The sequence below is a fragment of the Thalassomonas sp. RHCl1 genome, assembly GCF_947387555.1.
Taxonomy (GTDB): Bacteria; Pseudomonadota; Gammaproteobacteria; order Enterobacterales; family Alteromonadaceae; genus Thalassomonas.
Window position 1 is genome coordinate 284704 of record NZ_CANDNZ010000001.1, and the last position, 57671, is coordinate 342374.

The 57671-nt window shown below is 47.4% G+C and carries 49 protein-coding genes (1 of these 49 running past the window's edge); 31 read left to right on the plus strand and 18 right to left on the minus strand.

The annotated features are described in order from the left end of the window. Positions 1 to 741, plus strand: partial view of an ABC transporter permease gene (locus QL234_RS01345; RefSeq protein ID WP_281556072.1) — the 3' portion only. The gene continues 264 nt to the left of window position 1, outside the view; the window shows 741 of its 1005 coding nt (coding positions 265-1005); its start codon lies off the left edge, out of view; the stop codon is at positions 739 to 741. A 6-nt stretch (positions 742 to 747) separates the two neighbouring features. On the opposite strand, the gene QL234_RS01350 is transcribed toward QL234_RS01345, so the two are convergent. From QL234_RS01350 to tal, 5 genes are all read right to left on the minus strand, one after another. Beyond that, the gene (locus tag QL234_RS01350) at positions 748 to 1536 is read right to left on the minus strand and encodes an alpha/beta hydrolase (RefSeq protein ID WP_281556073.1); all 789 of its coding nucleotides are present in this window, start codon (positions 1534 to 1536) and stop codon (positions 748 to 750) included. A 264-nt stretch (positions 1537 to 1800) separates the two neighbouring features. Further along, the gene (locus tag QL234_RS01355; RefSeq protein WP_281556074.1) at positions 1801 to 2304 is read right to left on the minus strand and encodes a hypothetical protein; all 504 of its coding nucleotides are present in this window, start codon (positions 2302 to 2304) and stop codon (positions 1801 to 1803) included. Positions 2305 to 2485: 181 nt separating this feature from the next. Then, positions 2486 to 2797, minus strand: coding sequence for an EthD family reductase (locus QL234_RS01360; RefSeq protein WP_281556075.1), 312 nt, complete (start codon positions 2795 to 2797; stop codon positions 2486 to 2488). Between the two features lie 279 nt (positions 2798 to 3076). Further along, complete coding sequence (locus QL234_RS01365; protein ID WP_281556076.1) at positions 3077 to 3247, minus strand: DUF3545 family protein; 171 nt, start codon at positions 3245 to 3247, stop codon at positions 3077 to 3079. 159 nt (positions 3248 to 3406) lie between these two features. Beyond that, a complete protein-coding gene (gene tal, locus QL234_RS01370) occupies positions 3407 to 4360 on the minus strand; it encodes a transaldolase (protein ID WP_281556077.1) in 954 nt (317 codons plus the stop codon). Between the two features lie 305 nt (positions 4361 to 4665). Here tal and yaaA point away from each other — a divergent pair, with 305 nt between their 5' ends. Next, positions 4666 to 5439: a peroxide stress protein YaaA gene (gene yaaA, locus QL234_RS01375; protein ID WP_281556078.1), complete on the plus strand. Its 774-nt coding sequence runs from the start codon at positions 4666 to 4668 to the stop codon at positions 5437 to 5439. 200 nt (positions 5440 to 5639) lie between these two features. Beyond that, the gene (locus QL234_RS01380) at positions 5640 to 5942 is read left to right on the plus strand and encodes a hypothetical protein (RefSeq protein WP_281556079.1); all 303 of its coding nucleotides are present in this window, start codon (positions 5640 to 5642) and stop codon (positions 5940 to 5942) included. On the opposite strand, the gene QL234_RS01385 is transcribed toward QL234_RS01380, so the two are convergent. The 3 genes from QL234_RS01385 to QL234_RS01395 all read right to left on the minus strand — a co-directional run bounded on the left by QL234_RS01385 (position 5929) and on the right by QL234_RS01395 (position 10762). After that, a complete protein-coding gene (locus QL234_RS01385) occupies positions 5929 to 9090 on the minus strand; it encodes an SPOR domain-containing protein (RefSeq protein WP_281556080.1) in 3162 nt (1053 codons plus the stop codon). The two genes, QL234_RS01380 and QL234_RS01385, sit on opposite strands and share 14 nt — an antisense overlap. 167 nt (positions 9091 to 9257) lie before the next feature. Next, positions 9258 to 10028, minus strand: a complete 771-nt coding sequence (locus QL234_RS01390) for a hypothetical protein (protein ID WP_281556081.1) — start codon at positions 10026 to 10028, stop codon at positions 9258 to 9260. A gap of 218 nt (positions 10029 to 10246) precedes the next feature. After that, the gene (locus tag QL234_RS01395) at positions 10247 to 10762 is read right to left on the minus strand and encodes a hypothetical protein (RefSeq protein ID WP_281556082.1); all 516 of its coding nucleotides are present in this window, start codon (positions 10760 to 10762) and stop codon (positions 10247 to 10249) included. 254 nt (positions 10763 to 11016) lie between these two features. Here QL234_RS01395 and QL234_RS01400 point away from each other — a divergent pair, with 254 nt between their 5' ends. Both QL234_RS01400 and QL234_RS01405 read left to right on the plus strand, forming a co-directional pair. Beyond that, positions 11017 to 11244: a hypothetical protein gene (locus QL234_RS01400; protein ID WP_281556083.1), complete on the plus strand. Its 228-nt coding sequence runs from the start codon at positions 11017 to 11019 to the stop codon at positions 11242 to 11244. A 240-nt stretch (positions 11245 to 11484) separates the two neighbouring features. After that, the gene (locus tag QL234_RS01405) at positions 11485 to 12246 is read left to right on the plus strand and encodes a DUF481 domain-containing protein (protein WP_348650699.1); all 762 of its coding nucleotides are present in this window, start codon (positions 11485 to 11487) and stop codon (positions 12244 to 12246) included. 103 nt (positions 12247 to 12349) lie between these two features. Here QL234_RS01405 and srmB read toward each other — a convergent pair whose 3' ends face one another. Both srmB and fldB read right to left on the minus strand, forming a co-directional pair. Continuing rightward, entirely contained in the window at positions 12350 to 13588 is a 1239-nt protein-coding gene (gene srmB / locus QL234_RS01410) for an ATP-dependent RNA helicase SrmB (RefSeq protein WP_281556085.1), read from the minus strand. A gap of 102 nt (positions 13589 to 13690) precedes the next feature. Next, positions 13691 to 14206 (minus strand): flavodoxin FldB, encoded by a 516-nt coding sequence (gene fldB / locus QL234_RS01415; protein ID WP_281556086.1) that lies wholly within the window; start codon positions 14204 to 14206, stop codon positions 13691 to 13693. A gap of 202 nt (positions 14207 to 14408) precedes the next feature. Here fldB and dsbC point away from each other — a divergent pair, with 202 nt between their 5' ends. The 4 genes from dsbC to lysS all read left to right on the plus strand — a co-directional run bounded on the left by dsbC (position 14409) and on the right by lysS (position 20060). Continuing rightward, positions 14409 to 15206 (plus strand): bifunctional protein-disulfide isomerase/oxidoreductase DsbC, encoded by a 798-nt coding sequence (gene dsbC, locus QL234_RS01420; RefSeq protein WP_281556087.1) that lies wholly within the window; start codon positions 14409 to 14411, stop codon positions 15204 to 15206. A 158-nt stretch (positions 15207 to 15364) separates the two neighbouring features. Next, positions 15365 to 17128 (plus strand): single-stranded-DNA-specific exonuclease RecJ, encoded by a 1764-nt coding sequence (gene recJ / locus QL234_RS01425; protein ID WP_281556088.1) that lies wholly within the window; start codon positions 15365 to 15367, stop codon positions 17126 to 17128. 221 nt (positions 17129 to 17349) lie between these two features. Beyond that, positions 17350 to 18448 (plus strand): peptide chain release factor 2 gene (gene prfB / locus QL234_RS01430; RefSeq protein WP_281556938.1). Its coding sequence is split into 2 segments (ribosomal slippage): positions 17350 to 17424 and positions 17426 to 18448, totalling 1098 coding nucleotides; the frame shifts between segments, so codons are not numbered across the junction. Between the two features lie 64 nt (positions 18449 to 18512). Next, positions 18513 to 20060, plus strand: a complete 1548-nt coding sequence (gene lysS / locus QL234_RS01435) for a lysine--tRNA ligase (protein WP_281556089.1) — start codon at positions 18513 to 18515, stop codon at positions 20058 to 20060. Between the two features lie 199 nt (positions 20061 to 20259). On the opposite strand, the gene QL234_RS01440 is transcribed toward lysS, so the two are convergent. Together QL234_RS01440 and QL234_RS01445 are read right to left on the minus strand one after the other, a co-directional pair. Next, positions 20260 to 21276 carry a GGDEF domain-containing protein gene (locus QL234_RS01440; protein ID WP_281556090.1) on the minus strand — a complete coding sequence of 339 codons (1017 nt, stop codon included), beginning with the start codon at positions 21274 to 21276 and terminating at the stop codon, positions 20260 to 20262. A 318-nt stretch (positions 21277 to 21594) separates the two neighbouring features. Continuing rightward, the gene (locus QL234_RS01445; protein WP_281556091.1) at positions 21595 to 27207 is read right to left on the minus strand and encodes a diguanylate cyclase; all 5613 of its coding nucleotides are present in this window, start codon (positions 27205 to 27207) and stop codon (positions 21595 to 21597) included. Between the two features lie 224 nt (positions 27208 to 27431). Here QL234_RS01445 and QL234_RS01450 point away from each other — a divergent pair, with 224 nt between their 5' ends. Further along, entirely contained in the window at positions 27432 to 27980 is a 549-nt protein-coding gene (locus QL234_RS01450; RefSeq protein ID WP_281556092.1) for a YkvA family protein, read from the plus strand. Positions 27981 to 28283: 303 nt separating this feature from the next. Here QL234_RS01450 and QL234_RS01455 read toward each other — a convergent pair whose 3' ends face one another. After that, positions 28284 to 28772: a peptidylprolyl isomerase gene (locus QL234_RS01455; RefSeq protein WP_281556093.1), complete on the minus strand. Its 489-nt coding sequence runs from the start codon at positions 28770 to 28772 to the stop codon at positions 28284 to 28286. A 45-nt stretch (positions 28773 to 28817) separates the two neighbouring features. Further along, entirely contained in the window at positions 28818 to 29783 is a 966-nt protein-coding gene (gene ygfZ / locus QL234_RS01460; protein ID WP_281556094.1) for a tRNA-modifying protein YgfZ, read from the minus strand. Positions 29784 to 29912: 129 nt separating this feature from the next. Here ygfZ and QL234_RS01465 point away from each other — a divergent pair, with 129 nt between their 5' ends. Both QL234_RS01465 and QL234_RS01470 read left to right on the plus strand, forming a co-directional pair. Continuing rightward, the gene (locus QL234_RS01465; RefSeq protein WP_281556095.1) at positions 29913 to 30164 is read left to right on the plus strand and encodes a succinate dehydrogenase assembly factor 2; all 252 of its coding nucleotides are present in this window, start codon (positions 29913 to 29915) and stop codon (positions 30162 to 30164) included. Positions 30165 to 30197: 33 nt separating this feature from the next. Beyond that, positions 30198 to 30743 (plus strand): hypothetical protein, encoded by a 546-nt coding sequence (locus tag QL234_RS01470; RefSeq protein ID WP_281556096.1) that lies wholly within the window; start codon positions 30198 to 30200, stop codon positions 30741 to 30743. Positions 30744 to 30789: 46 nt separating this feature from the next. On the opposite strand, the gene nadB is transcribed toward QL234_RS01470, so the two are convergent. Continuing rightward, positions 30790 to 32397 carry an L-aspartate oxidase gene (nadB, locus tag QL234_RS01475; RefSeq protein WP_281556097.1) on the minus strand — a complete coding sequence of 536 codons (1608 nt, stop codon included), beginning with the start codon at positions 32395 to 32397 and terminating at the stop codon, positions 30790 to 30792. Between the two features lie 209 nt (positions 32398 to 32606). Here nadB and rpoE point away from each other — a divergent pair, with 209 nt between their 5' ends. The 11 genes from rpoE (at position 32607) to QL234_RS01530 (ending at position 42012) form a co-directional block, all read left to right on the plus strand. Then, the gene (gene rpoE, locus QL234_RS01480; protein ID WP_044834713.1) at positions 32607 to 33179 is read left to right on the plus strand and encodes an RNA polymerase sigma factor RpoE; all 573 of its coding nucleotides are present in this window, start codon (positions 32607 to 32609) and stop codon (positions 33177 to 33179) included. 21 nt (positions 33180 to 33200) lie between these two features. After that, positions 33201 to 33812: an RseA family anti-sigma factor gene (locus QL234_RS01485; RefSeq protein WP_281556098.1), complete on the plus strand. Its 612-nt coding sequence runs from the start codon at positions 33201 to 33203 to the stop codon at positions 33810 to 33812. Next, positions 33809 to 34759 carry a MucB/RseB C-terminal domain-containing protein gene (locus QL234_RS01490; protein ID WP_281556099.1) on the plus strand — a complete coding sequence of 317 codons (951 nt, stop codon included), beginning with the start codon at positions 33809 to 33811 and terminating at the stop codon, positions 34757 to 34759. Before QL234_RS01485 ends, QL234_RS01490 begins: the two co-directional genes overlap by 4 nt. Positions 34760 to 34810: 51 nt before the next feature. After that, entirely contained in the window at positions 34811 to 35299 is a 489-nt protein-coding gene (locus tag QL234_RS01495; RefSeq protein ID WP_281556100.1) for a SoxR reducing system RseC family protein, read from the plus strand. 78 nt (positions 35300 to 35377) lie between these two features. Further along, entirely contained in the window at positions 35378 to 37168 is a 1791-nt protein-coding gene (gene lepA, locus QL234_RS01500; RefSeq protein ID WP_281556101.1) for a translation elongation factor 4, read from the plus strand. A gap of 10 nt (positions 37169 to 37178) precedes the next feature. Continuing rightward, a complete protein-coding gene (gene lepB / locus QL234_RS01505) occupies positions 37179 to 38099 on the plus strand; it encodes a signal peptidase I (RefSeq protein WP_281556102.1) in 921 nt (306 codons plus the stop codon). 5 nt (positions 38100 to 38104) lie between these two features. Beyond that, positions 38105 to 38791 (plus strand): ribonuclease III, encoded by a 687-nt coding sequence (rnc, locus tag QL234_RS01510; protein WP_201777825.1) that lies wholly within the window; start codon positions 38105 to 38107, stop codon positions 38789 to 38791. Further along, positions 38781 to 39692, plus strand: a complete 912-nt coding sequence (gene era, locus QL234_RS01515; protein WP_281556103.1) for a GTPase Era — start codon at positions 38781 to 38783, stop codon at positions 39690 to 39692. The genes rnc and era overlap by 11 nt, the downstream gene beginning before the upstream one ends. A 9-nt stretch (positions 39693 to 39701) precedes the next feature. Continuing rightward, the gene (recO, locus tag QL234_RS01520) at positions 39702 to 40397 is read left to right on the plus strand and encodes a DNA repair protein RecO (protein ID WP_281556104.1); all 696 of its coding nucleotides are present in this window, start codon (positions 39702 to 39704) and stop codon (positions 40395 to 40397) included. After that, positions 40394 to 41131, plus strand: a complete 738-nt coding sequence (gene pdxJ, locus QL234_RS01525; RefSeq protein ID WP_281556105.1) for a pyridoxine 5'-phosphate synthase — start codon at positions 40394 to 40396, stop codon at positions 41129 to 41131. Before recO ends, pdxJ begins: the two co-directional genes overlap by 4 nt. 626 nt (positions 41132 to 41757) lie before the next feature. Continuing rightward, positions 41758 to 42012, plus strand: a complete 255-nt coding sequence (locus QL234_RS01530; RefSeq protein ID WP_044834721.1) for a hypothetical protein — start codon at positions 41758 to 41760, stop codon at positions 42010 to 42012. Between the two features lie 92 nt (positions 42013 to 42104). Here the strand turns inward: QL234_RS01530 and barA are convergent, their stop codons facing one another. After that, entirely contained in the window at positions 42105 to 44978 is a 2874-nt protein-coding gene (gene barA / locus QL234_RS01535; RefSeq protein WP_281556106.1) for a two-component sensor histidine kinase BarA, read from the minus strand. 100 nt (positions 44979 to 45078) lie between these two features. Between barA and rlmD the strand changes: the two genes are divergently transcribed. From rlmD to QL234_RS01555, 4 genes are all read left to right on the plus strand, one after another. Continuing rightward, positions 45079 to 46398 (plus strand): 23S rRNA (uracil(1939)-C(5))-methyltransferase RlmD, encoded by a 1320-nt coding sequence (gene rlmD, locus QL234_RS01540; RefSeq protein ID WP_281556107.1) that lies wholly within the window; start codon positions 45079 to 45081, stop codon positions 46396 to 46398. Positions 46399 to 46470: 72 nt separating this feature from the next. Further along, complete coding sequence (gene relA / locus QL234_RS01545) at positions 46471 to 48663, plus strand: GTP diphosphokinase (RefSeq protein WP_281556939.1); 2193 nt, start codon at positions 46471 to 46473, stop codon at positions 48661 to 48663. Between the two features lie 91 nt (positions 48664 to 48754). Continuing rightward, positions 48755 to 49555 (plus strand): nucleoside triphosphate pyrophosphohydrolase, encoded by an 801-nt coding sequence (mazG, locus tag QL234_RS01550; protein WP_281556108.1) that lies wholly within the window; start codon positions 48755 to 48757, stop codon positions 49553 to 49555. Between the two features lie 120 nt (positions 49556 to 49675). Beyond that, positions 49676 to 50233, plus strand: a complete 558-nt coding sequence (locus tag QL234_RS01555; protein WP_281556109.1) for an RNA methyltransferase — start codon at positions 49676 to 49678, stop codon at positions 50231 to 50233. Positions 50234 to 50264: 31 nt separating this feature from the next. Here QL234_RS01555 and QL234_RS01560 read toward each other — a convergent pair whose 3' ends face one another. After that, positions 50265 to 50474, minus strand: coding sequence for a DUF2986 domain-containing protein (locus tag QL234_RS01560; protein WP_281556940.1), 210 nt, complete (start codon positions 50472 to 50474; stop codon positions 50265 to 50267). A gap of 373 nt (positions 50475 to 50847) precedes the next feature. Here QL234_RS01560 and QL234_RS01565 point away from each other — a divergent pair, with 373 nt between their 5' ends. Genes QL234_RS01565 through QL234_RS01575 form a run of 3 tightly spaced genes read left to right on the plus strand, consistent with a single transcriptional unit; the run spans position 50848 to position 54962 of the window. Further along, a complete protein-coding gene (locus QL234_RS01565; protein WP_044834727.1) occupies positions 50848 to 51294 on the plus strand; it encodes a hypothetical protein in 447 nt (148 codons plus the stop codon). Continuing rightward, entirely contained in the window at positions 51287 to 52480 is a 1194-nt protein-coding gene (locus QL234_RS01570; RefSeq protein WP_281556110.1) for a TonB-dependent receptor, read from the plus strand. Before QL234_RS01565 ends, QL234_RS01570 begins: the two co-directional genes overlap by 8 nt. A gap of 4 nt (positions 52481 to 52484) precedes the next feature. Further along, positions 52485 to 54962 (plus strand): EAL domain-containing protein, encoded by a 2478-nt coding sequence (locus QL234_RS01575; RefSeq protein ID WP_281556111.1) that lies wholly within the window; start codon positions 52485 to 52487, stop codon positions 54960 to 54962. A gap of 214 nt (positions 54963 to 55176) precedes the next feature. Here QL234_RS01575 and QL234_RS01580 read toward each other — a convergent pair whose 3' ends face one another. Then, the gene (locus tag QL234_RS01580) at positions 55177 to 55761 is read right to left on the minus strand and encodes a DUF4202 domain-containing protein (RefSeq protein WP_281556112.1); all 585 of its coding nucleotides are present in this window, start codon (positions 55759 to 55761) and stop codon (positions 55177 to 55179) included. Between the two features lie 247 nt (positions 55762 to 56008). On the opposite strand from QL234_RS01580, the gene QL234_RS01585 reads away from it, so the two are divergent. Further along, positions 56009 to 57646 (plus strand): CTP synthase, encoded by a 1638-nt coding sequence (locus tag QL234_RS01585; RefSeq protein WP_281556113.1) that lies wholly within the window; start codon positions 56009 to 56011, stop codon positions 57644 to 57646. The last annotated feature ends 25 nt before the right edge of the window (positions 57647 to 57671 follow it).

Genomic DNA, 57671 nt, shown 5'->3' on the forward strand with positions numbered 1-57671 from the left:
CATATCGATCTGCTTATCGACTTTGCCGGGAAAAGCTATTGGATCAACGAGCAGTCGCCGAAAAGTTATTTGGCGGAGAAAATTTTTCTGTCCTCGCAAAAACACTTCGCCCGGAGGCAGGCGAGCGGCAAACAGATACGTTATGTTGACTGGGTATTGCCGGGGATCCTGGGTATGAACATGATGTTCAGTTGTTTATTCGGGGTGGGTTATGTGATTGTGCGTTACCGGAAAAACCTGGTGTTAAAGCGCCTTAAAGCAACACCGCTTTCGGCCTTTGAGTTTGTTTGTGCCCAGTTGTTATCCCGGCTGTTTATCGTGATGCTGATGTCTGTGGTGATCTATGCCGGCTGTAATGTCTTTTTTGATTTTTACATGTCGGGCAGTTATTTCGATCTTTTGCTGATAGGTATCTTGGGGGGCTTTAGCCTGATCACTCTGGCTCTGCTGATGTCCAGTCGCAGTAGAAGTGAAGAGCTGGTGGGGGGCCTGCTGAACATGACCTCCTGGCCGATGATGTTATTATCCGGTGTCTGGTTCAGCCTGGAGGGAGCGCCTGAATTCCTGAAACGTTTTGCCGACTTTTTACCTTTGACCCACCTGGTTAAGGGGGCAAGGGAGGTGATCACCGAGGGCGCCTCGCTGGCGCAGATCAGTGATCACCTATTGGCGCTGGCGCTGATGAGCGCCGTTTTCTTATCCCTGGGAGCCTGGCTGTTTAGCTGGAATGGCGAGGGGTGAACGCTTTTATTGCCAGCCTTGAATAACCGACTCCACCAAGCGGGCGGTTTCTTCCGGCCGCTCCAGCGGAAACATATGCCCCGCCTTGCTGATGCGTTTGATTTGGATGTTATTGGTGCGGGCAAAACGTTTAAAGACAAAATGCGGATAAAGGTCGCTTTTTTCCCCGTAAATCAAGGCCGCCGGTACGGTCAATTTGTTTTTATAGCGCGACAAGTTGGTGGGCAGGTTGCGGAAAATGCCCGCTTCAATTTCCGGAGAAAAGTTCAATTCCAGGCGCTGGTTGCGCTCGGTAACACAGTGCCGGGCATAATCTTCCAGGCAGCGCTTGTCAAAGTGCCTGAATAGTTTTCGGTTGGCGAACTGGCTGGCCATATTGCTGCCGAGCGGCCAGTTATTCCTGCGTATTTCTGCCTTGCCTGCCGGGGTGACTTTATCGATAAAGCGGGTATTTTTCAGCAGTCCCATCAGGCTTGCCAGCGGCCCGGTCAGCACCGGGGGATCTAACATGATCAAACCCTTGAACAATTGCGGCTGCTGGCAGGCAGCCATATAAGAGAGCACACCGCCAAAAGAATGGCCGAGGCAGATCACCGGCTGTTTTTGGGCGCGGATATAGTCGAGTAATTCATCCACCAGGTTTTTCCAGTTGTTATCCAGCGGATATTTGGGGTTGTGCCCGTATTGCGGGTTTGCCACCAACTGATGGTCACTGGAGAAGCAATTAAAAAAAGTTTGATAGCTGGCGGCGGGAAAGCCGTTGGCGTGGACAAAATTGATAATGGTTGTGCTCATAAACAGATCTTTATTTTTTGCTAAAAGGCTTTTACTAAAGGTTATTATTAGCCGTTAATAACCGGTGCCGGAGATAATTAACCGCTGTCAAAGTATAGGTCAGGCTCCGGCGACTAAAAAGCTTTGACGGCGTACTGCTATTTTTCAGCATTTCCGTTAGCACTTAGGCTTTAAATCGCGCCGTAATGATGCTTTTATCCGGAAATAATTCAAACGTATGTTTGATTTATTATGAACCGCATCCGGAAGAAATGAAAGGGGGATTTACCGACTTTTCCCTGCAAAGTTTTCAATTAACCCTGCAAGTTGCACTATTTTTACGTTGGATAACTGACGGTAATCAAAATAGGGGCTGACGATGAGTCTTTTGCTCTCGTTGATGGCAAAGTCCTGGGATAGCCAATAGCAGTGCTCGGCGATGCCGATTTTAGCAGCATAGGTGCGTCCCATAATGATGCTGACATGCTCACTTTTATGACTGTTAAACTCAGGAGGGGAAAACAGCAGCGCCTGTTGGCTATGTGCCTGTAATAACTCTTCATCGCGAAATTGTTGCCAGCTGGCGGCACAGCCCGGATGTAATTGCTGCCATAACTTGGCATAGACATTAAAGATTTTTCGCCAATGGTTACCGGTTAAATCGGCAATGGTTTTGATCTCCCCCGGCTTCATCGCCGTAAGCGGGCTTAGCTCCCGGTATTGGGGCAGCGGGGGGATGTTTTCGATATAAACCTTAAGTACTGCATTGGCTGTGCCTAGACCTGTCATAAGGGGGGTTACCTGTTTGTTTATCTTGTGGGGCTTGCTACTTTATGGTGAAAATAAAGCCGTTGCAGCTATTATAAAGATTTTATTGCGTGCTTAGCCAGTGTTCGGGGACGTTGGGCTGAAGGGGGAGCAAAAACAGATTTTTTACTTCCCCTTGGCTTAGTTTGCCGTTTATCAAAAGTTACAGCTGAACCTTGCTGATCTGTATTTCCGGTTGGACATTGGTGTAGTTGGGGATATCGTTGAGGAGATCTTCTGCGTGAGGGGCAAACGCTTGCTGATACTTGGTCAGAGAGTCAAAATATAAGTGCCCCATCGCGATATATGGTGCTGATGCCTCCGGCTCTGCTCCACACAGACCGGATTCGACGGTGACTTTTTTACAGGCATTGCCGAGTTTTTCCTGCACCATAGGGATATGGCTGTTGCAATAATAATCGAGGTTGAATTCTGCCTGCTGGCTGTTGGGGTAGAGTACACTGACTTTGATCATCTTACTTCCTTATTCACTTTATTGATCCGTTGATGTTCAGCTAATTGTTTCCTGCACCGAGCTAAATCAGCTAAGGCGGTTAGGCTATACCCTTAGCGTATGAAAACCAAGTGTTTTCGGTTAATCGGGTAAGGTGTTTGCCTGCTTTTTATTGGCCAAATCTTCAATGATTAAAGCGATAATTACGACGGGAAGATATTAGCTAACCTGGCTGTATGGCTGAAATCAGGCAATAAAAAACCCGGTAGCTACCGGGTTTTTAAGTCAGGTTATTTGAGGTTAAAATTCATCTAGCATGTATTCTAGTGAATCCTCATATATCCTTAACTCTTTTTCTAAACGATATTTTTCTCTAAGTGTTTCGATTTCGCGCCACTTACGTTTTTTACCACTTGATTTGGCCTTAGGTTGTATATCTAATGAGTCCAAGACACTGTTACGTTTATCCATGAAAAGCTCCTCCTTCCAACAACTGCACCTTTTTAATATCACATCCAGATTGATATTAAAAACATTTTTTCAACAAAATTTGCTGAAAAAATGACTTTTTTAGCGGTGCAGATGCCGTAAACGCTTATCTGTCTTGGGCTTAGACCAAATTGAAAAAAATTACAGCAATTCGGCTAATTGTTGCTCAAGTTTATCCTGGTCAATGGCAAAGTTGCGGATCCCTTCGGATAATTTTTCCGTGGCCATGGCATCCTGGTTCATCATCCAGCGGAACTGATTTTCGGTTAATGCCGGCTCTGCTGCGGCTTTTTCCTGCTCAGGGTTAAGTTGCTGAACCACAGGCTCATTTGACTGGGCTAATTCATCCATCAATTGCGGGCTGATGGTTAAACGGTCACAACCGGCCAGGGCTAAAATTTCGCCGACGTTACGGAAGCTGGCGCCCATCACTACGGTGTTATAACCTTGAGCCTTGTAGTAGTTATAGATCTCGGTTACGGAAATGACGCCGGGATCTTCACTGGCGCTATAGTCGGTTTTACCTGTGCTGGCTTTATACCAGTCAAGGATACGGCCAACAAAAGGTGAGATCAGGTAAACACCGGCTTCGGCACAGGCACGGGCCTGGGCAAAGCTGAATAATAAGGTCAGGTTACAGTTAATGCCTTCTTTTTCCAGCTGTTCGGCGGCTTTAATGCCTTCCCAGGTCGAGGCGGCTTTGATCAGGATGCGGTCATTGCTGATGCCGGCTTCATTGTACATGGCCATCAGCTTTTTCGCTTTGGCTATAGTGCCTTGGGTATCAAAAGATAAGCGGGCATCCACTTCGGTAGAAATACGGCCCGGGACAATTTTTAAAATTTCGACACCAATCAATACCGATAATTTGTCGGCGGCATCCATGACTTGCTGTTTGGCATCATTTGATTGCTCTTTGGCCCAGTTAACCGCCTGCGTTAATAACTCCTGATAAGCCGGCAATGAAGCGGCTTTTAACAGCAGTGACGGATTGGTGGTAGCGTCTTGTGGTTGAAATTTGGCGATTGCTTCAATATCGCCGGTATCGGCCACTACTGTGGTCATTTGTTTTAACTGGGAAAGCTGGTTGCTCATGACATCTACCTTAAATTGGATCTTTTTTTAAAACGAAAGTTTAACCTGCTTATATTGAAAGAATATTACAACATATAAGCCAAGTCCGAGTGAAATTGTGACAGTATTTTGTTCAAATTACTATATGAAGCGGCCGATATCTGGCAAAATTTCACACTTTATTGTGTTAATTTACTCACTAATAGCCGACTAATATATATAAAGTTGACACCTGTGACAACTTTTATCCCTGTCTCTGCTATTTTCTTGATTTTATGCTGTGGTATAGTGGGCATAAATAACCTGATTAAAACTAAATATAGCTTATGTTACTTGTTGTCTCACCGGCCAAAAACCTGGACTTTGAATCCCCTTTACCGACAGATGTTTATACCCAGCCAGCTTTGCTGGAGTTTAGCCAGTCCCTGATTGATACCTGCGTTAAACTGACCCCGGCAGAAATTGCCTCCTTAATGAGTATCAGTGACAAGCTGGCGGGATTAAATGCCGCCCGTTTCAGCGAGTGGCAGCAGCCTTTTACCCCGGACAATGCCCGTCCCGCGGTACTGGCTTTTAACGGCGATGTTTACGGCGGTTTGGATGCAAATTCTTTCAGTCAGGAAGATTTTGATTTTGCCCAGCAGCATATGCGTATTTTGTCCGGTTTATACGGCTTGCTAAAACCGCTGGACCTGATGCAGGCCTACCGCCTGGAAATGGGTACCAAACTGGAAAACAGCAAAGGTAAAAATCTTTATCAGTTCTGGGATAATATTATCACCGAATCCTTAAATCAGGCGCTGGCGGCACAGGGGGATGATGTCTTGATCAACCTGGCTTCCAACGAATATTTTAAAGCGGTGAAAAAGAAAACATTGGCGGCGAAGGTGATCACTCCGGCTTTTAAAGACTGGAAAAACGGCCAGTATAAGATGATCAGTTTTTACGCCAAAAAAGCCCGTGGCCTGATGGCGCGTTATATTATTCAAAATCGGTTAACTGAAGTTGAACAGCTGAAAGGTTTTGATTTGGGCGGTTATCAATACAGTGAGGAATTCAGCAAAGGCAATGACTGGGTTTTTACTCGAAAAGAAGTTTAGTTATTCCCTCATGGCGGGCTGGTTGTTACCTGACTAACCAGCAAGCCTGCCGGAGAAAGCCCGGTAAGTCTTCTTTGCTACCTGGGATAAAGCCGTTAGTGCCAGCACTAACGGTTTTTTATTGTTTTCATTTCTTAGTTATTACCTGCGGTAATTGCTTGTCTATACTGAAAATACCGCCCCGCATTTTTGATAACATAATGAAATCATTAGTCCTTTATTTGTGCTTGTGCTTTGTTTTGTGCTTTTTTTATCCGGCTTATGGCGCATCCCAGACCTTTCGTGCCAGTGTTACTGCGGTGGATATACAAAAATATCCGCCAGAAATAACCTTGCTGGGAGCATATGATAAGTGTCGCTTGGTACGTGCTTTTAAAAAAGATCCTGAGCATTCTGCCTGTTATCTGTATCAAGATGAGCAACAACTTTGGGTGCTCAAGTCTTATGCCGCGATCTGTAAAACCCGGTGCGTGCATAAAGGGGCGGCAATTACAACGGACTAAGTTCCTGCTGCAATAGTGACCTTGCTCTCACCCTGGGTTTTTCCGGTGTTAGTGCGCTGTATTTTGCCAAAGTGCAGTTTTCACCATATTCATTATTGAAAGGGCCGGCAATAAAGCTGTAATAATTCTGTTCTTTTACCCGCCGTTTGGTGATGAGCAGTTGTTCCTGAAACAGTTTTTTGGGGTTGATTGAAGTAAAGGCGCGGTAAGAGGCCAGCTGGCAGAAATAACTTTTTTCAGTTGAATTTTTAATGATGTTATGGCTTTTTTTCAAGGCAATATCCAGATCCCGGAGGGTGTAAATATGATGCCAGTTGCTGCCTTGGTAGCGGTTGTCAGCCAAGAGCAAACTTTCTTTAAAAGGTGTCTGGGTGGCGACATCGGTTTTAACCGACTGGGCAAGCGATTTTGAAAGGTACGGGCCTGCGACTAAATAATAGCGCTGACGGTGTTGGTGATAATAAATCTGGACATCAAAATGCTCTGCCTGGAGCGGCATAACGGCACTGGCTATATCCCGGGCATTGGCGAACGCGCCGAGCTGAATATAAAATTCACCCTTATCATCATCGGTCAGCTGTGTGTTGTTTTGCCCGGTGATATATTGTTGATCGGCCAATAAAATGTCGTCAAGCACTATGGCATCTCCCATCTCTGGGGCGATGATTTTGTTGGGTAAATTCAGGATCTCAAGTTGTTGCTCGCTGATCAGCTCTGAATTGACCGACAAACGGTATTGGCCCGGGGGGATTTTAGAAAAGACGAAATAGCCGTCAACTTCCGTCAGGGTTTGGGCGACTTGCTCGCCGGCGCTGTCGATTAAAGTCACGCTTTGATTGGCACTGGCACGGGTTTTACCTTTAATGCTTTGATAGATAGTGCCTTCAATATCATTGACGGCAACAACCGCCATATTGATATGGTTAATGCCGCCGTTATGGGTGTGGATCAGCACCTGATCCAGTTGTGCCTGCAAAAAGGGATCCGGTAAGGTTTGCTCTGAAATAGATAACTTTTGTCCGCCAAATGTGCTGGGTAACAGTACTTTTCCCTTAAGGTTGGTTTTGCGTGAACTCCATTTATGATGGCCGTTAAAACCTATATCTTGGAGCGGCTGCTCACCGTGATCAAAGATATTGTTGCGATTGCTGTCAATAAAGGCTGTTGCTTCAATAACACCGGCGTTAAGGGCTTGTGGCTGCAACCAGAGTAATTCGTTATTGGTATGATCATAACCCAGGGTGCCGCTGATCCCGAGAGACAGTTGCCAGTCACCCTGTTCATTTAAGCCTGAGGATAATTGAAAGTTATACTGCTTATGGCGGTAGGTAAAATTGTGGCTTAAGTTGTACTTAGTTGCCTGGTTGGGGTTATAACGCAGCTGGGTTTGATTATAGGTTTTAAGTTGCTGTGGCCAGCGAATATCGGTGCGGATCTGCTTGATTTCCTGGTTGGAAAACGGATACCAGTCAAGGGTTGTCGACAGGCGCCATTGTTCGAGGTTATATCCGAGAAATATTTGATGGCTAGTGCTTTGACTGCTGCCATCATCAAAGGAAAGGCTATTAGAGAGTGTACCTCGAGATAAGCGCTTGCTGAAACTTAAATTGGCGAAATTACGTGCCTTTCCGGCATTATCGACCTGGTGGCTAAGGCGGCTATTCCAGCCCAGGCCACCTAAATAATCTGTGGTGCCGTTAAGTTTGATGCTGGATCTTGATGTCAGCGCGTTATCGGCGTGTAGGGCGCTGACAAAGCGGTCAAAGTAACTGTGGTCGATTTTCAAGCGGACTTTTTCACTGAGGTTACCGGAAAAACCGGCAAAAAGCGCCGTTCCCTGTTCCAGATCTTTCGCCAGTTCGATATTGTAATCGCCACCGGCGGCTAGACCATGAAAGTTGCTCGAGAGATAATAATGGTCCCGGTTGTTTTCCCTGACATAATGTCCGTTGACATCCAGGGTAAAGTTGTCGCTTAAACCGTAACTGACACCTGTTTTTGCCGAACGTTCAACCCCGGAAGTGATCGCCGGATCCGGGCCGATAAAGCGTTGGTTGGCATCAACATACTCAAGCAGATAATTCCAGTTTCCCTGTTTGAGCAGATTACTGCCGACATTGATGCTTTGGCTACGGGTCTTTTGCTGTCCCTGCGGACCATAGAGCTTTATTTCGAACAAGTTATTACCGTAAAAAGTATCGACCTCATCAAAGACAATACGGTTGTCATCCCCGGCCTGTGCGGTAGCGACAAATTGGCCATTTCGATACAGCTCGGCCTCCCACCCGGGTAAGGCGGGCTCTTCTAAAGTAATAGTACTGAAGGAGCTGTTATAGGCAGGATTAGTGTTAGACAAGTGCAAACCTGCGCCAGAGGTTGCGTTATGAATTAATTCATCCCTTTGCGACTGGATATCGCCAAACTGGTAGCTGATGCCATGATCGGGATCATTTTCAAGGGGCAGGTCGATTTGCCGGGAGAACCTGAGAAATTGATTCGTGGTATCATTGTTTTGGTTAATGCGCAGCTGGGTGCTGTGGGCGAATAAGTCGAAAAAGCTGTTTAATCTTAGTTGGTCCGATGATTTTTTTGTTGCCGAATTATAACTATGTTTGAGGTTATAGGTCGTCGTGGGGTGGCTATAAAGGTGATAATTGTCGGCAACAACCAGATCCGGCAACCGGACAGTGTGTACTTTCGGCGTACGAACTTCCTGCGATGCTTTTTTTAAAATCGCCAGCGGGATGTCGGTTTGAAAGGAAATCTGTTGCAGGGAATAATCAAAGTGATATTCGCTGTTTAGCAACAGGTTCAATAGTCCGGCATCAAAGTAATGATCGAAATCATCACTGGTCCAGAAAAAAAGCCCCTGTTTATCTGAGGATTTATCCGCGGGCGCTGCCGCTGAAAGCACCGGCAAAGCATAGGGGATGTTATCGTCCAAGCTGTTGCCGTTTAGCTGGTTTTCATCAAGTTTTAGCGGTAATTTGAGTATATCCTGTAATACCGACAGAGGTAATAATAACTTTTGCTGAACTTGGTATATCTCCATATCAGCAGCAACCGACTGGCCGTTAAGACGCAAATTGACGATCAGTAACTGGTCATCGGTGACCGGCATGAAATAAAACGGCTTGTTTTCGAGCACGCCGGCCATTCCTTTTGCAAAAAGAAGCGAAAAACTTAAGATCATAACCTGCAAAGTGATGATCGACCAAGCTCTCACCGGTAAAGCTTTTACCGGTGAGAGCTTGAGCCTAAAGAGGTGCGCTATTATCGAGCTAAAATAGCGAAACATCAGCATGGAGACAGGCTTTAGTTGATGGTCATGGTTTCCGTGATTTCGATATTTCCGCCGTACTTGGCCCGTTCCTGATATTCTATGGTAACTTTCCCGCGGCTATCCTGCGTCATGGGGATATAGACTTTTCGGCGGGCTAATGGCGGATATATGGCTATACCGTTAACACGACCTATTTCATCGTTATTTTCATCACGTAAGACAAAGTCACCGTAAAGAGAGCGTTCGCCGCTCAGTTGTTGCCACAATTGAATTGCCGGTCGGCTATTTTGCATGATCAGTTGCGGGCTCTCTATTGTGCTGCTAGCACTGAGTTTACCGTGGCGGACGATAACTGGAATATTGTAGGCCAGTTTTGAATTCATGCTTAATCCGTTTGCTCCGGCACTTTTGGCGGCAGAGCCGGTGATTTTCAGCACAGCCCGATATTCGCCTGGTGCTAAATTGGCGGGTTTTCTGATACTGAACCGTACTGCCTGACGGCTATTACCTTCGATAATACCGCGCCTGGGTGAATAACGAAGTAATTTTTTAGCCGAAAAAGGCACGGCCTGGCTGTTATCCACTTCCACCAGGGTGCCTTCTTCCGTCATATCCATATGGATCACTTGTATCGTATATTGCAAAGGGGTATTTTCGGTGTTGCGTATCACCAGGGAGTTGGTTTTGGTTTTATTATCAAAAAACAATCTGAATTCTGAAAGTGCCAGGCGGGCATGGGCATCCGGGCTGATAAAACTTATGCTTATCATCGCAAGGAAAAGAGAAATAAAAGATCTATACATCTGGGTAACCTAACTGGGCCAATGCACGGGGCAGAGCTGATCGCCATTGGCTGTGCTATATCTCATTCACTAAACAATTTATTATTAACGGTCGTTTTATAAAGCGTTAATGTTTAATATTACTGATGAATATGAAATTTGGTTGGTGGTAAAACTTCGTCAGCGAAGCTTTACCACTTCTATTTAATATCATTAATGCGATGCTTAATCGCTAAAAATTAATTAAAAGAAACGTTTACCGTATAGCCTACGGTATTGTCCGAACCGGCTACCAATTCTGTTGTTACCGCTAGTGCGCCGTATAACTTAACTGCAATATCGGTTGCCGAAGCATCTGTGGTGAATGCCGAGGCTACACCATCAGCAGTTGTTACTGTGGTAGTACCATCACTTGCTTCTGCAGCCGTAGTGTAAGTTAAGTTGGCGCCAACTTCACCGGTGACGGTGATATTATAGGCGGTGCTTTTTTCCAGGCCGGACACGGTGATCTCACCTTGAGTAATGGCTGCATCTGCGGCATCACAATCTCCGGTTACGGCACCCGCGGCATCCATAGTACAAACAGAGCCAACGATAACGTTCATTTTACCGAAATGCATGGCTGTCGCTTCAGCGAATGTTGGTTCCGTAAACGCTTTAACAGTGGCGAAATATGAACTTTCGGAGGCTAAAGCTGCTGTTGATGTGAGTGCCAGCAGAGATAACGGGAGTACTACTTTGTTGAGATTTTTCATTTATACACCTTAATATTTTATTTGTTATTGCTTAACGTGTTAATGCAACTCGATATTGAGTTGACACTGATTTAACACGTTATTTTCAAACTATCACAACTTCCTGTGATTAATGTTACAGTTTTATGACAATCGTTTAATTTATTGAAAAATAAACCTTTCTCTTAGTGTGGTTATTGTCTGTGCAGGCAGCAAATTTTTTATAGAGGACAGGTAGGGTCTATACTTAAAGGTGTCCTGTTTATCTGGAGTTGATGATGGATGTAACCTTATTAGTGACTAAGTCTGATTACTGTTTGCCTAATTTGCAGTGCGAGTTTCAAAATTTAGGCGTGCCCTATCATATCGAATATATTGAGAATAACCCTGAGCTGGTCAGTGCCCATCAAATTCGCCACTCACCGAATATCCTGGTGGATGGGAAACTGGTTTTTCGCCACCAACCTACCCCGGGGGAATTGAAAGAATTTTTTGCCAGTTAGAGGCTGGTCTGATCCCTCAAGGACATTTGCATAAGGTGTTAAATCTTCTTTAACACCTTCCCTTCGGTTTATCCGTCTTTTTTGGTTTTCCCTGCCTGACTACTTTTCAGTAAATTCTGGTGTCTTTATTGTTCAATAATAGGGATAATGCCAGTTTAATTCGCTCGTTGTTAGAAACATATTAGCGTTAACCATCTCTCCCCTGTGATAAAAGGATTTAAAATGAACAAAGTTTATCTGATGCCCTTCATTGTTATGCTCGTCGCCACGCCGGTTGATGCACAAGAGGAAAAAAAGTCCTGGGAAATTTCCAGTGAATTAGGGATTATCCTTACCAGCGGTAATACCGAAAGCAGTACCTTAAAAGGAGCCATCACCGCCAAGCAGGAGCTGGAGCGCTGGCGTAATGAATATAAGTTTGAAACCTTATATAAAAAAGATGAAGTCAGTCAGGATGACGGCAGCAAGGACAATGAACGCACCAGTGAAAGGTATTTTGCCTCTGTCCAGGGGAATTATAAGTTAAATGAAGAGCACAGTTATTTATTTGTCTACGGCTCGCACTTATCGGATTATTTCGGTGCTTACCGCAATGAAAGTGTGCTTTCCTTAGGTTATGGCCAACGTTTACTTAAAGGTAAAAACTATTACCTCGACGGGGAAATCGGTCCGGGTTATAAATATTTTGAATATGCCAAAGACAGTGCTGCCGTGGACAGTAAAGGTGATTTACTGGCGGGCAGCACAGACGGAGAGATGATCGCCCTGGGTAAGCTCAACTTTAACTGGGATATCAATGAATTTGTCGGTTTCCGCCAGAGCCTGGCAATGGAATACGGTAGCACCAATACCAAAAGCCGTTCGGAAACGGAGCTGGTCTCCAAACTCAGCGATGCCATGCAAATGAAGCTGGGCTTTTACATCACCCATAATTCCGATGTCGCCGACGATAAGGAAAATACCGATACCGAAACCTTAGTGACGCTGATCTATAATTTTTAAGCTGTGCTCTCTGGGGTTGAGGGTAGGTAGTCGAGAAGATAGCGGCTAAGCGGCATGAAGAGCCGCTTAGCGATTGCTTAACCCAATAACGGATTAAGCCGGGTTATTTCTTTTTATTACGCTTGGCCTGTTTTTTCGCCTTAGCTTTTTTCTGGGCGGTGGTTTTTTTCACTTTGGGCTTTTTCAAGCCGACCTTTGCTTCTTTGTTTTTCGGCCGCAGTTCTTCGATGACACGGCGGGGCAGGCGCTCTTGCAGGTAGCGCTCGATCTTACCGATCACCGGCATATCATGGGCTTCCACCAGGGAAATGGCGGTGCCTTTGTTACCGGCGCGGCCGGTACGGCCAATTCTGTGCAGGTAGATATCGGCCTTGCGCGGCATATCAAAGTTGATCACATGACTGATATCGTCGATATCCAGGCCGCGGGCGGCAACATCGGTGGCCACCAGGATATTCACTTTTTCATCCTTTAAGCGTTCGACCGAGCTGTTGCGTTTATCCTGAGGCATCTTGCCTTCGAGCCAGGCACAGGGCAGTTCTTCGCCGTATAACTTACCCGAGAGGTATTGCACGGTTTCCCGCTTATTGGCGAAGACCACGGCTTTTTTCACTTCTTCCTGTTTCAGGATGTTGGTGAGTAGCTTAAATTTGTGATCGACATTATCCGCCAGGTGCAGCCACTGATGGATCTTGGCTTTTTCCTTGCGGGAAGGATCTGATTCTAAATAAACCGGTTCGGTCAATACTTCTTTGGCAAAACGGATCACCGAGGAGCCTTCCAAAGTCGCCGAGAACAACATGGTTTGTTTGCGCCAGCGGGCTTCGGCAACGATGCGGTTGATGGTATCGGCAAAGCCCATGTCCAGCATGCGGTCGGCTTCATCCAAGATCAGGATTTCAATTTCCCTGGCATCAAACTGCTCATTTTCGATATATTCCATTAACCGCCCCGGGGTGGCGATCAGCATATCCGTGGTGGCGGTCAGAATATCTTTATGGCTGCCGTAGTTGACGCCGCCGGTGATCACGCCGGATTTTATTTTGGTTAAACTGGTCAGTTTTTCCGTTTGCTCATGAATTTGCAGGGCAAGTTCACGGGTCGGCGAGAGGATCAATACCCGGGGAAAACCCGGTTTGGTTCTCGGGTAGTCAAGCAGATGCTGGGCAGCAGGCAAGATAAAAGCCGCGGTTTTACCCGTACCCGTAGGGGCTGATGCCAGGACATCTTTTCCTGCCATGGCTTCAGGTAACACTAATTGTTGGATGGAAGTGGGCTTTTTAAAACCGGCGTTTTCGACACCGCCTAGTAATTCATTGTCTAAATCAAACTGCTCAAACATGCTTGTCTATTGTATTGGAAATCAGGATGTGCAGATTATAGTGGCAAAGTGCTTTTTTTCCTAAGCTTCTTATGAAATTTCACCCAAATCGTTATTTTTTGCTTATAAGTCGGCGAATTCTTCCAGTATTTGCTGGCACCAGCTGGCAATTCGTTCATCGGTGAGCTGGTATTGGTTTTCATCATCGATGGACAGGCCGACAAAATGGCTGTTATCCTGGGTAAGGGCCTTTGAAGCGGCAAATTCATAACCCTGGTTCGGCCAGTAGCCGATGATGGCTGCGCCCGAAGGCACTATGATGTCGTGTAACATGCCCAGGGCGTCCTGGAACCATTCGCTGTAGCCTATTTGATCCCCCATGCCGTATAAGGCGATCACCTTGCCGTTAAGATCTAAGCCGGCGGCTTCTTGCCAGTGTGATTCCCAGTCTTCCTGTAATTCACCGTAATCCCAGGTGGATATGCCAAAAATAAGAAAATCATAATCCTGGCAGGCGGACAAAGGCACATCTTTGATATTGTGAAGTTCAACCATTGATTCGCCAATGACGGATTGTATCTTTTCTGCTGCCATTTCGGTATAGCAGGTGGTGGAACCATAAAATAAGCCAATTTTCATTCGTAATACTCAAGAAATACCGGGGTTAAATTGCAGCGCGAGTTTAGCAGAAAGGCAGGCGTCTTTACCAGTTTACGATTATATTGGTGTCAAAGTGCAATAATCCCGGCCTTGTGATTGCATTTAAGGCCACTAAGCTGTAATTTTATGACATGGAGTAAGGTCATATTCATGGATCAGTTAAATTTAGGAATACATCTGCATGTTTAAAAAATTAATCTCGGGAGCTACGCTGGCTATTTTTGCTTATTCGGCGTCTGTGGCTGCCGAAAAAGGCCAGGATATTTTAACCACGGCTGTTCAGTCGTCTTCTGCCGTAGCTGCCAAGTCTGCCGCCTTGGATGCTAACGCCTTAAAAGCAAAATTAACCGCCAAACTTGGCCTTGAAGTAGAAGGGGTTGCGAGTACTCCCGTTGCCGGTATTGCCGAAGTGATCACCAATCAGGGCTTGTTTTATGCCAGTTACGACGGCGCCTATTTCTTCCATGGTAAGCTTTTCTCCATTGAAAAGGATGTCACTAACTTAACGGAAGAGAGCATGGCCAAGGTCAGGGTGAGCGGCATGGACAAATTTGCCAAGGATATGATCGTTTATCCGGCGAAAAATGAGAAACATGTGGTCACTGTGTTTACCGATATTACCTGCGGCTATTGCCGTAAGTTGCACGAGCAAATGGATGAATATAATGAGATGGGGATTACCGTGCGTTACCTGGCCTATCCGCGTGCCGGTATCACCGACCGCAACGGCAACCTGACCCAAGGTTTCCAAGATATGCGTTCGATATGGTGCCACGAAGACCCCAACACCGCCATGACCAAGGCGAAAGCCGGCTCTGCCGTTGCCCATCGTATTTGTGACAAGCCGGTTGAAGCGGAATTTGATTTTGGCCGTCGTGTCGGTGTTAACGGCACCCCGGCTATCATGTTGGCAAACGGCATGATGTTACCCGGCTATCGTGAACCAAGAGATCTGCTTCAGGTGCTTGAGAGCCTGTAATAGCTTTATCTGTATTAGCCGGTGCCACTAATCCCTTTGAGCTTCCAGCTCTGAGTAAGGCAACCGGTATCAGCGGAGCTTTAATGGTCACTTGCCGTTAAAGCTCCTGACTTTTTCTGCTGCTTTATCTTCACCTTTGTTATCGCCAAGGACTTTCCATGCTTAAACAAATCATCCGTCGTCCCTTAGTTGCGGATGAACATTTATCCGGTGATTTACATCCGCTGATCAAACAAATTTATGCCCGCCGTGGTGTCGCCAGTGCCCGGGAGCTGGACTTAAGTACCGCACAAATGGCGCCGGTTCAGTCATTAAAAGGCCTGGATGATGCGTGCCGTATTTTACACCTGGCGATGGCGCAGCAGCAGCGCATTATTGTCGTCGGGGATTTTGATGCCGACGGCGCCACCAGTACGGCGCTGATGATGGAAGCGTTAACTTTGCTCGGCAGCACTAACCATAATTTTTTGGTGCCGAACCGTTTTGAATATGGCTACGGCCTGACCCCGGAAATTGTCGATTTGGCCGCCGGGCAAGGGGCGCAGCTATTGGTAACGGTTGATAACGGTATCAGCTGTCTGGCGGGGGTAAAACGTGCAAAAGAGCTGGGCATTGCCGTGGTAGTGACAGATCATCATTTGCCCGGCAGCCAGTTACCGGATGCTGATGCCATAGTGAACCCGAATCAGCCCGGTTGTACCTTTCCCAGCAAAGCATTAGCCGGGGTCGGGGTTGCCTTTTACCTGATGCTGGCGCTGCGTAAATATTTACGGGATCTTAACTGGTTCAGTGAAAAAGGCATGGCTGAGCCCAATATCGCCCAACTGCTTGATTTGGTGGCTTTAGGCACGGTCGCCGATGTCGTGACCTTAGATAACAATAACCGTATTTTAGTGTCTCAGGGATTAAAACGGATCAGGGCGGGATTAACACGCCCGGGGATCCAGGCCTTGATTGAAATTGCCAATAAAAACCAGCAGGCGCTGGTGGCCAGCGATTTTGGTTTTGCTTTGGGACCGAGGATAAATGCCGCCGGTCGTCTCGATGATATGTCATTTGGTATCAACTGTTTATTGTCAAAAGATCTGATGTCTGCCCGGGCGGCGGCCGTTGAATTGGATGAATTAAATAAAGCCCGCCGTGAAATCGAGCAGGGCATGCAGGTAGAAGCGGAAAGCGTGCTCAAGCAGCTGAAATTTAACGAAGATAATCTGCCCTATGGTATTGCCCTGTTCCAGGAAGATTGGCACCAGGGGGTAATAGGCATAGTGTGCGGACGGTTAAAAGAGAAATATCACAGGCCCAGTATCGTTTTTGCCGCCGCCGGTGATGGCATAGAAGATAAGAGCAAAGATGAAATTAAAGGCTCGGCACGCTCAATTCCCGGTTTGCATATCCGGGATTTACTCGAACATATCGACAGCCAGAATCCCGGGCTGATCCTGAAATTTGGCGGTCATGCCATGGCCGCCGGCTTATCCATTAAAGCCGGTGATTTTGATAAGTTCAGGCAATTATTCGATACCTTTGTCGGTGACTGGCTCAGTGAAGATGACTTCCAGGGCAAACTGCTTTCCGACGGGGCTTTGCCGGTTACGGACATGACCTTAGGCTTTGCCGAAACCATCAGGGAAGCCGGTCCCTGGGGACAGAATTTTGTCGAGCCGGTGTTTGATGATGAGTTTACCCTGATACAGCAGCGCCTGGTGGGGGAAAAACATTTGAAAATGGTGGTGCAAAAAGGCAGCGAAGTCTTTGATGCCATCGCCTTTAACATTGATGTTAAAGCCTGGCCTAATATCCACGCCAAACAAGTGCATCTGGCTTACCGGTTAGATATCAATGAGTTTCGTGGTAAACAAAGCTTGCAGTTGATGGTGGAGCAGCTGAGTTTGCCGGAGGGCGTTTCTGAAGGTATTTAACATTTGCCGGAGAAAACAGACCGGCTATTGTGCTAAGGCCGCTGAGACCATGCTGTAGCTATCGGCCCTGACGGTGATGATAATAGTCCTTGTCTGTCTTACAGCGGATTAAAAAGCCAATATTTGCCGAGAATACATCGTTTATTTACTGGCCTTAATAGGTTACAATGCGCGACTATTTTTTTATTCTCATGGCAGCCGCCCTAAGCGCGTTAAATAGCATGTTTGAAGTTAATCCGATATTAAATAAATTAAAAGAAATTCGCGAACGCACAGATACCCTTAGGGGGTACCTTTGACTACGATCTCAAAGCAGAACGTTTAGTTGAAGTTTGCCGTGAATTGGAATTACCCGATGTCTGGAATGAGCCTGAACGGGCACAGGCGCTGGGAAAAGAAAGAGCTTCCCTCGAAGCCATAGTCGAGACCATAGACGAGCTGGACTCGGGCTGTGAAGATATTGAAGGTCTGATTGAGCTGGCGGTGGACGAGGAAGACCAAGAAACTTTCGAAGATGCTCTGGCGGAAGCCGACGGCCTGGATGAAAAGCTGCAGAAATTAGAGTTTCGCCGTATGTTCAGCGGTGAAAACGATCCGGCGGATTGTTATCTGGATATCCAGTCGGGCTCAGGCGGTACCGAAGCCCAGGATTGGGCCAGCATGTTGATGCGCATGTATCTGCGCTGGGGTGAAGCCCACGGCTTTAAAACCGAACTGATTGAAGTCACCGACGGCGATGTTGCCGGCATAAAAGGTTGTACCATCAAGTACAGCGGTGAATATGCCTATGGCTGGTTACGGACCGAAACCGGAGTACATCGTTTAGTACGTAAATCGCCGTTTGATTCCAACTCGCGCCGGCATACCTCGTTTGCTTCGGCGTTTATTTACCCGGAAGTGGACGATAATATCGAAATTGATATTAATCCGGCGGATTTACGGGTGGATACCTACCGGGCATCCGGTGCCGGTGGTCAGCACGTCAATAAAACTGACTCTGCGATTCGTTTGACCCATATTCCTACCGGGGCTGTGGTACAGTGCCAAAATGATCGCTCGCAGCATAAAAACCGCGCCACGGCGATGAAGCTGTTAAAAGCGAAATTGTACGAGTTGGAAATCCAGAAGCAAAACGAAGGCAAACAGGAACTCGAAGACGGTAAATCGGATATTGGCTGGGGCAGTCAGATCCGCTCTTATGTACTCGATGACAGCCGAATAAAAGATTTAAGAACCGGCGTTGAAAACCGCAATACCCAGGCGGTGCTTGACGGCGATTTAGACAGATTTATTGAAGCCAGCCTCAAATCTGGCCTTTAATGGTAAACCAGGGTAACCGTGGGCACAGGCCTGAGGTTGCATATTTTAAGTAATGAGAAACAACATGACTGAGCAAGTAAAAGCACCGCAAGACGAGAATAAATTGATTGCCGAGCGTCGCGGCAAGTTAGCGCAAATTCGTGAGAACTGTCCGGCCAATGGCCACCCGAACCAGTTTGAACGAAAACACTATGCCAACGATTTACAGTCTGCCCACGGTGAAAAAGATAAAGAAACCCTGGAAGCTGAATCTGAGGTGTACAGCATTGCCGGTCGTGTGATGGCTAAACGCGGGCCATTCTTAGTACTTCAGGATATGACCGGGCGTATCCAGGCTTATGCCGATAAAAATGTGCAAAAAGACATTAAAGCCCGTTGGGGTGTGTTGGATATCGGCGATATCGTTGGTGTCACCGGTACCTTGCACAAATCCGGTAAAGGGGATCTTTATGTCAATATGGACCAGTACCAGTTATTGACCAAGTCCTTACGTCCTTTGCCGGAGAAATATCACGGCTTATCGGATCAGGAAACCAAGTACCGTCAGCGTTATGTTGATCTGATGATCAATGAAGATACCCGCAATACCTTTAAAATGCGTACCAAAGTGGTTGAAGGTATCCGTAATTTCCTGGTCAAGCGTGACTATATGGAAGTGGAAACGCCTATGCTGCAGGTGATCCCTGGCGGTGCAACCGCTAAGCCGTTTATGACTTACCATAACTCGTTAGATATCGACATGTATCTGCGTATCGCGCCTGAGCTTTACCTTAAGCGCCTGGTGGTGGGCGGTTTTGAGCGGGTATTTGAAATTAACCGTAACTTCCGCAACGAAGGTTTGTCCACCCGTCATAACCCTGAATTTACCATGATAGAGTTCTATCAGGCTTATGCCGATTACAACGATATGATGAACTTGACGGAAGAAATGCTGCGCAGTGTGGCCCAGGACGTATTGGGTACGACTATGGTACGCAATACCGAAAAAGACGAAAACGGTGAAGTCACCAGCGAAATTTTTTATGATTTCGGCAAGCCGTTTGAGCGTTTGTCTATGGTGGATGCCATCTTAAAACATGCACCGGACCTGGATGAAAGCATTTTACGTAACCCGGAAGAAAACCTTGATGGTCTTAAAGCCATGGCGGTTAAAGTTGGCGTTAAGTTATCTGATGCTGCTAAAGTCTGGGGCCCTGGTAAATATATTTGTGAGATTTTTGAAGAAGTGGCCGAGCATAACCTGATGCAGCCGACTTTTATCACGGAATATCCGTGGGAAGTCTCGCCGCTGGCGCGCCGCAATGACGAAAATCCGTTTATCACCGATCGTTTTGAGTTCTTTGTTGGCGGTCGCGAGCTGGCCAATGGTTTCTCGGAGTTAAATGACGCCGAAGATCAGGCGGCACGTTTCCGTAAGCAGGTTGAAGAAAAAGATGCCGGTGACGATGAAGCCATGCACTTTGACGAAGATTATATCCGTGCACTGGAATTTGGCATGCCGCCAACGGCGGGTGAAGGCATAGGCATCGACCGTCTGGTGATGTTGTTTACCGACTCCCCGACCATCAAAGATGTGATCTTATTCCCGCATATGCGCCCGCAGGCGGATTAATTTCCCGGTTAAAGGCATAATGCTATAGAGAAAAACCAGCAGCGATCCTGCTGGTTTTTTTATACATGGATGTATTTCAGTTTATCTGCTCTAGCATAAGCTAAGTGCCTATATCCATATAGGCAATCCTGCGTTTTTATAAAAAGAGAGATGAAGGGCTGGGGGGTCTACAACTGAAGTTAATTAAAACTATCGCTATTTAACCTTTTAAAGGTAAGGCATCAATACAGCAATTTTTGCCGGCACTTTTGGCCTGATATAAGGCCTGATCCGCACGCTGAAAAAAGGATGGCCAGCTATTATCGTCTGCCAGTTCGGCGATGCCGACAGAAATCGTGATCGGCGGTAAAAAGGTGTTTGATTTCCTTTGGATCAGTTTAAGGTCGGCAACGGACAAGCGGATCTGCTCGGCGAGTGCTCTTGCCTGGGAGAGAGACTGGCCGGGGGCGACGATAAGAAATTCTTCTCCGCCGTAACGGGTGGCAAGATCGGTTTCCGATACCGAAGACTTGATGATTTTTGCCACCCGCTGGATGACCTTATCGCCGACCTGGTGGCCGAAGGTATCGTTAATCTTTTTAAAGTCATCGATATCGATCACCAGAGACGAGTGTCTGCCTTTAATATCCAGTGCCTGGAGTTTATCGTCGCAGCCCCTGCGGTTTAATAAACCGGTTAAGGCGTCATGCACTGCTTCTTCCCTGGATTCTTTCAGCTTGGTTTTTAACAGGGTGACTTCTTCACTGGTTTTCGCCAGTTCATCGGATAACTTCTGGTGCTGTTTTTGGGCGTTGCTTATGGTGCCGACAAGGAAGTTGACGATATTTTTCAGCGGTTTGTGTAAGTCATTATCACTCAGGGCGTGATCTGCTTTTGCCAGGTTGGCTAAAATCACTTCTTCGCTTTGTGCCTGATCATCGATTTTATCCAGTGTCTGGCTCAGGGTTTTTTCAAAGGGCTGTAATAAGTTATTTTCAATGTTATCGCTGTTAGATAAAAATTTAACAAACAGGTCATCCAGCAGCACACCGTCAAGGGCATTTTTTTGGGTCAGCTGGAAATCTATCTCTGCCGTCAACTCAGTATTTCTTTGGCTGAGATAGTGATAAATAACCGAATAATTAACCGGGCTGGGAGCTATGTTATGTTCAGTCAAAAAGGCGAGGGTTTGTTTACTTAACGCTGATGCCGACTGATAGTTGTCATAGTTATGCATGGTATTCCTTTAAGCGTCTCTGTGGTTAATCCATGTTGTATTTTTCATGCTGTATTTGTCAGGCCCAATAAATGATCCTTGAACAACAGATAATCAACCAAAGAGCCTAATATTTATTCTTATTATTTTTTGTTTATTATAGGCTAAATTTTACGCGCGCATATTCTAGCAACAAATTAACATTTTCTTCAATCATGATATTGGATCCCGGGTAATATTTTTAATCTGGATCAAAAACTTTTGATATTTACCGGGAGAGAGCGGCAAATGCGAGCAGTTAAGTTTGCCAATAAAGTGTTATGGATTTTAGCAAGATGACTAAGCCCCTTGCTTTGGCACGGCATAATGGTCACTTTCCAGCTCTATGGCGGCAAAGCGGTTACGGCCATTGGTTTTTGCCTGGTAAAGGGCTTTGTCCGCGACACTGAGCATGGCTTGTGCTGAGGTTTGTACTCTGGCTTTAGTTGTCGCTATGCCCAGACTGACGGTTAATACTTCTGAAGCATCAGAGCAGGGATGGGGGATTTTTAATCTGCGGATCCCCTTGCATAATAAGGTTGCGGTTTTATGGGCATGGCTTAAGTCGGTTTCCGGGAGGATAATGGCAAACTCTTCTCCGCTAAAACGGGCGACACTTTCCCCCGAGCGTTTCAGTAACTTTTCTATGCTGCGGGCAACTTTGATCAGGGCTTCGTCCCCGGCGATATGGCCGCAGCTGTCGTTATAACGGCTGAAGTAATCAATATCCAGCAAAATTATTGACAGATAGCGCTGGTTTCTTGCGGCGCGTGTTATTTCCAAAGCCAATTGCCGGTGGAAGAATACCCGGTTATGGAGCCCGGTAAGCTCATCCTGCTGGATATTCTGGTTTAGTTGATGTTCTGTTTTGAGCAATGCCGTTTGTGCCTGCTTGAGTTGTTGAGCCAGTGCGTTGTTTTCCAGGGCGCTGGCGAAGATGCCGGCGGCTGTTTTAAGTAAAGCAATTTCCGGATCCGTCCAGGCATGGCTGTTGGTAGTGCTGTCAAATGCGATAAAGCCCGGGTTTTTCACTTTATCCGATAAGCGGATGATGACCCCAGAGTTAAATTGATATTGGGCCAGGGCCTGATTGAAATCCGCTGCGCAGGCGGGGATTTCCGTTAGTGACCTAAAGCAAAAACAGTTTTTTTCCTCAAGTAACCGGATGAAATTTTTGTGCCTGGCGATATGGATATCAAGTGGTAGCCTGCCGGTTTTTAACTGCCAACAGTGGGCGATTTTCAGTATTTTACCTTTGTTAAGGTAGATGTAGATATGATCGAACTTGCAAAAACTGCCTAACACGGCGAGTGCCCTGGCAATTTCTTTGTCGCATTCATCTGGCGGCAAGCCGGTTAGCTGGCGTGATAATTCAGCCAACAGGGAAGCAAAGTCGGCTTTAAATTTTAATGCCTGGATTTGATTTGTTACCCTGGTTTCAAGCTCTTGATTCAGACGGGCATTTTCCAGCTGTATCGCCGAAAACCCCGCCACCAGTTTTAAGCTGGTCAGGTGCTTGCGAGTAAAAGCGTAGCTGGAGGCTTTATTTTCCAGGTATATCAGGCCGGTTACCTTTCCCTGGTTGAATAAAGCGCAGCAGAGAATTGAGCCGGGTTGATGTGCTTTTATATAGCTGTCTTGGCTAAATTGGCTTTGCTGGTGGGGATTGGCAAGCAAGAGATCTTTACCCAGGCGAAGATTATATTCGATTAGGGACAGCGGTATTTTATCCTTATCCGGGGAGGCATGTTGCAGTACCCGGATATCAGCTTGCGGCTCTTTAAGCTGATATTGTGCTTCGATAAACCAGTGTTCGCTGTTTTGCTCCAGTAATATCAAGATGGCCTTGTCGGCGCCGGCATTTTCGGCGGTCAGGCAAATTAATTGTTGTAGCTGTTTTTTCTGATTACTTTCTCCGGCAAGCACCTGGTGGAGTTTATCCAGGAGCTGGCTATCAAGCGGCACCTGGTTGTTGTCTTCGGGTATGGACAGCGGCGCTTGAGCCGGGAGCGGCATTAACCGGGTATAGTGCTCTTTAATTTGCCTGACGGGATTGGCAAAGCCCCAGCCTTGATAAAGGTAGAGGGCTTGTTGCAGGTACATGGCGGCAATTTTTATATGCCCCTTGTGTTGCAAATAGCCGGCATAACATTTATTTGCCAGTGCCAGGTAATGCTTATACCGGGTTTGCTCTAATGCCGAAATGGCGGCTTCATATTTTTGCATGACATGACTGTGGTTTTCTCCAGAAATCCGAGCAGATTCGGCCGACATCAGCAGGTATTTATGTAAATAATTAGCCGGAGTTAACTCACTCCAGTTTTTCATTTGCCTGAGTAGGCTGTTGATCTTATTCCGGGCCTTTTTCTTTTGTTCTTCATTGCTATACAGATTAAAGTTGCCGGTTAAAATCAGGCTGAGATGGAAGTTGTTAAAGGGGATCAGTATAGTGCCGGGATTAAAGCGATTGCCCTGTTCACACCAGGAAATGGCTTGCTCCGGTGTTTGTGTCTGCTCCAGCAGCAAAATCCGGTAAAGTCTGGCGCTATAATAAAAGCCCAAAGCGACCGGGTTATGCTGATGCTTAGTAAGAAAGATATCCTGATTGAATGCCGCACCTATCTTTAAATCAAAAGATGAAACCCCGGACAGGCTTGTCAGCAGCTGGCTGGCAAAGGGTAAAAATAACTCCTGCAAATGCCCGGATTCATGCTCGAGATAGAATTGGTAGAAATCGGCTGCTTCCCGGGCAAGCTGCTCGAAATGTTTGCCGCTGAAAAAACCGGTCACCAGCAGCCAGATGGCGCTATAACCTGCGGTAGTAAAATCACCGCACTCTAAGGAGTAATCAAAAGCACGTTGAAAGGTTGCTTCCTGTGCTTCAAGCGGACTATGCCAGTGTCCACTGGCGCCCGAGAGCATTAACACTTTCCCTTTAATTTCATTATTATCATATGTGGTTATAAGCTCTAACGCGCGTTGGGAAAATTGGTTTGCCAGTTGAGGGTCCTCCTGGAGGGAATAGAGCGTAAAGGCGTAGTTCATATAACCATAAGCCGAATATTCGTTATTACCCTGCGTCAGGCTTAACGCTGTCATTTTGGCGGAGAGCCAGCCCAGGGTGTTGACCCGCCCGAGAAAATAAACCGGCATCCAAAGGTAGCTCAGGAGTTTCATGGCATACTTTATTTCATCGTCCGAATCCCGGGGTGCAGTATCAGTGCTTGTGCTTAAGGCGGCTTGCTTTATTTCTTTCTCGGATAAGCTGCTGAGTTTTTTAATACCGTGGTGTTCATGTAAAAAGAGCTTCTCCGCCAATTTTTCATTTTCGGGAAATTCAATGCCAAGCAGGCCTAAGCCTCTTTGTCCCGAAGTAATTGCCTGGGTAAAATCACCGCTGAGGTTTGTCTGCATCATTTTGCTGGCATAAAGCTCCAGCAGATCCTTTTTTTCCTTGATCTGGTTAAGCACCACTGGGTATAAGCTATCGGCACGGTCAAAGTGCCCGGATAAGTACTCGGCTTGAATTAATGCCAGGTAGACGGTAAAGGTCAGATCAAAATGGGATGACCAGCTATTTTCCGACAGCAGCTTTCGGGCCTGTCGACACAGCTCGGCGGATGTCTGATAAGCGCCTGAAGCGCGTGCTATGGTGGCCGCTTTCATATTTAATTCGATCACTTCTATGATACCGAAGGGGTTGGTGATCAGTGCTGCCCCCAAGTTCAGGTGGGCTACTTCTTCAAATAGTTGTTCATTACTGGGGTTGCCGCGCTCGAACAGTAAGCAGCCGAGGTTATAATGTATCAGCTGTTTCTGCTGGGCCGTCAGCAGGGAGTAGGCCGCCTGCTGTATCTTGTCATGGAGAAATTTTAGTTTAAAAATCAACAGCCGGGCAGAGACCAGTGCCTGGCTTGATAATTCCGGTTCGGATAAGGGCTGAATCAGCCGGGCCTTAAGTGCCGGCAATAGATCTTGATAGCTCTGCTCCGGAGAGGTTTTGTTGATGGTTGCCAGGGTGTTAAGGTTAAACTTGCTGCCGGCACATGACGCCAGTTTTAATAATTCCAGGGTGTGCTCTGGCAGTTCCTTTAACTTCGCCACCATAAAGTTGATGACGTTACTTGTGATATTGGCGGAAGTGATCTTTTTGAGCTCCCATTGCCAGCTTTTTTGTTGCTCATCGAAATTGATGAAATTCTTCCGGTAAAGTTCAGTGATAAATTCCTTGATAAAAAAAGGATTACCTAAGGTTTTCTCCTTGGTTAACCGGGCCAGTTCTGTGATATTTTCTGTTTTGCTAACCAGGCTATCGGCCAGGAAATGTTTGATATCCTCCAGGGATAGGGGCGGAAGGGAGATGGTCGTTGACTCCGCCTTGTTGGTGTTAAGTTGACTCATCAGGGTGTCTAAAGCATGATTCTCACCAGGCTCAGTTTTTCGGTAGGCGCCGAGTAAGCAGAGATAACCCAGGTTTTTATCCAGCAACAGGGACTGGATTAATTGGCCTGATGCCATATCCAGCCATTGTAGGTCGTCGATAAAGATGAGCAGCGGATGCTCTGGTTGGCAAAGCACCCGGATAAATTTTTTTAATACCTGTTTGAAGCGGTTTTCATTCTCCCTGGGACCCAGCTCGGGTAGAGGGGGTGGCTCGCCTGTGATCAGTTTCAGTTCAGGTATTAAATTGGTTAATACCTGGCTATTACTGCCCAGGGCATTATTTATCCTGGTTTTCCACCCCAGCAGTTGCTGCCTGGAGCTGCTGAGTAGGATGGTGATCAATTGTTTAAAGGCATAAATAAAGGCGGAATAGGGAATATTTTTAGTGTATCGGCTGAATTTTCCCCGGATAAAATGTCCCTTAAAGGTGGTCAGGGAGGGACAGGCTTCCTGTATCAGGGTAGTTTTTCCGATGCCAGACTCTCCGCTGACCAACAAAATGGCAACCTGGCCCCGGTTGATGTCTTGCAGTTTCTGCTGCACTTGTTCAATTTGCCGGCTCCGGCCATATATTTTTTGCGAGATTTGCAGCTGGTGCGGATGATCTTCACCCGCCAGGGAAAAACGCTTAAGGGGTTGTCCTTTGTTAGCCTGTTCAAGGCATAGCTGCAGATCATGTATGATGCCGCTGGCGGACCGGTATCTTTGTTCTGCATCTTTCGCCAATAGTTTCAAACAGATATCTGAGATGACCTCAGGCACGTCTTTATTCACTGAGGTCGGGGGCGGTGGCGGTTTGGCCATATGGCTGTAGATTAACTCCAGCGGATCTTTATCCTCAAAAGGAAGGCGGCCGGTAAAAAGCAAATAGATGATTCCGCCCAAAGCATAATAATCGCCGCGATAGTCCAGTAAACGGTTCATACGCCCTGACTGTTCCGGTGCCAGATAAGCGAGATTGCCCGTTAACTGTTCACCGGCTTTTAATGCCGGGGCTTCACGGTTGAACTCAGATGCCATGGAGAAATCAATGATTTTGATTTGCCGTGTCGCGGGATTGATCACAACATGATCAGGGCAGAGGGCTTTATGGATAATATTTTGTTCGTGGATATCTGCTAATGCTTTACAGATCTCAAGACAATAGTAGAGCTTGTCCTGTGTTGAAAAGGAGCGCTGTGCTAACAGGGACTGTAATGAAAGGCCATGAAAGTCTTCTAATACCAGCACAGGTTTTTCCCCGCTGGTGACTAAATCATAAATAGCGATGACCCGGGAACTTGATAAGTGGCTTAAGGTTTTATATTCCTGCTTATAGCGGGTAAGTGCTTTGGCGCTCGGTAAGTCTTGGTTTAGGAATTTAAGGATAACCCCCTGGCGGTCTTTTTTTCTGATAGCGCGAAAGATGAGGGAGCTTGCACTTTGATATATTTGTTCCTGTAACTGATATCCGTTAATTTCCGCTTTCATCCTGGGATCCCTAAGCCGTCACTCATTGAGTATAGAATAGACATTTCTCCTGGATGGGAATATTTTTGATAAAGTCTTAAAAAATAAGTCACTTGTTGCTGGCAATGTCATAGAGACAAAGAAGAAAAAACAAAAATATTTCCAGTTCTTTAGTGCCGGATGGCCCTTGTTCTGATAGATTAAATGAGTAAGTGTCAATCATGAATAACAGCCAGGAGATAAACATGGCATTTGAAGTTAAATTCGAGTTGGAAGAGTCGGATCTGGAGTACTTTCGTGAAGTAATGAGAAAGGCACAGGCAGGCACTAAGGCCTTGGATGAAAGTCAGATTTTAAGCAATGCAAAAAACCTTAGTGGTGATGTTAAAGGCAATGTGCCGGAATTTGTCCGTTTGCGTCTGAAGAAGTTAGAAACCTTAGTGGCCATGATCGAAGACAGCGAATGGAAATTGCCGGAAGAAGAGCGCGCCGATGTGCTGAGTGCTTTGGCTTATTTCAGTGAGCCCGAAGATTTAGTACCGGATCATATCCCGGTGCTGGGCTTCCTTGATGACGCCATAATGATCGAGCTAGTCGCCGAAGAATTACAGGACGATATTGACGCCTTTGAAGAGTTTTGCGCTTACCGTGAGCGTGAAGAGGTCAGAGCCGGTGATAATCCGATTACCCGGGAAGAATGGTTGGACTCAAAACGACGCGAATTACACAGCCGTTTGCGCCACCGTCGCAGCACCAGGCGTTCGGGTCGTTCCTCGTTCCGCTCCATTTTTTAATGGATAAACGGGAATGATAAAAAAACGCTCAACAGAGCGTTTTTTTATGTTCAGGACGAACTGTATGCTGTGATGACATGGATGTCAAAGAACAGCAATGTTCAGGACGAACGGTCAACTTACATGTTCCTGACGTAAGTTAAGTACCTACAGTCCCTGTAGGCAATGCTGCGGTGACATGGATGTCAAAAAGCAGTGATGTTCAGGACGAAGGGTCAACTTACATGTTCCTGACGTAAGTTAAGTACCTAGAGTCCCTGTAGACAAAGCTGGGGAGACATGGATGCCAACAAGTAGCAAGCATTAATGGCTATGGCCGCAGCCGCCTTCACCGTGCACATGGCCGTGGCTTAATTCTTCTTCGGTAGCATCTCTGACTTCAAGAATTTCCACATCGAAATTGAGATCTATGCCGGCTAACGGGTGATTGCCGTCTACGGTGATTTCATCATCACTGATATCGATGACAATAACGGTTTGTTCGCCGTCATCTGTGGTTGCCCGCAGCTGAGTGCCGACATCCAGATCTTCTATGCCTTCAAACATAGCTTTAGGAACATTCTGGACAAAGTTATCGTTGCGCTCGCCATAAGCTTGCTCTGCTTTTACCGCCACTTCAAATTTATCGCCAACCTGGTGATCGAGCAGGGCATCTTCCAATCCAGGGATCAGGTAACCTGTGCCATGAATAACCGCCAAAGGCTGGTGGTCGTATGAGCTGTCTATTAAAGTGCCTTCACTGTCGGATACGGCATAATGCATGACAACGACTTTGTTGCTACTAATTTTCATGTGAATTCCTGGTTTGTTAAGTGGATTAAAATATTTGTGTTCTGTTTATTTGGCCAACGAATAGGGTAAGGCTGCAACAGACAATGAAGTCTGCGGCTGTTCTTTTATTCTCAGCGGCGTATCGGCGTCTATATCTGTTGCCAGCACCGCCTGGATATAGGTTTGTCCGCTATCTGCCCGGTAAGCTGTCAAAATATCACCCGCCTTGCGCCAGTTTTCACCCAGTTGCTGTTCGATAATGTTGCCGGATTGCGCCGAGCCCTGCTGTGTTGTCAGTGAGTATAAGGCGCGCTTATTTTTCCCCAGGTATTGCATTCTGGCAACGGTTTCTTGTCCCAGATAGCAGCCTTTGGTAAAGCTGATGCCGTTAATGGCTTGCAGGTTCAACATTTGCGGCACATATTCGAGTAGGGCGTGTTGCTCCAGTATAGGAAATCCTTCGGTTATTTCTATTAAATCCCATAAAGGGGAGGAGTAAAGGGGTAATGCCAGAGGCTCTGTGGCTTTAGTGAGCTGCTCCTGCGGGCCGATAAGCAAATAGCGTGTGATTTCTCCCGGCAGGTAAACCAAAGTAGTATCGCCGTTTTGTACCACAGGGGTCATGTTGTCCGGCACTTGCGGGTAGATTTTTTGGATCTCTGCTTCTGCTTTGTTGCCGGCCAAGGCATAAAAGCTAAGGTCATTACTCTCGTTAATTTCGACCTTGGCAAAAACACCAAATTTTTGTAATTCCGCCAGCGATGCCGCCAGGCTGCTTTTGGGTTGCAGCAACAGGTGTGCGCCTTTGTGGTTAAGGAGGCGGAACACCGAGAGCACTTTGCCCTTGGCATTGCAGTGGGCGCCGATTGTCAGGCTATGTTCATGGATTTCGTTGACATCACAGGTCACCTGGCCTTGCAGATATTTACTTTGCTCTTCCCCGGATAAGGAGATGGCACTGTAATCGGTTAATGCTATAAGAAAAGCGTCGGGAAGTTGCTCAATGGCCGGCAGGGAAGGATCAATAGTCATAGAGTTTTAAAAGCCTGGAAATTAATTACTATAGCAATGAGGGCAATTAAAAAAAAAACAAGGATCAGCCGCGTTTTTTCTTGGTGAAATTGATAGAATATGGCTAATGTTAAACTTTTATGGTGTTTTATGTCGTTGGTTAATAAAAAAGCCCGTTTGAAGTGGGCGTGTCGTCGTGGAATGTTAGAGCTGGATGTGCTGTTTATGCCTTTCGTGGATGAGGCTTATGATCAACTCTCTGAGCAGGAACAAGTCATTTTTGAGCGCTTGTTAACCTGTGAAGATCCTGAGCTTTTTGCCTGGTTTATGGGACATGAAAGTTGTGAAGATCCTGAGCTTAACAGCATGGTGCAGCTTATTCTGAACAGGGTAAAAGTTTAAGTTTTAACTTCGTTGATGGGGGCGGGACTGGCGATGAGTGACAGTTTTGGCCCCTGGAATTGCCTGGTTAATACTCGCTCCCCTTTTGTCATCTCTATTTTTTCTTCCGTTAATCACTACCGCCAATACGCCGTGATCAGCTTTGTTATTGTTATCCTGCTGTTGCCGGTATCGGCACAAGCCTTGATGTTCACTGCCTTTATTGTCTTTTGTCTGCTCTGCCTGTATGCGTGTTTTTTATCAGGAAATTTAAAAAAAGATAGCCGCAGGTTAACCTGTTCTTTGATGATATCCGCTGATGGCTATTGCCGTTTTGACCAGGGACCGGTGCTGAAATTAGCCACTAGCAGCCGGATAGGATTTGCCGGTTGCTGGCTGATTTTAACGGACGAGCTCTTTGAAATTCCCGTTGGGTCAAGCAGGAGAAAGACAGTGGCAGCTAAGCCTGTTATCAGCAGTTATTTTATCTTTAAAAACCGTGTATCAGCGCAAGACTTTGCCCGCTTAAGCCGCGTGGTCCTGTCATTAAAGCAGCATCAGGCAAGGGAAAAGGGCCTGGAACGTCAGACCCTGAATTAACGGTTTGCTGTGCTTTATTGCCTTAGCTGTCTGCTGAGCGATTGGCTTACTTGTTGGCAGACTCCGGGTTTAGTATGGTTGCTTTGGCCTCGGGGCTGAGCTCGGGATAATCTAAGGTATAATGTAAGCCCCGGCTTTCTTTTCGCTGCATCGCGCTGCGGATAATGAGTTCGGCAACCTGCACTAGGTTTCTTAATTCCAGCAAATTATTGCTGACTTTAAAGTGACGGTAATAGTCACTTATTTCCCTTTGTAATAACTCTACCCTGTGTAATGCCCGCTCTAAACGTTTTGTGGTCCGGACGATGCCGACATAATCCCACATAAATAACCTTAACTCATGCCAGTTATGCTGGATCACTACTTCTTCATCTGAGTCTGTGACCCGGCTTTCATCCCAGGGAGGCAGGCACTTGGTGCCATGGCAATGGGGTAAAGACTGGCTGATATCCAGTGCTGCTGCCCGGGCAAAGACCAGGCATTCAAGCAAAGAGTTGCTGGCCATGCGGTTGGCGCCATGCAGTCCGGTATAGGTGACTTCGCCGATACCGTAGAGGTTGGCGATATCGGTGCGGCCATGTTTATCCACCATCACACCGCCACAGGTATAGTGGGCCGCCGGTACGATCGGGATCGGTTGTTGGGTCATATCTATCCCCAGGGAAAGGGTTTTTTCATAGATGGTCGGGAAGTGTTGTTTGATAAAGTCGGCGGACTTATGGCTGATGTCCAGGTACATGCAGTCGGCGCCTAAACGTTTCATCTCATAATCAATTGCCCGGGCCACTATATCCCGCGGTGCCAGCTCGGCCCTTTCATCGAATTCTGGCATAAAGCGGCTACCGTCGGGACGCCTGAGGATAGCGCCTTCGCCCCTTAAGGCTTCGGTCAGCAGAAAAGTACCGGCATCCGGATGAAACAGGCAAGTGGGGTGGAATTGGTTAAATTCCATATTGGCCACCCGGCAGCCGGCGCGCCAGGCCATGGCGACCCCGTCGCCGCTGGCGACATCCGGGTTGGATGTGTATTGATAGACTTTACTGGCACCGCCTGTGGCAAGTATGGTTTTGTGGGCAAAAACGCTTTCTACCTTTTCACTGTTGCGGTTCCAGATATAGGCACCGATGCAGGATTTTTCTTTGCCTTCTTGGCCCTGATCTCTGATCAGATCAACGGCATTGTAACGTTCAAAAATGCGGATACGGTTATGCTGGCGCACTTTATCGACTAACGTGGTTTGCACCGCCTGTCCGGTGGCGTCTGCGGCGTGGAGAATGCGTCTGTGGCTGTGGCCGCCTTCGCGGGTCAGGTGATAACGTATATTACCGTCATGATTTTTTTCCTGATCAAAATCAACACCTTGCTCTATCAGCCATTCCAGGCAGGCTTTGGCATTTTCTGCGGTATATTTGACCGTGTCGGCTTCACATAAACCGGCGCCGGCGATCAGGGTGTCTGAAACATGGGAGTCGATGCTGTCATTTTTGTCAAAGACTGCGGCTATGCCTCCCTGGGCATAATAGGTGGAACCTTCATTGATGGGCCCCTTGCATAATACGATTACGTCGGCGGTTTTGGCCAGGTGTAATGCCAGGGTTAATCCCGCTGCGCCACTGCCGATAATTAAGACGTCACAATTGTGTTGTTTATTCATATATCTTTGATTTTCAGGTACCCTATACTTAGTTGGTGAATATTAACGCTTAATCGTCATGCAGAACAGTAATAAAGGGATGATATAAAATAAATTCAAATTATTTTTGATTTTATTAGAACTTTTTCGCACATGCACAGTCCTACTTGATGCGTTTGCCATGAGCCAGATGTTATTTATTTTATTGGTTATTAGGAGATATGGCTCGAATGAGCGAACAAAACGTCGACCAGGAACTGGTTGAGCGGGTGCAACGTGGTGATAAAAACGCTTACAACCTGCTAGTGAGAAAATATCAGCATAAAGTTGCCAATTTGGTTTCCCGTTATGTCAAAAATCATAGTGATGTAGCGGATATAGTCCAGGAAGCTTTTATTAAAGCGTATCGCGCCTTGCCTAATTTTAGAGGGGATAGTGCGTATTACACCTGGCTTTACCGGATTGCGGTAAATTGTGCGAAAAATCATATGGTCGCCAAAGGGCGTAAACCGCCGGGATCAGATGTCGAAATTGAAGATGCAGAATTTTATGATGGTGGTGAGGCCTTAAGAGAAAATGCTTCACCGGAGAAACTTTTACTAACGCAAGAAATCAAAAAAGTTATATTCGATACCATAGAGCAATTACCTGAAGATTTGCGCACCGCGATTAATCTCAGGGAACTTGAGGGATTAAGTTATGAAGAAATTGCCACTATTATGGAGTGTCCCGTCGGGACGGTAAGATCACGTATTTTCAGGGCGCGTGATGCAATAGATAAAAAAATCCGGCCGCTACTTTAAGGCTATATTAAAGGTGTAAATATGAGTGAAACTAAGTTCGAGTCAGTATCATCGCTTGTTGATAATTATCAGGTAAACGACACTGCACTTGATGATATAGTCAAGGATAAGGAGATGTCTGACGCCTGGCAGCGTTATCATTTGATCGGTGACATGATCCGTGACGATGTACCGCAAGCGCTGGAGTTGGATTTATCGGATGAGATAGCGGCGGCCATCGCGCAAGAGCCGACCGTGTTAGCCCCTAAAGAGTCAGGACAGGTTTTTGCGGCATTAAAAGCCAAAGTCGTGCAGTTTGCCAAGCCTGCCGGTCAAATGGCGATAGCGGCATCGGCTGCCGGTTTGATGATTTTCGGCGTCGGGCAGCAATCCAATACCGAAGAAGAGCTTATCCCCAGCCAGGTGATCCAGACCGCACCTTTTGGCGGTATTGCCAACCCGGTCAGTTATAATACCCACTCAAGCAGCCGTGAGGCCCAGAAGCAGGCTTATGTTGAGCAGCACAGACGTTTTCAGGCGTTATTGTCGGATCATCAGCAGCAAATTAAATTAAGTGCCACAGGTGTTGATTCAAGCGCTGCAGCACAGCAGGAAAAAAACAAGCAGGATATGGCTGAAGAAAAAAATAAATGAAATTAATCGGTTATTTTATACTTTTGGTGGCGGGCAGCTTGCCCGTGTTCGCCGCCGAAAATGAGCAGGCCATCTCCTGGCTTGAGCGACTCTCCCAGGCACTGCAACAACGTAACTTCAGCACTTCTTTTGTGGTGGTAAAGAATAATCAGGCAGAGCCCTATCACTGGTTTCATGGTGTCAGCAGTGAAGGGGTTGAGCTGGAAATCCTGGCGTTATTAAACGGCCCGCGGCGCGATAAATTACGTAAAGGTAATATCGTCAGCTATATTGAGCCCGAGTTGCCTCCTTATTCGGTGTTATCGACCCAGATAAGCGGCCCTATCCCGGCGATCCTCAGCGGAGATATCCATCAACTAAAAGGTCATTATGATTTTATCTCGGTAGGGCGAAGCCGGGTATTGGGACGTCCGGCGCAACTGGTGCGCATTGTGCCCAAAGATCAACAAACCTTCGGTCACTGGCTGTGGCTGGATCAGGAAAGTGGTTTATTGCTTAAGCTTGCCATCATCAGCCGCAAAGGCCAGTTACTGGAACAGGTACAGTTTACCCATCTGGATATCACAGAAAGCCCGTCGGAAAGTTTGCAGCAGTTGCAGGCGACCGAATTACCGAAAGTTTTAGACATCCCCAAGAGCTCGCAGGATGAAAAGTTTTCTTGGCGGGTCAACTGGTTACCGGCGGGATTTGAGCGGGTGAAGGCGAATCGCCACCGCATCCCCGTGACTAAGCAGCCGGTTGAGTTTATGCTGTTTAACGATGGCTTAGTGGATGTTTCTGTTTATGTCGGGACTAGCTCTGATAAACAAAGAGCGGTAGAATATGTGATGGACGGCGCTACCGTGATCCTCAATCAGGTGGTTTCGGGCTTTGAGATCAGTGTGGTGGGTAAAATACCGACCAGTACTGCCAAGGCTATTGCCGACTCCATTGTTTTTACTAACTGATCTTAGTCACTGCTTTCTTGTCGGGAGCGGTGAAGAGTAATCGAGAGCCGCATGATAGAAGAAATGGCAACTGTGGTTGCCATCAACCAAGATCAAGTCACCCTTGAAAGCCAGGTCAAATCAAGTTGCAGCAGTTGCCAGCAAGTGGATAACTGTGGCAGCGGCCAGGTGGCCAAAGCTATTCCCTTACAAAAACTCACCCTGGTTGTCTCTTGCAAGCTGCCCCTTAATGTCGGGGATACCGTAGTACTGGGCTTACCGGAAAAAGGGCTTTTGCAGGTTGCCGCTCAGGTCTATCTCTTGCCTTTGGCGGGGCTGATTGCTGCTTCTGCGCTGGGTCAGTTTCTGATGATGCAGGGCATTTTAACTCATGAAATATTTGCTATTTTACTTGGTATTGCCGGCGGCTATGCCGGATACCGGCTGGCAAAATATCGACAAAAAAATTCGAAAAATGCCAGGTTATTGCAACCGGAAATTCTGCGCCGTGCCGGGCAGACAATTGCTGTAACAGAAATCCTCCCGACAATTGTTAAGTAAAGATAGCCCCAGCGCGCTAAATTAGCTAAAATCTCGCCATTATTGTTATAACGACCCTATTTATTTGAATTTCAATTTATGAAAAATATCCGAAATTTTTCGATCATAGCGCATATTGATCATGGTAAATCAACTCTTTCCGACCGCTTAATTCAGTACTGTGGAGGCTTGCAAGATCGTGAAATGGAAGCTCAGGTATTGGACTCCATGGATATCGAACGTGAGCGTGGTATTACCATTAAGGCACAAAGTGTGACCTTAAACTATAAAGCCAAAGACGGCGAAACTTACCAGCTAAACTTTATCGACACCCCGGGCCATGTGGACTTCTCCTATGAAGTTTCCCGTTCTTTAGCTTCCTGTGAAGGGGCCCTGTTGGTGGTAGATGCCGGTCAGGGGGTGGAAGCGCAAACCGTGGCCAACTGTTATACCGCGATCGAAATGGATCTGGAAGTCTTGCCTATCCTCAATAAAATCGATTTGCCCCAGGCGGATCCTGATCGTGTTTGTGAAGAAATTGAAGATATAATCGGCATTGATGCCACCGAAGCCGTGCCGTGTTCGGCAAAAACCGGTATCGGCATCGAAGATGTGCTGGAAACCATAGTGGCCAATGTGCCGGCTCCTGAGGGAGATCCCGAGGCGAACTTACAGGCCCTGATTGTTGATTCCTGGTTTGATAACTACCAGGGGGTCGTCTCCCTGGTACGGGTGATGAACGGCGAAATTAAAGCCGGTGATAAAATGCTGGTGATGTCTACCGGGCAAACCCATATTATCGATAAAGTGGGGATTTTCACCCCGAAACAAACCGAAACCGGTATTTTGAAAACCGGTGAAGTTGGTTTTGTTATTGCCGGTATCAAAGAAATCCACGGCGCCCCGGTCGGGGATACCCTGACCATAGCCAAGCAGCAGGCACCTGAGCCTTTACCCGGCTTTAAGAAAGTGCAGCCCCAGGTCTATGCCGGTGTTTTCCCCATCAGCTCGGATGATTATGAAAACTTCCGCGATGCCCTGAACAAGTTAAGCCTCAATGATGCCTCGTTATTTTTTGAACCGGAAAACTCCTCAGCCCTTGGTTTTGGTTTCCGTATCGGCTTTTTGGGTATGCTGCATATGGAAATTATCCAGGAGCGGCTGGCGCGGGAATACGATCTGGATTTGATCACCACGGCGCCGACGGTAAATTATGAAGTGGCCTGCACCAATGGTAAGATCCTGTCCGTTGATAACCCGGCAGACTTGCCGCCGGTGAATGAAATTGATGAAATTCGCGAGCCGATTGTCCAGGCCAATATCCTGGTACCGCAGGAGCATCTGGGTAATGTGATTACCTTGTGTATCGAAAAACGCGGTGTGCAAAAAGATCTGATCTACCACGGCAACCAGGTGGCGGTAACCTATGAGTTACCTATGGCTGAGGTGGTGATGGACTTCTTTGATAAACTCAAATCCACCAGCCGCGGTTATGCCTCACTGGATTATCATTTTGTCCGTTTTGAAGCTTCCGACATGGTGCGCGCCGATGTGATGATCAATGGCGACCGGGTGGATGCCCTGGCGATGATCACCCACAGATCCAACTCGGTTGCCCGGGGACGTATGCTGGTTGAAAAGCTTAAAGAGCTGATCCACCGCCAGATGTTTGATATCGCGATACAGGCGGCAATAGGCAACAACATTATCGCCCGAACCACGGTAAAACAATTGCGTAAAAACGTAACCGCGAAATGTTACGGCGGTGATGTCAGCCGTAAGAAGAAATTATTACAGAAGCAAAAAGAAGGTAAAAAGCGCATGAAGCAGGTGGGGAATGTTGAAGTGCCCCAGGAAGCGTTTTTAGCCGTGTTGAAGTTAGATAAATAATAGGGAACTTATGGCTGTTTATTTTTCAATATTTTTAGTGATCGTTACCTTAGTCACCGGAATTGTCTGGGTAGCGGATAAATTTTACCTGGCGCCGCAGCGCAGGCTGAAACTCGCCACGGCGCAAAGCCAGTGTGACGACACCCTGTCCGAGGAAGCCATTGCCAGTATCACAGAGCCGTCGGCGCTGGTGGATACATCGGTACAAATTTTTCCGGTGATCGCTTTTGTGTTGGTTTTGCGTTCATTTTTGTATGAGCCTTTTCAAATTCCTTCCGGCTCTATGATGCCGACCTTGCTTGACGGTGATTTCATCCTGGTGAATAAATATACCTATGGCTTAAGGGATCCGGTGGCGCGCCAGAAGTTTTTTGAGGTCTCTGAGCCTGAGCGCGGCGATGTGATGGTGTTTAAATACCCGGTAGATCCGCAAATTGACTTTATCAAGCGCGTGATTGGCTTACCCGGCGACCGTATCATCTACCGCAATAAACAGCTATACATCAAACCTGCCTGCACTGAGGCCGCCAGCGAATGTCCGGAGTTTGAGCCTGTGGCACAAAACTTCCAGGCAAAAGGGGAGTATGATGACGGTATCTCAGATTTAAGCCGTTATAGCTCGCAAATGCCGGGTAGAACCCATGAAATCCTGGTTGACGGACAAACCCTGCCGAGAAAGGCCAATTATTTTAAACAGGCGGGGACTGCGGCGGATGAATTTGTCGTCCCCCAAGGCCAGTATTTTGTGATGGGTGATAACCGGGATAACAGCCTGGACAGCCGTTTTTGGGGCTTTGTGCCGGAAGAAAATATTGTCGGAGAAGCGGTGGCTATCTGGATGAGCTTTGATTTTGAACGCGGCCCGGACAGCTTCTTACCCAGCTGGATACCTACGGGTGTCCGTTTTGAGCGATTAGGCGGAATTAACTGATAGTGATGAAGAATGCCCTGGCCATGAACCGGCTGATGAAAAGGATCAGTTATCAATTTAAGCAACCTGAGTTGTTGACCCAGGCGCTGACGCACCGCAGCGCCAAAGGGGCCCACAATGAACGCCTGGAGTTCCTTGGCGACTCCATTCTCGGTTTTGTGATAGCTGAAGCCTTATATGATAAATTTCCGAAAAACAATGAAGGCGATCTCACCCGGATGCGCTCTAGCCTGGTAAAGGGAGTGACACTGGCGGAAATTGCCAAAGATTTTCAGCTTGGCGATCACCTGATTTTAGGGCCGGGTGAGTTAAAAAGCGGCGGCCATCGCCGGGAATCTATTCTCGAAGATGCGGTGGAGGCCATTATCGGCGCCGTCTATCTGGACTCGGATATCGGCACCTGCCGTACCCTGATTTTGACCTGGTTCGCCAAACGCCTGGCGCAAATCAAACCCGGCCATGAACAAAAAGATCCTAAAACCCGTTTACAGGAATTTTTACAGGGACGAAAAATCGAATTGCCTTTGTATGAAGTGATCCATACCAGCGGTCAGTCCCATAACCAGGAATTTACCGTGCGCTGTACCACCAGTGTCCTGGAAAATGAAGTTATTACCAAAGGTACCAGCCGCCGCAAAGCGGAGCAAGCGGCTGCTCAGCAAGTGTTGGAGTTGATCGCACATGACAAATGATGAAACAAATTGCGGCCTGATTGCTATTGTCGGCCGCCCCAATGTCGGTAAGTCTACCTTGCTTAACAGTTTGCTCGGCCAGAAAGTCAGCATTACTTCCCGCAAACCGCAAACCACCCGGCACCGCATCTTAGGTATTTTAACCGAAGAAAACCAACAAGCCATTTTAGTGGATACTCCCGGTTTGCATACCGAAGAGAAGCGGGCGATTAACCGTTTGATGAACCGTGCCGCCAGCAGCTCGATTGCCGAGGTGGAACTGGTGGTGTTCCTGGTAGAAGGCACCCACTGGACCACGGATGACGAATTGGTGCTGAATAAAATCAAGCAAACCAAGGTACCTTGTATCCTGGTGGTCAATAAAATTGACAATGTCCAGGATAAGGAAGCCCTGTTGCCCCATTTGCAAAAATTAGGGGCCCTGTATGATTTTCAGGAAATCGTGCCGATCTCCGCTTCTAAAGGGGATAATGTCGACAAGATAAAGTCCCTGTGCCTGGACGCTTTGCCTGAGGGGGAGTTCTGGTTCCCGGAAGATTATATTACCGATCGTTCCAGCCGTTTTATGGCATCGGAAATTATCCGGGAAAAGCTGATCCGCTTTACCGGGGATGAGCTGCCTTATTCTACCACGGTAGAAATTGAGCAGTTTAAAGTCGATAACAAAGGGGTATTACATATCAATGCCCTGGTGCTGGTGGAGCGTAACAGCCAGAAGCGCATGATTATCGGCAATAAAGGAGAAAAGTTGAAAGTCATAGGCCAGGAATCCCGCCGGGATATGGAAGCCTTGTTTGACCGGCAGGTGTTTCTTGAAACCTGGGTCAAGGTAAAATCCGGTTGGGCCGATGACGAACGTGCCCTGCGTAGCCTGGGATACGGTGACGATTATTCGGGTTAACCGCCAACTATGATAGCGCAAGAGCAGCGGGCTTTTTTACTGCACAGCCGTCCTTTTAAGGACAGTCAGCACCTGGTGGAGTTGCTGACGGAAAACGACGGTAAAGTCGCTGCACTTGTCTATATGAACAAATCTTCAAAAGCCAGTAAAAGTGGCTTATTACAGCCTTTTACTCCGATAAGGGTTGTGCTTAAAGGGCGCAGCAGCCTGAAAAGACTCAGCCGGGTTGAGGCCTCAGCCAAATCTTATCCTTTAAGCGGTGATAACCTCTACAGCGCCATGTATTTAAATGAACTGCTGGTCCGTTTGCTGGCCGAGCATGTGCCCTGCGAAGAATTATACCTGAACTATCACGCCAGTCTCGAGGCGTTAACTACAGCTTCTCCCATTGAGCTTATCTTAAGAAAGTTTGAACTGGCTCTCCTGGAGGAACTGGGGATTCCGCTGGATTTTACCCCTGTGATGGAAGTTGCCAGCGGCTATTTTTATTATCAACCTGAGCTGGGTTTTGTTCCCTCACAAGATCAGAAGCTTTACCCTAATTATCACCAGGGGGCGTTACAGGCGATAGCCAGGCAGGACTTTACTGCTAAAGAAACCTTACTTTGTTTTAAACGCTTAATGCGCCAGGTGTTGTCTGAGTTACTCGGCGCTAAACCTTTACATAGCCGGAAACTGTTTATAAAAAGAGAAACCATGTCATGAATGAAATTTTACTCGGTGTTAATGTTGATCATATCGCTACCTTACGTGAGGCCCGGGGCACGAACTACCCGGATCCCGTTTATGCCGCCTCTGTAGCCGAACATGCCGGCGCCGACGGTATCACGGTGCATTTACGTGAAGACAGACGCCATATACAAGATCGGGATATTTATGTGCTGAAACAAACCCTGCACACCCGGATGAACCTGGAAATGGCCGTGACCGAGGAAATGCTGGCGATTGCCTGTGAGGTTAAACCGGTATTCTGTTGCCTGGTGCCGGAAAAGCGCGAAGAATTAACCACCGAAGGTGGCCTGGATGTTGCGGGACAAGTGGATAAGATCAGCGATGCCGTCGCCAGGTTAACGGCGACGGGTATCCAGACCAGTTTGTTCATCGATGCCGACATGAAACAAATAGATGCTGCAGTGGCAAGCAAGGCCCCTTATATTGAAATTCATACCGGGCATTATGCCGATGCTACTACCGAGCAGGAGCAAATGGCGGAATTAGAACGTTTAAAACAAGGGATCAAATATGCCCACGAGCAGGGGCTTAAAGTTAATGCCGGGCACGGATTGAATTACTTTAATGTAAAGCCTGTCGCTGCAATCGAAGAAATTATTGAATTGAATATTGGCCATGCCATCATAGCAAGAGCGGCTATCGACGGCCTGGATAAAGCTGTGCGCGACATGAAGCGGTTGATGCTGGAAGCAAGAAACCAGGCCTAAGTCATAGCGTTTTCGGGGAGTGTTGGGCTCGATACCGGCCATGCATTCCCCATATTACAGCGCAAGAGCGGCTATCGACGGCCTGGATAAAGCTGTGCGCGACATGAAGCGGTTGATGCTGGAAGCAAGAAACCGGGCCTAAGTCATAGCGTTTTCGGGGAGTGTTGGGCTCGATACCGGCCATGCATTCCCCATATTACAGCGCAAGAGCGGCTATCGACGGCCTGGATAAAGCTGTGCGCGACATGAAGCGGTTGATGCTGGAAGCAAGAAACCGGGCCTAAGTCATAGCGTTTTCGGGGAGTGTTGGGCTCGATACCGGCCATGCATTCCCCATATTACAGCGCAAGAGCGGCTATCGACAGCCTGGACAAGGCGGTGCGCGACATGAGGCGGTTGATGCTGGAAGCAAGAAACCGGGCCTGGGGTTGTTTGTCTATGCGATAGACTATTTCGGGCGTTGCGGATGTTCTATCTGCTCCCGTCCTCACCATGACATGCTTTAAAATTCGCCTCCACGGCCATTTAAGTATGCTCTTGCCTTTATAATTAGCTAGTTTAATTTGCGTTATTGTTCGACTATAGTTAAAGATGAAGGTGTCTGAATTCTTCAGTCGGAGTATGTTATGCCCTCGCAAAAGCAACATGAACTTGAAAGGAGAAAAGAGCCGCCGGAGCAGTCGATTTGGTGGTCAAAGTTGTCTCTAGCCCAGAAATTCTCGGCCAGCAGCCTGGGAAAGTTTGGTTATGAGCTGCTTTTTATTCGCAACGAAGAGGGGCGCAGTATTGCCGTGCTGCAGTGTAATGCCGGTATAGCCGCTATCACAGAAGATGGAGAAATTAATACTTCCCCGGAGATTGAGTTAAGAGCTCTGGGTTAGATTCTTTCATAAATCTTCCACTTTGATCCGGCTTTTTAGCCGGATTTTAATTTCTAATCCCACATTTTATTTTCGGTTATAGATTCCGAGCATTAAGATTCACTGAGTATTTTCAAGGTTTGCGGTGCCTGGTGCAAAACCTTATCCAGATGTTCGAAAAACTCAAAAAATTCCGGTTCCAGCGCTTCCGCGCTTTCCCCGTTCTTCAATGCCGTCTCAATTTGATGGGTTATTTTCCCCAGGTTGGGTACCCCGGTATAACAGCAGGCACCGTTTAATTTGTGGATCAGGGTTTTTAAACGCTCGGTATCCTGGTTATTGAGGGCATATTCAATATTGACCTTAGTTTCCGGTAAACTCTGCAGTAAGCCATCAAGCATTTCTTTGGCTAATTCGCTGTTATTGCCGGTGCGTTGCAGGGCCAGTGACCAGTTGATCACTTCTATTGAGCCAAAATCATAAGGGTTTGCTTCTGCCTGCATTGGCTCGGGGGTGATCACATCAATCACTTCCGGGGGCGTTTCTGCCCTTAGCTGGATGTCACTGCTTTGTGAAAGCTTATCATCTGATGATGCTTCATCGGGGCGAAGAGCAAAAAGTTCCAGGTTGCCGTACTCGTATAAGGTATGGCGCAACATGGTTTCATCCAGGGGTTTAGTGATGTAGGAGTCAAAGCCTTCCACCAGCAATTTTTCTTTTTCACTGCTTAAGGCATGGGCGGTGACGGCGATAATGGCGGTATCTTCATTAAAAGTATTGCTTCTGATGGCCTTTAATGCGGTAACCCCGTCCATGACCGGCATTTGGATATCCATAAAGATCAAGGCAAACTTTTCATTCTGACATAAAGTGACTGCCTCCTGGCCGTTGCTGGCGGTGATAACCTCGCTAACCTGCTCAAGCAGCAGCGCCTTGATCAGTTTTAAGTTGGCGTCATTATCATCTACCGCCAATACCTTGATAGGGATTTTTTTACTTGCTACTTCTGGCAGCAGTTTAACGCCGTGAGCCGGTTGTGGCAGCAGGACTTTGCATAATCGGCTGGGGGTAATAGGTTTGCTTAAACAGCTGACGGCGCCATTGGCAATCAGGGCTTCCTGCAAATTAGGGGAGTTGCTGTTGATGGCTAAATGTATTGCCGAAATCTGCGGCTTCACGGATGCAATCAATTTTTTCAGATCCGTTAATGCGCTCGGGGTGACATCATGGCCGATCAGGGCAAAGTCATAACAGTTGTTCTGCGCCAAAGCATTGCTGAACTGCTCAAGGCTGGTCACAGGTGTGACCTTCATTTTCCAGCCGGCCAATATTTCACTGGTGGCCATACGGCTGTGGGTGATGGGCTCGTAATAGAGGATATTCTTGTCTACCAGGGCCTTGGTATCGAGCATGGAAGTCATCGGCAGGGGGTTGACCTCACACTGGAAGGAGAACCAGAAGGTGGAGCCACGGTTTTCTTCGGTGATAAAGCCGATATCGCCGTGCATTTCCCGGGCAAGGCGTTGCGAGATCACTAAGCCTAAGCCAGTGCCGCCGTATAGGCGGGTGATGCTCTTATCTGCCTGGCCGAAGGCTTCAAAAATACTCTTTTGCTGCTCGCTGTTCATGCCGATGCCGGTATCTGTGACCGTGATTTTAAAAACCGCTAATTTTTCATCGATATGCTCGCTGTCGATATCGATGGAGACCAGGCCTTTTTCGGTAAACTTAATCGCGTTATTGGCCAGGTTAATGATGACCTGTTTGATCCTCATGGCATCGCCGATCAGGAAATCAGGCAGCTGCTGGGCAATACGCAGTGACAGTTCCAGGTTTTTCTGGTGGGCAATAGGCGCCAGCAAGGTCAGGGTCTCTTCCACGCTGTCCCTTAAGGAAAACGGGATATTTTCAATGATCATTTTATCGGCATCGAGTTTGGAAAAATCGAGAATGTCATTGATGATGGCCAGTAAGCTGTTGGCGGATCTTTCTATGGTTTGCAGATAATCCCGCTGGGTTTCGCTTAACGGGGTTTTCAGCACCTGACGGGTAAAACCGATCACGCCATTTAGGGGAGTGCGTAATTCATGACTCATATTGGCCAAAAACTCGGATTTTACCCGGTTGGCGTCTTGTGCCTTACGTTTGGAAATATCCAGTTCAACGTTTTGGATTTCAAATTGCTCCAGGCTTTCCCGTAAATCTATGGTGGCCTGATCTATGCTCCTTTGCATTTCGTCATGGTAATCCCCTAAGGATTGGGCCATGGCGTTGATGCCGTTTTTTAAAAAGTTGAGCTCGCCGATCAACTGGCCGCTGACCCGGCTTTCCAGTTTTCCTTCCCGGATGCGGTCAACGGCGTTGACCATGGAAGTGACCGGGCGGGTCACATTTTTGATCAGCTGAAAAGCAAAGATCGCACTGAGCAGGGAGCCGAAAATCACGATGGAAAAAGCGATTAAAAACTGGCTTTGTTGCCTGTATTTGATTTTATCCCGGTCGATTTGCATGGCAATATAACCGACAACTGTCGGGTTGCCCTTTAATTCTTCAAGGTTTTTTACCTGATGGGTTTCATCTATGATCGGGGTGCGGAAAATCAGGTAATTATCCAGTTTTTCCAAATGGGTATTTTGCGGGATATTTTTCCCGGCTTTAATGCGCATGACATTGGTATCACCATGATAGGCGCTGGTGACAAATATCTGGTTGTCTTTGGTGAAAACGGCGATGCTTTTTACTATATTGGCATGGCTTCTGTGGGCAAAGCCTATCAGGTGGCGTAATTTTTCCCTGTCTTTATTGATAATAGGATCGGCACTGGCAATGGCGATAGGTTCAATAATGCTTTGTGAGCGTAAGGTGAGAAACTCTTCCAGTTCAACATAACGGCTATATGAAAAGTAACCGGCTATTCCTAAGCCAATTAATGTCGTCGGTATTATTGTAAGCAGAACTACCCAGTCCTTTAGACTTATTTTATGCATATTTCCGTTTTTACTTAGTGTAAAATCCGATTCTAATTACGCTTATGATGGCATATAGCGGCGAAAATATATAGCGTTCGGATTTTGGTTACCTCAAATCATGGCAAATTTCTTTAAAGCAAGTACAAAAAAACATGCTCTCGGGCAAAAAATCACGGTGCAGATAGAGCGTCTGGATTTAAATGGTTGCGGGGTGGGGCATTATCAAAAGAAACCGGTTTTTGTCGCCGGTGCCCTGGTGGGGGAAAAGGCCCGGGTGCGGGTAGTTGAGCAAAAAAGTAAATATCTGCGCGGACAATTATTGGCGCTGGAGAACGAAAGTGAGCACAGGGTAGCGCCCTTTTGCCGCCATTATCAAAAATGCGGCGGCTGCGACCTCCAGCATCTGGCTTATCCGCAGCAGCTTAGCTTTAAGCAGGAAAAAGTGATGCAGCTTTTCGCCCGCAACCAGATCAACACCCCTTTACCCTGGCAGCCGCCGCTATTGGCGGGAGAAAAACATTATCGCCGAAAAGCACGTATCGGGGTGCAATATGCCAAAGACGGCAGCGCCACCATAGGTTTTCGCCAAAAAGCGACCAACGATCTGGTTGCCCTTGATGCCTGCCCTGTGCTGGTAGAGCCGGCTACCGGTATTTTTGCCTTGCTAAAACCCTTGCTGGCGGGTTTATCGGTAAAGCGGGCAATAGGGCATATCGAAGTCTTGGTGACCGGTCATACCACCCTGATTGTTCGCCAGTTAAAACCTTTAACCGATGAAGATAAGGCCTTGTGGTTGCAGGCGGCAAAAGACCATGGTTGGCAAATCCTGCTGGATAACGGCAAGGACCTGCTGCCCCTGACTCAGGTGGAGCCCCTCAGTTATGCCCTCTCGGACGCACTGACCATCAGCTTCACCGGCAAGGACTTTATCCAGGTCAATCACGAGATGAATGTGCAGATGGTTGACCAGGCGCTGGACTGGCTGGCGCTTGAGCCCGGCGATAAAGTATTGGATTTATTTTGCGGCCTGGGCAACTTCAGTCTGCCGGTGGCGGCCCGGGTGCAGCAGCTGACAGGTGTGGAAGGGGTACAGGACATGGTCGAGCGGGCACAAAAAAATGCCCGGGATAACGGCCTGGAAAATTGTGCTTTTTATCAGGCGGATTTAAACAGTTCCTGGCAGGATTTGCCGTGGGCGCAGGAACGTTTTGATAAAGCTCTGCTCGATCCGGCAAGGGCCGGCGCCTTAGAAGCAATAGAGCAGCTGCTGAAGTTCAAAATCGCGACCTTGCTTTATGTCAGCTGCGATCCGGCCACCCTGGCCAGGGACAGCAAAGTTTTATTGGCCGCCGGCTATAAAATTGAAAAAATCGCGATAATGGATATGTTTTCCCAGACCAAGCATGTTGAAACTATGGTATTGTTTAGTTACCCATAGCCGGAGCGTTGGCGCCGGATCGGCTGGTCGGTTTATCTACTTTTTCATTTATTTAACTGTAAGGAAACTATGATGGTTTCAGTGCGTAAGTCTCATCACATGACAGAGACAAATTTTGAGTTATGGTTGGCTTCGCTGGAATTAACGCCAGCGAAAAACCAGGCTTTAGAAGCCCTTTGGCATCAGGTAAAAGAGTATTTTACCGATCAGGGGGAATGTGAAAGTAAATCATTTGAGATGGTGGAAATCCTGGCGGCGTTAAACCTGGATAAAGACTCCCTGGTGGCGGCCTTTTTATGCCCCCTTTATGAATACAACTGCCTGAGCATGGAGTACATAGAAGAGCACTTCAACCGGCAGGTTTTCCTGTTATGTAAAGGGGTCTGCCAGATGGAGGCGATCAAGGCGCTGCAGCAAACCCAGTCCAATCCGCTGGCGGTCAACCAGATTGACAATATCCGGCGCATGTTGCTGGCCATGGTGGAAGATGTCAGGGCGGTGGTGATCAAACTGGCCGAGCGCTTATGTTATTTACGTATCGTGAAAAACGCCGATGAAGAGTTGCGGGTGCTGGCAGCCAAGGAAACTGCCAACATCTATGCGCCGCTGGCCAACCGTTTAGGCATAGGCCAGTTGAAGTGGGAGCTTGAAGACATTGCCTTTCGTTATCTGCACCCGGATGTCTACAGCAAGATCGCCAAGTTGCTGGATGAAAAACGTCTCGATCGTGAACGTTACATGGTGGAATTTGTCGGCGATCTTAACCAGAAAATTAAGGATGCCGGCATCAGCGGCACGGTTTACGGCCGTCCCAAGCATATCTACAGCATCTGGAAAAAAATGCAGCAAAAGGAGCTGGATTTCGATCAGTTATTTGATGTCCGTGCGGTGCGGGTGATCGTCGATCAGCTGCAGGATTGTTACGGTGCCCTGGGGATCGTGCATACCAACTGGAAGCATTTGGCCAATGAATTTGACGATTATGTTGCCACGCCGAAACCTAACGGCTACCAGTCTATCCATACCGTGGTCCTGGGGCCGGAAGGAAAATCGATAGAAGTGCAGATCCGCACCCAGCAAATGCATGATGATGCCGAACTTGGGGTGGCGGCCCACTGGCGTTATAAAGAAGGCAGCGCCGGCGGTAAAGGCGGCGGTTTTGATGAGAAAATCGGTTGGCTGAGAAAGATCCTGCAATGGCAGGAAGACATCAGTGAAAGCGGCGAACTTATCGAAGAGCTGCGCAGCCAGGTATTTGAAGACCGTATTTATGTCTTTACCCCGAACGGCGATGTTATCGACCTGCCGGCGGGGGCGACGCCGCTGGATTTTGCCTATTATATCCATTCCAATGTCGGCCATTGCTGCATCGGCGCCAAGGTCTTTGGCCGTATTGTACCCTTTACCCATAAGCTGCAAACCGGGGACCAGGTAGAAGTGCTGACCAGCAAAAAACCGAATCCCAGCCGGGACTGGTTAAACCCGAGTTTAAATTACATTCATAGTGCCCGGGCGCGGGCCAAAGTGCAGCATTTCTTTAAATCCCAGGACAGGGACAAGCATGTGCTGCAGGGTAAAGAGCTGCTCGATAGCGAGCTGGCGAAACTCCAGCTGAGTAAAGTAGATCTTAAAGAGGCGGCGAAACGTTTTAATGTCACCCATGTGGAAGACTTATATGCGGCCTTAGGTTCAGGCAATGCCAGGTTGCAGCAGGTGATTAATTACCTTACCCAGCAGGATGAAAAAAATCAGCCCCTCGCCGATATCGATCCCCAGAGCCTGGTTAAGCCGGAAAGTACCGCAAAACCCGCGGTAGACAGCAATGGTATTACCGTGTCCGGGGTGGGTAATTTATTGACCCATATCGCCAAGTGCTGCCATCCGGTGCCGGGGGATGAAATTTCCGGCTTTATCACCCAGGGACGCGGAATTTCCGTGCACAGGGCGGATTGCGAGCAATTAAAAAATGCCTTTAAGCAGCAGCCTGAACGTGAAGTTGAAGTGCAGTGGGGAGATCAAAGCAAGCAAAGTTATCAAGTGGGGGTACAGGTAGTCGCCAGTGACCGCCAGGGGCTGGTGCGGGATATTTCCACCATTATTGCCAATGAAAGGGTGAGTATTGTCGGTTTGGAAAGCCACTCCGACAGCCGTCAGCAAACTACCAGTATGTCGATAAAAATGGAGATCGGCAATAGCGAAGTGTTGACCCGGTTAATGAGTAAGTTGTTGCAGCTGGATGACGTCCATGACGTTAAACGTCTTTAGCCGACAAGGTCTTAGCTGCCAGAGCCCTTGGCTGTAAAAACAAAGATAAACTGTTGAAAATAAAGAATACCATAAAGAAGTAGATAAAATTATGTTAGCGATGAAACCTTCGATGGAGAAGCTGCGCTGGATCATGGAGCAGCTCAGGGATCCTGTGACCGGCTGCCCCTGGGATATCAAACAAGACTTTGCCTCTATCGTGCCCCATACCCTGGAAGAAGCCTATGAAGTAGCGGACGCGATAGAGCAGGGGGATTTTCGCGAGCTGGAAAAAGAGCTCGGTGATCTGCTGTTTCAGGTGGTGTTTTACAGCCAGCTGGGTAAAGAAGAAAAGCTTTTTGATTTTGACTCTGTGGTAGCCGCCATTTGTGAAAAACTGATCCGTCGTCATCCCCATGTTTTCGCCAAAACTGAATTTTCTTCTGAGGCGCAAATAAAAGCTAATTGGGAAAATGAGAAAATAAAGGAGCGGCAGGAAAAAAATGACCGTCAGTCGTTGAGTATTTTGGCGGATATCCCTAAGTCTTTACCTGCCTTATCCCAGGCGGCAAAAATCCAGAAACGCTGTGCCCACGTTGGTTTCGACTGGCATCAGATCGATGATGTTTTTGCCAAGGTCGCCGAAGAGGTAGAGGAAGTGCGGGAGCATTTACATGGCGACAGCCAGGAATTAACGGCTGAGCTGGGAGATCTGATGTTTGCCGTGGTGAATTTATGTCGTCACGCCAAACAAGATCCCGAAGCGGTCTTGCGCCAGGCGAACCAGAAATTTACCAAACGTTTTCATGGGGTTGAATCGAAAGTAGCGTCCTCGGGACAAGGCTTTGAACAGCACAGCCTGGAGCAGTTGGAAGATTACTGGCAAGAGATCAAGGCGGATGAACAGCCCTGAGCCAATAAAAGCCCTGAGCCAAAGAAAACCTTGAGCCAAAGAAAGCCCAAAGCCCGCTTATTTTCACCTAAAGGCATAACTTGCCCAGGATAACTCCCATTAACTTGGTAATTAATTGAAATGAATGATGTAAAAGCTGCTAAAAAGCAGAGCCCCAAAGTGAGCATAGGTTTAACGGACCCGAAAAGTCCGTCCAATGTCGGTGCCGTGATGCGCGCCGCCGGTTGTTATCAGGTGGATGCGGTATATTATACCGGACAGCGTTATGCCCGCGCCGCGAAATTTAATACTGATACCAAAAATGTCGCCGCCAATATTCCGTTAACCCAGTGTGATTCTTTAGTGGAGCAGGCAGGGCAAGGGGTGAAACTTGTCTGTGTTGAGCTGGTGGAAGGGGCAACCCCGTTGCCGGCTTTTAACCACCCGGAGCGGGCCTGTTATATTTTTGGTCCCGAAGACGGCACCTTGTCCCAGCAAGTGATCGACCAGTCAGATGCGGTGGTTTATGTGCCCACCACTGGCTGCATGAATCTTGCTGCCACCGTCAATGTCCTGCTTTATGATCGCCTGGCTAAATCCGAAGATATGGCGGCCGGTGATGAGCTGATCCGGCAAAGCCGTGATACTAACAATAAAGTGAAAGTAAAATCCGGGGAAGCGGCTCTGCTTGAGGGCTAAAAGCTTATTATAAAGGGCTGGGCACAGGACCTTATTCGCTTTGTGCCTGCGCTTTTGTTGCTTGTTTTACTTGTTCCTCTTTTGTTTCTGCCGTTTGCATTTCGCCTTGCTCGGCAGCCAAAGCTAACTTCTCCCGCTCGGCTTTGCTGATATATCTGGGTTTATTGCTTTTATGCAGTTTGGCATTTGCCTTTTTGGCTTTTTTCTTCAGGGTTTCTTTGATTTTTTTCTTTCGATTCATCATTACTTTCTGCGAAATGCGATTGATAGCCGGCTATTGTAAACGTTAACAGGCGCTCTATAAATAAGGAAAGCCAAGTGCCGGTGGGTTTAAGTTCACCACATAAAGACTATACTGGGGGAAGTACCGGTGAACGCATTTGGGGTTAACCAATAAACTATGATAGAATCAGATACTTAAATCTTAATCTTCGGGTAAAGTTCCAGCCTGGGCGGCTGTGACTGCTAAGGTTTAGCTAAAGTTAGCGAATGAAAACTTTTAACAAACATTTTACTATTTATAATAGTGAAGATAAACTTTTCTCATTGAACTGTTAAATAACTATATTCAGGTGAGTTGTCCGAATGCTTAATATCTTTTTTACAGGGATGTCATGAAAGTGAAAATCAAACAGTGGCTGCGGTTAGCGCCATTTTGTTGTTTTTTATATTTTCCTTACTTTGAAGCGCATTCGGTTCAAGTGATCGTCAACTCCTCTGTCCCGCAAAAGCAGTTATCGGCTTCCCATCTAAGACGAATTTTCACCGTGCGCCACAGGCAGTGGGCAAATGATTTACCTATTAAAGTCTTTGTTTTAGCAAAAAATAATGTCACTCATAAGAATTTCTGCCTGCAAAAGCTTGAGGTTTTTCCCTACCAGCTGGAAAAAATCTGGGGCAAATTGCTGTTTTCCGGTTTAGGGGAGCCGCCTCTGGTATTAACCGATGAAAAGCAAATGATTGAAATGGTCAGGAAAACACCGGGCGCGATAGGTTACGTGGATAGCCTGCCACAAGATAGCGGAGTAGAAATAATGACAATGGAAAGCAGTGATGACTAAGCTGATAAATGTTTCTTTGAAGACGGGCTTGTTGACATGTCTTGCTCTTTTTCAGCTGACAGCTTTTGCCAGCCAGGACTGGGCCATTCATGGTTTTGCTTCCCAGGGCATTATTCAGGCGGAAGATAATAATTTTGTCAGTCGCGATGCCGACGATGATATCTCTTTTGATTTAACAGAAATCGGCATCAATGCTTCATATCAGTGGCAGCCGGATATCCGCTTTGCCGGGCAACTGGTGTATATTAACGGCGGCAACCGCTATGAAGAAGGGGCGCGGGTCGATTATTTATTGATGGACTGGACGCTGGCCAGTGATATCGATTGGCAGTTAAACCTTTATCTGGGGCGTTATAAAAACCAGCACTGGTTATACTCCAGCACCCGGGATGTGCCCCATACCCGGCCGTCGGCCATACTTCCCCAGTCTGTGTATTATGATATCTTCCGGGATGTTGCCCTGGGCAGTGACGGTGCGAGCTTATCCTATACCCGGTTAACGGATATCGGTGAGTTTGATCTCTTGTGGAGTTACGGCACCTCCCCGATCAGCGACAGTGCCACCACCTTATTGCTCAGCACCACAGCTGGCGGTGATATAGATCAGGACTTTACCCATCAGGCCAGTATTTTCTACCGTCCCGAGGGGACTTCCTGGCAATACGGCATCAGCTTGCTCGACTCGGATTTTAAATACAGTGCCGACGCCAATGAAGGCTACTTTGATGCCGATGCCACCTCGCAGCGGGTGATGTTGAATCTGTTGTATAATAGTCAGCAGTGGGAATTTGCCGCCGAGCTGTTTCAAGAGCGTTTTTTCTTTGACGGCTTTTTCACCCCTGACTGGAGCCATGATCAGAAGGCCCAGGGCTTCTATGCCCAGGGGCGCTACTTTTTCGATGAGCAGCTGACCTTCATGTTGCGTTATGACAGGTTTGATGCCAACAAGGATGACCGTAAAGGGACTGAGCTTGAAAGAAATACCCGTATACCGGCGTATTTTGGTTATATGTACGACACCACGGTAGGCTTGACCTACAGGTTTGAGTCGAACTGGCAAATTCAGGCGGAATATCACTGGCTGGAAGGCACGGCACGGTTAGCACCGGCGGTGGTGCCCGATGTATGGACCAATGACAGCAAAAACTGGCAGTTGTGGGCACTTCAATTAATGTACTGGTTTTAATGCTTTGCGTAAGTTTATAAGTTTACCCTGGAAGGCGATAACGCTGACACTAGGTGCCATGCTGGTTATTACCCTGACCTTGACGATTTTTTCGGTGCTCCAGCTGCAGGAGGAGTTCGACCAGCGTCAGCAGGAAAAAAAGTCCGCCGCTAAGCTGATTTACAGTTATCTGCAAAAAATTTCCAATGACAAACGTATCTTATGGCTGACCACGTTAAGCTCCCAACACCTGGTGAAAAATAATGATTACCGGGCGTTTGATCAGGCGGTGCAGCATCAGTTTGATTTAGACGAGTTGCGTATTGACTCCGTTTGGGTCTTAGATGAGCAGGGGCAGCAAGTATATGCCAGCAGCGCAGAAGCCAACGGCGAGGTCAGGCAAGTGGCCAGGCAGGTGTTTGAGCAGCAGTCGGTGGCTGAACTGATTTATTGCGAGCAGGAAAAAAGCAATTGTTACCATATCGTTGCTATGCCGGTGATGACCTCTGCCAATGAAATGACGGCCTTGATCAGCCGGGCCAATCTCAGCGATCTCCTGTTTACTTTTTTAGCGCTAAATGAAAATACCCGCCTGGCGATTGTCAATGTGCCCCTGGTTAACAGCGAGCAGCACACCAACTTAAAGGCGATGTCGATTTTAACCCGCTCAAACGATGATAAAATCGTGCCGATAATCGAGTCACTGGCGCAGGAACTGACTTTAAGTGCATTGAAAAAGAGCGTCAGTACAGAGTTTGGTGAGGAGCATTTCTCCATCAGCCTGTTTGAACTCCAACCCGGCAGCAAAGACGGCAACTATGTGATGCTGATTGATGATATCACCCAGTACCGGCAAACAAACGAAGCGTTTCAGCGGGCGATTGTGATAATTGCCACCATCATTTTTGTGTTGATTGCGGTCGTGGTTTTTGTACTGACCCGGCGCTCGAGCCAACGTTTGCTTAAACTGGCGGCGGATTTACCGTTACTGGCGGAAAAGCGCTTTGATGAATTTCGCCGGCGTAAATTTTCCGGGTTCAGGTTAACCAGCGATGAACTGGATATTTTACACAGCTCCGCCTCGGATCTGGCGGATCAACTTGAAGAATTGCATTTTAAAATTGAGCAAAATACCCGGGAGCTGGAAAATATCGCCATGTATGATCTGCTTACCGGTTTACCCAACCGTAATATGCTCAATTTCCAGCTGAAAAAGAATCTGGCCACCTTATCCCGCAGCCAGGATTATGTCGCGTTATTATTCCTTGACCTCGATGACTTTAAAAAAGTGAATGACAGTCATGGCCATAATATGGGGGACTTTTTGCTGGAAGAGGCCGCCCGCCGTTTGCGTATGTCTATCCGCGATACCGATATAGCTTGTCGTTTTGGTGGCGATGAATTTGTTATCGTGCTGCCCCAGGTACAAAAGTGGGAAGATGTTGAGCGGGTTGCGGACAAGTTGCTGCAGGCCTTTAAACAGCCGATCCAAATTGAAGACCACCGCTTTTATGTGTCTACCAGTATCGGCGGTGCGCTGGCCAAAGACAACAGCATCACGGCGGAAGACTTGATCCGTAACGCCGACATGGCCATGTATGAAGCCAAAGATAACGGCGGTAACTGTTACCAGATTTATGATGCCGGCATGTACCAGCGGGTTGCCCATAAGGTATTGCTGGAAACCGAGGTCAGGGAGGCTATTGTCCAGGGGCAGTTCAGTTTGAGCCTGCAGCCCCAGGTAGAGATCAATAGTGGACGTTTATTTGGTTTTGAAGCCCTGCTGCGCTGGAATCACCCCAAGCGCGGCCTGGTATCTCCGGATGAATTTATTCCGGTACTGGAAAATTCCAAGCATATGATCGAGCTGGGGTACTGGGTAATACGTCACAGCATTGAATTATTAAAACAGCTTAATGAAGCCGGTTATACCGGGATCAGTATCGCGATTAACCTTTCTGCCGGACAATTTGTCGACCCCGGCCTTTACCGCTTTTTAGTGGAACAGGCGGAAGCTTTTGGTGTTGACGCCGGCGCGATAGAGCTGGAACTCACCGAACGCACTTTAGTAGAAGACATAGATAAAACGCTGGAAACCATGCATAAATTGCGTGACCGAGGTTTTTCATTTTCTATCGACGATTTCGGCACCGGTTATTCATCGTTAAGCTACCTGAAAAAAATGCCGGTGGATTGCATAAAAATTGATAAGTGTTTTGTTTCCGGCATGCTTGATAACCAGGCAGATATGCAAATTGTGATGTCGACCATCGCCATGGTGCGTAACTTAGGAATGAAGGTGATTGCCGAAGGGGTGGAAAACCGGGCGCAGCTAAGGTTCTTAAAAAGCGAACAATGTGATCTGGTGCAGGGGTATTTATTCAGCCGCCCCATCTGTGAAACGGTGTTGATGGAAGAGTTAAAAACCAAGGTTAGCCGCGGGGTTTGGCTCGAAGCGGCGGAGATGAGTAAACAGCACCTGTTAGAGTCCGGCCATAACTAACCGGACTTATATATACAGGATGTATGGTATTTAGCGGGTTCATGGACGAACAGGAGCTTATATACAGGATGCATGGTCAGCTTGCCGGCTCCCGGAGCAAGCTAAGTACTTGCATCCTGGCAAACAATGTAGCGGATTCATGGACGGGCAAGAGCAAGGATATAACGGCAGAAAAAACGGTCCGCTTTCTGCCGCTATTTGTTCTCACCCGGTTTTAATCAGGGGCCAGGGCTTTTTCTACCAGGGTAGCCAAGTGCTCGGGTAAGCTTAGGGTCAGGGCGATATCTTGCGCCTTACCCGACATCTTTTTCCAGGTTTTCTGTAAAATGCGGACGATTTTTTCTTCGCTGTGCTTGGCGGCAAAATCATCAAAATAATATTGCAGAAATACCAGGCAGGCAACGTCTTCCAGGGCCTGGCTATCGCTATTGCTTCTGAGCTTTTCTTTGCGGATAATCGCGGCGGTTTGTGTCGCTTCTTCGTCGTTATAACCGTTAGCCAGCATAAGCTCAGAGGTTAGCCGGGCGTGATATTTTCCCTGCTCTTTACGCCAGGCCAGGTAACCGGCTTTTCCCGCTTCAAACTCGGTGCGCTTTAAAAACCAACGTTTGATATGTTGGGCGCGGACGGCAATTTGTAAATATTCACTCGCCTCTGGCCAATATTGCTGTTGGCATTCGCTCATTTGCCGGCCGTAAATCAATTCTTTCGGCTGTGTCTGCCCGTCAAAGCTGATGTTATTGGGATCCTGGCTGTTGATATCGTCGATGGCGGATAATACTGAATCTAAACGTGACAAGGTGATAGGGTCCAAAGATATAAAGGGTAACCCATCTTAACGGCTTTGAGATTATTTACAATTTTTCTGAAAAAGCGCAGTCAAGCGCAGAAATGCGAAAATTAGTTTATTTTATAAACATGCGCTTATTGTTGTTATTGTCGCCTTTGGGTATAATACTTTCCCGTCCTGCTTCATTCGACTATAAACTTCACATAGACGAATAAAGCACAAAATTTCTCTCAATTTCCTGACTTCTGGGTTTTACATGACAACTAGATATATTTTTGTAACTGGCGGCGTGGTTTCGTCTCTTGGTAAAGGTATTGCGGCAGCATCATTAGCGGCGATTCTTGAAGCACGTGGTCTGAAAGTGACTATGTTAAAGCTTGATCCCTATATTAATGTCGATCCCGGTACCATGAGCCCGATCCAGCACGGTGAAGTTTTTGTTACCGATGACGGCGCGGAAACGGATCTGGATTTAGGCCACTATGAGCGCTTTATCCGTACCAAGATGACCAAGCGTAACAACTTTACCACCGGCCGTATTTATCAGGATATCTTGTCACGTGAACGTAAAGGTGAATTCCTGGGGGCGACCATTCAAGTCATCCCACATATTACTAATGATATCAAACGTCGGGTGATTGAAGGGGCTGAAGGTTATGATGTTGCCATGGTCGAAATTGGCGGCACGGTAGGGGATATCGAATCCCAGCCGTTTTTGGAAGCCATCCGTCAGCTCGGCACTGAGCTTGGCCGCGAGCGCGCCATGTATATGCACTTAACTTTAGTGCCTTACCTGGCGGCATCGGGTGAAATTAAAACCAAACCAACCCAGCACTCGGTAAAAGAGTTGCGCTCTATCGGTATTTTCCCTGATATCCTGGTGTGCCGCTCTGAAGGCATTATTCCTGCCAATGAAAGGGCGAAAATTGCCCTGTTTACCAATGTTGAAGAAAGAGCCGTGGTCTCGATGCGTGATGTCGACAGCATCTATAAGATCCCGGCGTTGCTCAAATCCCAGGGTACGGATGAGTTAGTAGTTAAGCGTTTTGGCCTGGATGTTCCTGAAGCTGACTTAAGCGAATGGGAAAAAGTATTGTATCAGGAAGCAAACCCGGTAGGTGAAGTCACTATCGGTATGGTGGGCAAATATATCGAACTGGCAGATGCCTACAAATCGGTCAATGAAGCCTTAAAGCATGCCGGCTTGAAAAACCAGGTGACGGTAAATATTAAATACGTTGATTCCCAGGACGTGGAAGTTAAAGGGGTCGAAACCCTGCAAGACTTAGACGCTATTTTGGTACCGGGCGGCTTTGGTGAGCGCGGTGTGGAAGGAAAAATCCTGGCGGCCCAGTATGCCCGTGAAAACAAAGTGCCTTATTTAGGTATTTGTCTGGGCATGCAGGTAGCCTTGATTGAATATGCCCGTAATGTTGCCGGTTTAGCCGGCGCCCACAGTACCGAATTTGATCCACAGTCGCAGCACCCTGTGATTGGTTTGATCAGCGAATGGTTAGACGAAGAAGGCAATGTTGAATACCGCAATGAAAATTCCGACTTAGGCGGTACCATGCGTTTAGGCTCGCAATTGTGTCACCTGCTGAAAGGTACCAAGGCCTGTGACGTATATGGCAGTGAAACCATTTATGAGAGACACCGTCATCGTTTTGAGGTAAATAATAACTACCGGGAGCAATTAAGCCAGGCGGGCTTAGTCTTCTCCGGTTTATCTTCGGATAAAAATTTGGTGGAGGTGATTGAAAACCCTGATCACCCCTGGTTTATTGCCGGACAGTTCCATCCCGAGTTTAATTCTACGCCTCGTGATGGACATCCTTTGTTTGAGAGCTTTATTGCCGCTTCTTTTGAATACCATAAGCAGCAAACAAACTAAGGGATAACGACAAGAAACCGTAGCG

What these genes read in the sequence shown, in the direction of transcription:
- QL234_RS01350 (WP_281556073.1), bottom strand. Translation starts at nt 1,536, where the DNA reads ATGAGCACAACCATTATCAATTTTGTCCACGCCAACGGCTTTCCCGCC.
- QL234_RS01355 (WP_281556074.1), bottom strand. Translation starts at nt 2,304, where the DNA reads ATGACAGGTCTAGGCACAGCCAATGCAGTACTTAAGGTTTATATCGAA.
- QL234_RS01360 (WP_281556075.1), bottom strand. Translation starts at nt 2,797, where the DNA reads ATGATCAAAGTCAGTGTACTCTACCCCAACAGCCAGCAGGCAGAATTC.
- QL234_RS01365 (WP_281556076.1), bottom strand. Translation starts at nt 3,247, where the DNA reads ATGGATAAACGTAACAGTGTCTTGGACTCATTAGATATACAACCTAAG.
- tal (WP_281556077.1), bottom strand. Translation starts at nt 4,360, where the DNA reads ATGAGCAACCAGCTTTCCCAGTTAAAACAAATGACCACAGTAGTGGCC.
- yaaA (WP_281556078.1), top strand. Translation starts at nt 4,666, where the DNA reads ATGTTACTTGTTGTCTCACCGGCCAAAAACCTGGACTTTGAATCCCCT.
- QL234_RS01380 (WP_281556079.1), top strand. Translation starts at nt 5,640, where the DNA reads ATGAAATCATTAGTCCTTTATTTGTGCTTGTGCTTTGTTTTGTGCTTT.
- QL234_RS01390 (WP_281556081.1), bottom strand. Translation starts at nt 10,028, where the DNA reads ATGTATAGATCTTTTATTTCTCTTTTCCTTGCGATGATAAGCATAAGT.
- QL234_RS01395 (WP_281556082.1), bottom strand. Translation starts at nt 10,762, where the DNA reads ATGAAAAATCTCAACAAAGTAGTACTCCCGTTATCTCTGCTGGCACTC.
- QL234_RS01400 (WP_281556083.1), top strand. Translation starts at nt 11,017, where the DNA reads ATGATGGATGTAACCTTATTAGTGACTAAGTCTGATTACTGTTTGCCT.
- QL234_RS01405 (WP_348650699.1), top strand. Translation starts at nt 11,485, where the DNA reads ATGCCCTTCATTGTTATGCTCGTCGCCACGCCGGTTGATGCACAAGAG.
- srmB (WP_281556085.1), bottom strand. Translation starts at nt 13,588, where the DNA reads ATGTTTGAGCAGTTTGATTTAGACAATGAATTACTAGGCGGTGTCGAA.
- fldB (WP_281556086.1), bottom strand. Translation starts at nt 14,206, where the DNA reads ATGAAAATTGGCTTATTTTATGGTTCCACCACCTGCTATACCGAAATG.
- dsbC (WP_281556087.1), top strand. Translation starts at nt 14,409, where the DNA reads ATGTTTAAAAAATTAATCTCGGGAGCTACGCTGGCTATTTTTGCTTAT.
- recJ (WP_281556088.1), top strand. Translation starts at nt 15,365, where the DNA reads ATGCTTAAACAAATCATCCGTCGTCCCTTAGTTGCGGATGAACATTTA.
- lysS (WP_281556089.1), top strand. Translation starts at nt 18,513, where the DNA reads ATGACTGAGCAAGTAAAAGCACCGCAAGACGAGAATAAATTGATTGCC.
- QL234_RS01440 (WP_281556090.1), bottom strand. Translation starts at nt 21,276, where the DNA reads ATGCATAACTATGACAACTATCAGTCGGCATCAGCGTTAAGTAAACAA.
- QL234_RS01445 (WP_281556091.1), bottom strand. Translation starts at nt 27,207, where the DNA reads ATGAAAGCGGAAATTAACGGATATCAGTTACAGGAACAAATATATCAA.
- QL234_RS01450 (WP_281556092.1), top strand. Translation starts at nt 27,432, where the DNA reads ATGGCATTTGAAGTTAAATTCGAGTTGGAAGAGTCGGATCTGGAGTAC.
- QL234_RS01455 (WP_281556093.1), bottom strand. Translation starts at nt 28,772, where the DNA reads ATGAAAATTAGTAGCAACAAAGTCGTTGTCATGCATTATGCCGTATCC.
- ygfZ (WP_281556094.1), bottom strand. Translation starts at nt 29,783, where the DNA reads ATGACTATTGATCCTTCCCTGCCGGCCATTGAGCAACTTCCCGACGCT.
- QL234_RS01465 (WP_281556095.1), top strand. Translation starts at nt 29,913, where the DNA reads ATGTCGTTGGTTAATAAAAAAGCCCGTTTGAAGTGGGCGTGTCGTCGT.
- QL234_RS01470 (WP_281556096.1), top strand. Translation starts at nt 30,198, where the DNA reads ATGAGTGACAGTTTTGGCCCCTGGAATTGCCTGGTTAATACTCGCTCC.
- nadB (WP_281556097.1), bottom strand. Translation starts at nt 32,397, where the DNA reads ATGAATAAACAACACAATTGTGACGTCTTAATTATCGGCAGTGGCGCA.
- rpoE (WP_044834713.1), top strand. Translation starts at nt 32,607, where the DNA reads ATGAGCGAACAAAACGTCGACCAGGAACTGGTTGAGCGGGTGCAACGT.
- QL234_RS01485 (WP_281556098.1), top strand. Translation starts at nt 33,201, where the DNA reads ATGAGTGAAACTAAGTTCGAGTCAGTATCATCGCTTGTTGATAATTAT.
- QL234_RS01490 (WP_281556099.1), top strand. Translation starts at nt 33,809, where the DNA reads ATGAAATTAATCGGTTATTTTATACTTTTGGTGGCGGGCAGCTTGCCC.
- QL234_RS01495 (WP_281556100.1), top strand. Translation starts at nt 34,811, where the DNA reads ATGATAGAAGAAATGGCAACTGTGGTTGCCATCAACCAAGATCAAGTC.
- lepA (WP_281556101.1), top strand. Translation starts at nt 35,378, where the DNA reads ATGAAAAATATCCGAAATTTTTCGATCATAGCGCATATTGATCATGGT.
- lepB (WP_281556102.1), top strand. Translation starts at nt 37,179, where the DNA reads ATGGCTGTTTATTTTTCAATATTTTTAGTGATCGTTACCTTAGTCACC.
- rnc (WP_201777825.1), top strand. Translation starts at nt 38,105, where the DNA reads ATGAAGAATGCCCTGGCCATGAACCGGCTGATGAAAAGGATCAGTTAT.
- era (WP_281556103.1), top strand. Translation starts at nt 38,781, where the DNA reads ATGACAAATGATGAAACAAATTGCGGCCTGATTGCTATTGTCGGCCGC.
- recO (WP_281556104.1), top strand. Translation starts at nt 39,702, where the DNA reads ATGATAGCGCAAGAGCAGCGGGCTTTTTTACTGCACAGCCGTCCTTTT.
- pdxJ (WP_281556105.1), top strand. Translation starts at nt 40,394, where the DNA reads ATGAATGAAATTTTACTCGGTGTTAATGTTGATCATATCGCTACCTTA.
- QL234_RS01530 (WP_044834721.1), top strand. Translation starts at nt 41,758, where the DNA reads ATGCCCTCGCAAAAGCAACATGAACTTGAAAGGAGAAAAGAGCCGCCG.
- barA (WP_281556106.1), bottom strand. Translation starts at nt 44,978, where the DNA reads ATGCATAAAATAAGTCTAAAGGACTGGGTAGTTCTGCTTACAATAATA.
- rlmD (WP_281556107.1), top strand. Translation starts at nt 45,079, where the DNA reads ATGGCAAATTTCTTTAAAGCAAGTACAAAAAAACATGCTCTCGGGCAA.
- relA (WP_281556939.1), top strand. Translation starts at nt 46,471, where the DNA reads ATGGTTTCAGTGCGTAAGTCTCATCACATGACAGAGACAAATTTTGAG.
- mazG (WP_281556108.1), top strand. Translation starts at nt 48,755, where the DNA reads ATGTTAGCGATGAAACCTTCGATGGAGAAGCTGCGCTGGATCATGGAG.
- QL234_RS01555 (WP_281556109.1), top strand. Translation starts at nt 49,676, where the DNA reads ATGAATGATGTAAAAGCTGCTAAAAAGCAGAGCCCCAAAGTGAGCATA.
- QL234_RS01560 (WP_281556940.1), bottom strand. Translation starts at nt 50,474, where the DNA reads ATGAATCGAAAGAAAAAAATCAAAGAAACCCTGAAGAAAAAAGCCAAA.
- QL234_RS01565 (WP_044834727.1), top strand. Translation starts at nt 50,848, where the DNA reads ATGAAAGTGAAAATCAAACAGTGGCTGCGGTTAGCGCCATTTTGTTGT.
- QL234_RS01570 (WP_281556110.1), top strand. Translation starts at nt 51,287, where the DNA reads ATGACTAAGCTGATAAATGTTTCTTTGAAGACGGGCTTGTTGACATGT.
- QL234_RS01585 (WP_281556113.1), top strand. Translation starts at nt 56,009, where the DNA reads ATGACAACTAGATATATTTTTGTAACTGGCGGCGTGGTTTCGTCTCTT.